Annotated in this window: 49 protein-coding genes (2 of these 49 only partly in view); 27 read left to right on the top strand and 22 right to left on the bottom strand. The window is 66.9% G+C overall.

All coding sequences use genetic code 11. The features are described 5' to 3' along the window. The 3 genes from mnmA to J2X92_RS10835 form a co-directional block, all read right to left on the bottom strand. A protein-coding gene (gene mnmA / locus J2X92_RS10845) for a tRNA 2-thiouridine(34) synthase MnmA (RefSeq protein WP_307575593.1) crosses the window boundary here: on the bottom strand, positions 1-933 show its 5' portion. The gene continues 189 nt to the left of window position 1, outside the view; 933 of the gene's 1,122 nt are visible here — the first part of the coding sequence; its start codon is at positions 931-933; the stop codon falls past the left edge of the window. A 49-nt stretch (positions 934-982) separates the two neighbouring features. Beyond that, positions 983-1,969, bottom strand: coding sequence for an LLM class flavin-dependent oxidoreductase (locus J2X92_RS10840; protein ID WP_307575591.1), 987 nt, complete (start codon positions 1,967-1,969; stop codon positions 983-985). A 69-nt stretch (positions 1,970-2,038) separates the two neighbouring features. Beyond that, positions 2,039-2,221 carry a DUF6891 domain-containing protein gene (locus J2X92_RS10835; RefSeq protein WP_373424827.1) on the bottom strand — a complete coding sequence of 61 codons (183 nt, stop codon included), beginning with the start codon at positions 2,219-2,221 and terminating at the stop codon, positions 2,039-2,041. A gap of 213 nt (positions 2,222-2,434) precedes the next feature. Between J2X92_RS10835 and J2X92_RS10830 the strand changes: the two genes are divergently transcribed. Beyond that, the gene (locus tag J2X92_RS10830; protein ID WP_307575586.1) at positions 2,435-3,442 is read left to right on the top strand and encodes a hypothetical protein; all 1,008 of its coding nucleotides are present in this window, start codon (positions 2,435-2,437) and stop codon (positions 3,440-3,442) included. Between the two features lie 75 nt (positions 3,443-3,517). On the opposite strand, the gene J2X92_RS10825 is transcribed toward J2X92_RS10830, so the two are convergent. Together J2X92_RS10825 and J2X92_RS10820 are read right to left on the bottom strand one after the other, a co-directional pair. After that, a complete protein-coding gene (locus J2X92_RS10825) occupies positions 3,518-3,898 on the bottom strand; it encodes a helicase SNF2 (protein WP_307575585.1) in 381 nt (126 codons plus the stop codon). A gap of 278 nt (positions 3,899-4,176) precedes the next feature. Then, positions 4,177-5,043, bottom strand: a complete 867-nt coding sequence (locus J2X92_RS10820) for an isocitrate lyase/PEP mutase family protein (RefSeq protein ID WP_307575583.1) — start codon at positions 5,041-5,043, stop codon at positions 4,177-4,179. 194 nt (positions 5,044-5,237) lie between these two features. On the opposite strand from J2X92_RS10820, the gene J2X92_RS10815 reads away from it, so the two are divergent. The 3 genes from J2X92_RS10815 (at position 5,238) to J2X92_RS10805 (ending at position 6,713) form a co-directional block, all read left to right on the top strand. After that, the gene (locus J2X92_RS10815) at positions 5,238-5,951 is read left to right on the top strand and encodes a YebC/PmpR family DNA-binding transcriptional regulator (protein WP_307575581.1); all 714 of its coding nucleotides are present in this window, start codon (positions 5,238-5,240) and stop codon (positions 5,949-5,951) included. A 45-nt stretch (positions 5,952-5,996) separates the two neighbouring features. Beyond that, positions 5,997-6,176 carry a hypothetical protein gene (locus J2X92_RS10810; protein ID WP_307575580.1) on the top strand — a complete coding sequence of 60 codons (180 nt, stop codon included), beginning with the start codon at positions 5,997-5,999 and terminating at the stop codon, positions 6,174-6,176. 156 nt (positions 6,177-6,332) lie between these two features. Next, positions 6,333-6,713, top strand: a complete 381-nt coding sequence (locus J2X92_RS10805) for a GFA family protein (protein WP_307575770.1) — start codon at positions 6,333-6,335, stop codon at positions 6,711-6,713. A 10-nt stretch (positions 6,714-6,723) separates the two neighbouring features. Here J2X92_RS10805 and J2X92_RS10800 read toward each other — a convergent pair whose 3' ends face one another. Beyond that, on the bottom strand, positions 6,724-8,631 hold the full coding sequence (locus tag J2X92_RS10800) for a sensor histidine kinase (protein ID WP_307575579.1): 1,908 nt from the start codon (positions 8,629-8,631) through the stop codon (positions 6,724-6,726). 200 nt (positions 8,632-8,831) lie between these two features. Next, complete coding sequence (ssb, locus tag J2X92_RS10795; protein WP_307575578.1) at positions 8,832-9,395, bottom strand: single-stranded DNA-binding protein; 564 nt, start codon at positions 9,393-9,395, stop codon at positions 8,832-8,834. Between the two features lie 108 nt (positions 9,396-9,503). Here ssb and J2X92_RS10790 point away from each other — a divergent pair, with 108 nt between their 5' ends. The 3 genes from J2X92_RS10790 to J2X92_RS10780 are packed head-to-tail and all read left to right on the top strand — an operon-like array spanning position 9,504 to position 14,928. Beyond that, a complete protein-coding gene (locus tag J2X92_RS10790; RefSeq protein ID WP_307575576.1) occupies positions 9,504-10,886 on the top strand; it encodes a chloride channel protein in 1,383 nt (460 codons plus the stop codon). 18 nt (positions 10,887-10,904) lie between these two features. After that, complete coding sequence (gene uvrA, locus J2X92_RS10785; RefSeq protein ID WP_307575574.1) at positions 10,905-13,985, top strand: excinuclease ABC subunit UvrA; 3,081 nt, start codon at positions 10,905-10,907, stop codon at positions 13,983-13,985. A 49-nt stretch (positions 13,986-14,034) separates the two neighbouring features. Beyond that, positions 14,035-14,928 carry a DMT family transporter gene (locus J2X92_RS10780; RefSeq protein WP_307575573.1) on the top strand — a complete coding sequence of 298 codons (894 nt, stop codon included), beginning with the start codon at positions 14,035-14,037 and terminating at the stop codon, positions 14,926-14,928. Positions 14,929-14,938: 10 nt separating this feature from the next. Here the strand turns inward: J2X92_RS10780 and J2X92_RS10775 are convergent, their stop codons facing one another. Genes J2X92_RS10775 through J2X92_RS10765 form a run of 3 tightly spaced genes read right to left on the bottom strand, consistent with a single transcriptional unit; the run spans position 14,939 to position 18,945 of the window. Beyond that, positions 14,939-15,676: a GntR family transcriptional regulator gene (locus J2X92_RS10775; RefSeq protein ID WP_373424826.1), complete on the bottom strand. Its 738-nt coding sequence runs from the start codon at positions 15,674-15,676 to the stop codon at positions 14,939-14,941. A gap of 21 nt (positions 15,677-15,697) precedes the next feature. Beyond that, entirely contained in the window at positions 15,698-17,461 is a 1,764-nt protein-coding gene (locus J2X92_RS10770) for a glycerol-3-phosphate dehydrogenase/oxidase (RefSeq protein WP_307575571.1), read from the bottom strand. Next, positions 17,458-18,945: an FGGY family carbohydrate kinase gene (locus tag J2X92_RS10765; RefSeq protein WP_307575570.1), complete on the bottom strand. Its 1,488-nt coding sequence runs from the start codon at positions 18,943-18,945 to the stop codon at positions 17,458-17,460. The genes J2X92_RS10770 and J2X92_RS10765 overlap by 4 nt, the downstream gene beginning before the upstream one ends. 180 nt (positions 18,946-19,125) lie before the next feature. On the opposite strand from J2X92_RS10765, the gene J2X92_RS10760 reads away from it, so the two are divergent. The 7 genes from J2X92_RS10760 (at position 19,126) to atpE (ending at position 29,999) form a co-directional block, all read left to right on the top strand. Next, complete coding sequence (locus J2X92_RS10760; protein WP_307575569.1) at positions 19,126-20,172, top strand: substrate-binding domain-containing protein; 1,047 nt, start codon at positions 19,126-19,128, stop codon at positions 20,170-20,172. Then, the gene (locus J2X92_RS10755; protein ID WP_307575567.1) at positions 20,169-21,692 is read left to right on the top strand and encodes a sugar ABC transporter ATP-binding protein; all 1,524 of its coding nucleotides are present in this window, start codon (positions 20,169-20,171) and stop codon (positions 21,690-21,692) included. Before J2X92_RS10760 ends, J2X92_RS10755 begins: the two co-directional genes overlap by 4 nt. Continuing rightward, on the top strand, positions 21,689-22,705 hold the full coding sequence (locus J2X92_RS10750; RefSeq protein WP_307575565.1) for an ABC transporter permease: 1,017 nt from the start codon (positions 21,689-21,691) through the stop codon (positions 22,703-22,705). The genes J2X92_RS10755 and J2X92_RS10750 overlap by 4 nt, the downstream gene beginning before the upstream one ends. Continuing rightward, a complete protein-coding gene (locus J2X92_RS10745) occupies positions 22,705-23,691 on the top strand; it encodes an aldo/keto reductase (protein ID WP_307575768.1) in 987 nt (328 codons plus the stop codon). Before J2X92_RS10750 ends, J2X92_RS10745 begins: the two co-directional genes overlap by 1 nt. Positions 23,692-23,732: 41 nt before the next feature. After that, a complete protein-coding gene (locus J2X92_RS10740) occupies positions 23,733-24,584 on the top strand; it encodes a class I fructose-bisphosphate aldolase (RefSeq protein ID WP_307575564.1) in 852 nt (283 codons plus the stop codon). A 150-nt stretch (positions 24,585-24,734) separates the two neighbouring features. Continuing rightward, complete coding sequence (locus J2X92_RS10735; protein ID WP_307575562.1) at positions 24,735-29,444, top strand: Ig-like domain-containing protein; 4,710 nt, start codon at positions 24,735-24,737, stop codon at positions 29,442-29,444. Between the two features lie 315 nt (positions 29,445-29,759). Further along, entirely contained in the window at positions 29,760-29,999 is a 240-nt protein-coding gene (gene atpE, locus J2X92_RS10730; protein WP_012745530.1) for a F0F1 ATP synthase subunit C, read from the top strand. A gap of 114 nt (positions 30,000-30,113) precedes the next feature. Here atpE and J2X92_RS10725 read toward each other — a convergent pair whose 3' ends face one another. The 8 genes from J2X92_RS10725 to gtdA all read right to left on the bottom strand — a co-directional run bounded on the left by J2X92_RS10725 (position 30,114) and on the right by gtdA (position 39,491). Further along, on the bottom strand, positions 30,114-31,571 hold the full coding sequence (locus J2X92_RS10725; protein ID WP_307575560.1) for a SulP family inorganic anion transporter: 1,458 nt from the start codon (positions 31,569-31,571) through the stop codon (positions 30,114-30,116). Positions 31,572-31,947: 376 nt separating this feature from the next. Beyond that, a complete protein-coding gene (locus J2X92_RS10720) occupies positions 31,948-32,826 on the bottom strand; it encodes an acyl-CoA thioesterase (protein ID WP_307575559.1) in 879 nt (292 codons plus the stop codon). Between the two features lie 102 nt (positions 32,827-32,928). Further along, entirely contained in the window at positions 32,929-34,293 is a 1,365-nt protein-coding gene (locus J2X92_RS10715; RefSeq protein WP_307575558.1) for an FAD-dependent oxidoreductase, read from the bottom strand. Then, entirely contained in the window at positions 34,293-35,270 is a 978-nt protein-coding gene (locus J2X92_RS10710) for a Bug family tripartite tricarboxylate transporter substrate binding protein (protein ID WP_307575557.1), read from the bottom strand. Before J2X92_RS10710 ends, J2X92_RS10715 begins: the two co-directional genes overlap by 1 nt. A 55-nt stretch (positions 35,271-35,325) precedes the next feature. Beyond that, complete coding sequence (locus tag J2X92_RS10705) at positions 35,326-36,309, bottom strand: Bug family tripartite tricarboxylate transporter substrate binding protein (RefSeq protein WP_307575556.1); 984 nt, start codon at positions 36,307-36,309, stop codon at positions 35,326-35,328. A 60-nt stretch (positions 36,310-36,369) separates the two neighbouring features. Beyond that, positions 36,370-37,623, bottom strand: coding sequence for a 3-hydroxybenzoate 6-monooxygenase (locus J2X92_RS10700; RefSeq protein ID WP_307575555.1), 1,254 nt, complete (start codon positions 37,621-37,623; stop codon positions 36,370-36,372). Between the two features lie 25 nt (positions 37,624-37,648). Then, entirely contained in the window at positions 37,649-38,353 is a 705-nt protein-coding gene (locus J2X92_RS10695; protein WP_307575554.1) for a fumarylacetoacetate hydrolase family protein, read from the bottom strand. Between the two features lie 55 nt (positions 38,354-38,408). Next, positions 38,409-39,491, bottom strand: coding sequence for a gentisate 1,2-dioxygenase (gene gtdA, locus J2X92_RS10690; RefSeq protein WP_307575553.1), 1,083 nt, complete (start codon positions 39,489-39,491; stop codon positions 38,409-38,411). 134 nt (positions 39,492-39,625) lie between these two features. Here gtdA and J2X92_RS10685 point away from each other — a divergent pair, with 134 nt between their 5' ends. From J2X92_RS10685 to J2X92_RS10660, 6 genes are all read left to right on the top strand, one after another. Continuing rightward, positions 39,626-40,525 (top strand): LysR family transcriptional regulator, encoded by a 900-nt coding sequence (locus J2X92_RS10685; RefSeq protein ID WP_307575552.1) that lies wholly within the window; start codon positions 39,626-39,628, stop codon positions 40,523-40,525. A gap of 96 nt (positions 40,526-40,621) precedes the next feature. Beyond that, positions 40,622-41,068 carry an acyl-CoA thioesterase gene (locus tag J2X92_RS10680; protein WP_055800644.1) on the top strand — a complete coding sequence of 149 codons (447 nt, stop codon included), beginning with the start codon at positions 40,622-40,624 and terminating at the stop codon, positions 41,066-41,068. A 101-nt stretch (positions 41,069-41,169) separates the two neighbouring features. Then, the gene (locus J2X92_RS10675) at positions 41,170-41,676 is read left to right on the top strand and encodes a phasin family protein (protein ID WP_307575551.1); all 507 of its coding nucleotides are present in this window, start codon (positions 41,170-41,172) and stop codon (positions 41,674-41,676) included. Between the two features lie 125 nt (positions 41,677-41,801). Beyond that, on the top strand, positions 41,802-42,515 hold the full coding sequence (locus J2X92_RS10670) for a TetR/AcrR family transcriptional regulator (protein ID WP_055800639.1): 714 nt from the start codon (positions 41,802-41,804) through the stop codon (positions 42,513-42,515). 3 nt (positions 42,516-42,518) lie between these two features. Next, positions 42,519-43,355, top strand: a complete 837-nt coding sequence (locus J2X92_RS10665; RefSeq protein ID WP_307575550.1) for a hypothetical protein — start codon at positions 42,519-42,521, stop codon at positions 43,353-43,355. A gap of 89 nt (positions 43,356-43,444) precedes the next feature. Next, positions 43,445-43,702: an acyl-CoA-binding protein gene (locus tag J2X92_RS10660; RefSeq protein WP_307575549.1), complete on the top strand. Its 258-nt coding sequence runs from the start codon at positions 43,445-43,447 to the stop codon at positions 43,700-43,702. Positions 43,703-43,720: 18 nt separating this feature from the next. Here J2X92_RS10660 and J2X92_RS10655 read toward each other — a convergent pair whose 3' ends face one another. After that, the gene (locus J2X92_RS10655) at positions 43,721-44,968 is read right to left on the bottom strand and encodes a CaiB/BaiF CoA transferase family protein (RefSeq protein ID WP_307575548.1); all 1,248 of its coding nucleotides are present in this window, start codon (positions 44,966-44,968) and stop codon (positions 43,721-43,723) included. 302 nt (positions 44,969-45,270) lie between these two features. Here J2X92_RS10655 and J2X92_RS10650 point away from each other — a divergent pair, with 302 nt between their 5' ends. The 7 genes from J2X92_RS10650 (at position 45,271) to J2X92_RS10620 (ending at position 53,271) form a co-directional block, all read left to right on the top strand. Further along, positions 45,271-46,170: an AraC family transcriptional regulator gene (locus J2X92_RS10650; protein WP_307575546.1), complete on the top strand. Its 900-nt coding sequence runs from the start codon at positions 45,271-45,273 to the stop codon at positions 46,168-46,170. 110 nt (positions 46,171-46,280) lie between these two features. Beyond that, positions 46,281-47,201, top strand: coding sequence for an ABC transporter substrate-binding protein (locus tag J2X92_RS10645; protein ID WP_307575544.1), 921 nt, complete (start codon positions 46,281-46,283; stop codon positions 47,199-47,201). 39 nt (positions 47,202-47,240) lie between these two features. Then, positions 47,241-48,734: a sugar ABC transporter ATP-binding protein gene (locus J2X92_RS10640; protein ID WP_307575542.1), complete on the top strand. Its 1,494-nt coding sequence runs from the start codon at positions 47,241-47,243 to the stop codon at positions 48,732-48,734. Continuing rightward, positions 48,731-49,711 carry an ABC transporter permease gene (locus tag J2X92_RS10635; RefSeq protein WP_307575539.1) on the top strand — a complete coding sequence of 327 codons (981 nt, stop codon included), beginning with the start codon at positions 48,731-48,733 and terminating at the stop codon, positions 49,709-49,711. The genes J2X92_RS10640 and J2X92_RS10635 overlap by 4 nt, the downstream gene beginning before the upstream one ends. 157 nt (positions 49,712-49,868) lie before the next feature. Continuing rightward, on the top strand, positions 49,869-50,999 hold the full coding sequence (locus J2X92_RS10630; RefSeq protein WP_307575538.1) for an alcohol dehydrogenase catalytic domain-containing protein: 1,131 nt from the start codon (positions 49,869-49,871) through the stop codon (positions 50,997-50,999). Positions 51,000-51,010: 11 nt separating this feature from the next. Then, positions 51,011-52,537 (top strand): FGGY-family carbohydrate kinase, encoded by a 1,527-nt coding sequence (locus J2X92_RS10625; protein WP_307575537.1) that lies wholly within the window; start codon positions 51,011-51,013, stop codon positions 52,535-52,537. Continuing rightward, the gene (locus tag J2X92_RS10620) at positions 52,534-53,271 is read left to right on the top strand and encodes an SDR family oxidoreductase (protein ID WP_307575536.1); all 738 of its coding nucleotides are present in this window, start codon (positions 52,534-52,536) and stop codon (positions 53,269-53,271) included. The genes J2X92_RS10625 and J2X92_RS10620 overlap by 4 nt, the downstream gene beginning before the upstream one ends. A 9-nt stretch (positions 53,272-53,280) precedes the next feature. Here the strand turns inward: J2X92_RS10620 and J2X92_RS10615 are convergent, their stop codons facing one another. The 3 genes in view from J2X92_RS10615 to J2X92_RS10605 are tightly spaced (each overlapping or abutting the next) and all read right to left on the bottom strand, a layout consistent with a single transcriptional unit that may run on beyond the window. Next, the gene (locus J2X92_RS10615; protein ID WP_307575534.1) at positions 53,281-53,595 is read right to left on the bottom strand and encodes a polyhydroxyalkanoic acid system family protein; all 315 of its coding nucleotides are present in this window, start codon (positions 53,593-53,595) and stop codon (positions 53,281-53,283) included. Next, a complete protein-coding gene (locus J2X92_RS10610) occupies positions 53,588-54,715 on the bottom strand; it encodes an aminopeptidase (RefSeq protein WP_307575533.1) in 1,128 nt (375 codons plus the stop codon). Before J2X92_RS10610 ends, J2X92_RS10615 begins: the two co-directional genes overlap by 8 nt. Next, positions 54,712-56,754, bottom strand: partial view of a molybdopterin-containing oxidoreductase family protein gene (locus J2X92_RS10605; protein ID WP_307575531.1) — the 3' portion only. The gene runs 45 nt beyond the window's last position; only the last 2,043 of its 2,088 coding nucleotides appear in the window; its start codon lies beyond the right edge, outside the window; it ends in the stop codon at positions 54,712-54,714. The genes J2X92_RS10610 and J2X92_RS10605 overlap by 4 nt, the downstream gene beginning before the upstream one ends.

Raw genomic sequence — 56,754 nt, 5'->3', positions numbered from 1 at the left:
GCCCGGCGCGGGCGCCTCGCCCGAGACCCAGCTCGCGTCCCCTGCGGTCAGCGCGGACGACAGCAGCCAAGGGTGGTCATGCCCTTGCACCACCCACAGCGTGTTCTTCTCGACGTCCTTGCGCGCCACGAACCATGGCGAATGGTCGCCCGAGCCGCGCTGCGCGCCCTTCTCCTTGACGCCGCCAATGCCCAGCCCCTGCCGCTGGCCCAGCGTGTAGAAGCTCAGGCCCTGGTGCTCGCCAAGCTTGCGGCCGCGGTCGTCCCTGATCGGCCCCGGTTCCTTCGAGATGTAGCGGTTGAGGAACTCGCGGAACGGCCGCTCGCCGATGAAGCAGATGCCGGTCGAGTCCTTCTTCTTCGCATTGGGCAGGCCGATTTCTTCCGCGATGCGGCGCACCTCGGTCTTGTGCAGCTCGCCGACGGGAAACAGCGTCTTCGAAAGCTGCGCCTGATTCAGCCGGTGCAGGAAGTAGCTCTGGTCCTTGGACGGATCGAGCCCCTTGAGCAGTTCGTGCTTGCCCGTGGCTTCGTTCAGCCGCACGCGGGCGTAGTGGCCGGTCGCGATCTTCTCGGCACCCAGGCGCATCGCATGGTCGAGAAAGGCCTTGAACTTGATCTCGGCATTGCACAGCACATCCGGGTTGGGCGTGCGGCCGGCCTTGTACTCGCGCAGGAACTCGGCGAACACGCGGTCCTTGTAGTCGGACGCGAAGTTGACGTGCTCGATCTCGATGCCCAGCACGTCGGCTACGGCGGCCGCGTCCACGAAGTCGATGTTCGACGAGCAGTATTCGCTGTCGTCGTCATCTTCCCAGTTCTTCATGAAGATGCCGACCACCTCGTGCCCCTGCTGCTTGAGCAGGTGCGCCGTCACGGCGGAATCGACCCCGCCGCTCAGTCCCACCACGATCCGTTGCTTTGCTGCTGCCATAAGCCCGCCATTGTCCCAGCCCCGCGCCAGGCCCGGCGGCGTGGGGGAATCAGCCTTGGCCGCGCAACCCGGCCAGCAGTTCGTAGGAGCGCAGCCGCGCCACGTGGTCGAACACCTGCGAAGTGATCATCAGCTCGTCGGCGCCCGTGCGTTCAATGAAGGCCTGCACGCCTTCGCGCACCCTGGCTGGCGAACCCACAGCCGAACAGGAGAGCACCGAATCGAGCAGCGCGTTCTCCGCCGGGCCCACTTTCTGCCGATACCCTTCCACGGGCGGCGGCAAGCGCCCGGGCCGGCCGCTGCGCAGGTTCACGAAGGCCTGCTGCCATGATGTGGCGCGAAATTCCGCCTCTTCGTCGGTGTCGGCCACGAACACGTTGAAGCCCAGCATCACGTGCGGTTTCTGCAGTTGCGCCGATGGCTTGAAGGTCTCGCGGTAGATCTGGATCGCCTGCATGAGCTGCTGCGGCGCAAAGTGCGAGGCAAAGGCGTAGGGCAAGCCCAGGTGCGCGGCCAACTGCGCGCCGAAGGTGCTCGAGCCCAGAATCCACACCGGCACCTCGAGCCCCGCGCCAGGCACCGCGCGCACGGGTTGCTGCGGCGTCCTGGACATGAAGTCCATCAGCTCGACCACGTCCTGCGGAAACTGGTCGGCATCGGATTCGAGATTGCGGCGCAAGGCGCGCGCGGTGCGCTGGTCGGAGCCGGGCGCGCGGCCCAGGCCGAGGTCGATGCGCCCCGGGTACAGCGACTCCAGCGTGCCGAACTGTTCCGCGATCACCAGCGGCGAATGATTGGGCAGCATCACGCCGCCGGCGCCAATCCGGATCGTCGACGTGCCGGCGCCAACGTAGGCAAGCAGCACCGCGGTGGCTGCGCTGGCGATACCCGGCATCCCGTGGTGCTCGGCCAGCCAGTAGCGCCGGTAGCCCAGCTTCTCTCCGTGCTGCGCGAGCGAGAGCGAGTTGCGGAACGACTGCGCGGCGTCGCTGCCTTCGGTGATCGGGGAGAGGTCGAGGATCGAGAACGGAATCATGGGCCGGATGATCGCGCGATCCGGCGGTCCTTGCTGGTGCAGGCTATTGCGTGCTCTGCTAGGCGGCGCTCACGCCGACGGGCTTCGCTTGCGCCACCGGCTCAGGTGGGCCTCGATGCGCTCGTCGGTGTTGCCGCTCCATTGCGCACCGAAGCCGGCCGCGCGCATCAGCTCGACGATGCGCTGTCCGACCAAGACGGTGTTCGCCTCGCGCTGCTCGATTTCAGGGATCATGCCGCCGCTGAACGCCAGGTGCAGGCGGCCCGGGCGCCCATCAAAGCCACGGTCGATTCAGGCCCTGCAGCAGCAGATACATCGCAACGGGCTGTAGTGAAACCCGGCGCCCGCCGAAGGGAACCGTCGCTGGTTTGCAATGCGAAAGCATTTGCCCCCGTGGCAATTCAGCCACGGGGGGTCTACCGGGTGGATAGGTATGCTCGGCGCCTCTCTCCTCCTTCACTCCACATGGCCCGGCTTCATCCGTCCGTCGCGTTGATTGCCCATCTGTCCGGACACTCGCCAAGCTATGGCCTTGTCTCGTCCGACGGCCGCTATCAGGCCGTGGAAGTCGGCGGCAGCACCTTGATCGTCGACCTACACAAACGGCGGCACCACCGGGCGTCCGGCGTGTACCCGCGCGGTTTCGAAGGCACCGCGCTGGAAGTGGAAGGCGAAGAAACAGCCACTGCCTACCTGCCCGCCTGGACCGATCTCCAACACATCTCTCTCGACAACACGCCAGCGGATTTCTGGTCGCCGTGGCCCGACCCGCGCATGGCCGGCGCGGCTCCGCTGGCAGAGGTGCGTCCGGCCGAATGGACCTCGGGCGCACCGCCCGTCACGGAACGCGTGCGCCGGTCGGCCGGCGACTGGATCGCGTGGCTGGTCGCGCTGGCCGTGCTGGTTTTCTTTGTGCTCTTCGGGTTCAACGCCATCACCTGGGCACTGGCCGGCGGGTGGCAGTGGCTCTGGCTGGCGGTCGGCCTGCCGGTGTTTGGCATCTTCTCGGTATTGACGGTGGTCTTCGTCGTGACGACGCTGCGCGAGCGCCGCGGGGTGCGCATCGCGCTGCAAGACCTATCGCTGGAGCGCGGCGAAGGCTTTCGGGTCGGCGAACCGCTCGAACTGCGGCTGCTGGGCACCGTGCCCGCACCGCAGGCCGGCGAGCGCACGGCAGTGCCGGAACGCATCGGCGCGCGGCTGATGCGGCAATCGGTTCGCAGCGACCCCGACGGCGGCTGGACATGGGTGGACGAATGCTGCGACGAAACCATGATGCCCTGGGATCAGACCGCGCGCGCAGGCCGGGTGTGCTTTGCCGGCGAGCTTTGTGCGCACGCCGCGCCGGGCGATGCGAGCCAGGACGCGTCGGCGCAGTGGTCGGTCGAGCTGCACGACCCGGCAGAGGGAGACGGCGTGCCCTTCTTCGTCGCGCGCCTCCGATTGCTGCCTGCGCGGGCAATGGACAAATAAAAAAAGGCCGCCCCCACTTTCGCAGGGCCGGCCTTTTCGAGGGCTGGCACTCTCAGAGCGCCAGGACCGATCGGATTACAGCGGCAGTGCGTCACCGCGAGCAGCGGCGCGGGCTGCGGCGCGCACCGTGGCACGGTCCACCGTGCCGGCAACGATGGGTGCGACGTGAGCTGAAGCACCTTCGGCGTACGGGTCGGCAGAGCGGGCAGCGGCCACGGCGTCGGCGCGGACCGCATCACGGCTGGTCGACGAAACGAACACTTGGGCCGGGCCTGCATTGGCGCCGGTGGCATAGGGGTTGGCGCTGTGCGCGGCAACCACGGCTTGGCTGGCCACTTCAGCGCGGCTCGCGGCAGCCGTCAGTGAGTGCACACCTTCATAGGTTTCGGCGTGGGCGGCGCCGGCAACGGCCATGAGGGCAACAGCAACGGCGGAGAGGATCTTCGAGGCGGTCATTTTGATTTCCTTCAATTCAGTTCAGTTTTGACTTTGGATGATTTCGAACCGGTCTTGGGTGGGTCACCGTCCCTCTTGGGGGGCGGCCACCTCGCTCGGGGCCCTGTTCACCCAGATCGGCTTGGGGGCCGGTCTGTGAGATGAATTGTGCGCCGTCATCTAAGTAAAAACCCTCATCAAAAAGAACCGCGGCGTTCACGGAACGGAAACAATCGCTCGTTCCTGGACCGCGCAAACGCTGCCTTGCTGCGGTCGCCGCGAAAGAAGGCAGCCGCGCCTCAGCGACGCACGCCCGCAAAAAGCCCGTTGATCTCGCCGGCCGGGATCATCTCGGCGGCCATGGCGCGAAAGCCGCCGTTGTTGTTGGTGCTGCCGCTGTCGAACGCTTCGGCGGCAATGCGGCCGAGCACGCCAAGTGCAGCCTGCAGGGGCCCGCAGCCCAGGCTGATGCGCCGCGCGCCGGCACCCGCGAGAACGTCGACCGATGGCGCCTTGGCGTGGCCGGCATACACGTTCAGGGGCAGCGGCACCGCGTCCGCAAGGCCGGCGATCTCCTCCAGGCTTGCCATGCCCGGCACGAAGATGCCGTCGGCGCCCGCCGACGCGTAGAGCCGCGCGCGCCGCAGCGTGTCCTGGTAGCGCGCCGCGGGATCGTCGTTGGCGACGAAGTAGGTGTCGGTGCGCGCATTGATGAACAGCCGCGCATCGATCTTGCGCAGCGCCTGGATGCGCTCGCAGAGTATTTCGGGCGGCGCAAGTTGGCGCGTGCCCGGCAGCGTGCCGTCTTCGATGTTGATGCCCGCCACGCCCATGTCGACGAGCGAGCGCACGACATCGCACACGGCCTGCGTGCTGTCGCCAAAACCGCGTTCGATGTCGACGGTGACCGGAACGCTCGCCACGCGGCAAATGCGCGCGCAGGCCGCGAGCAGTTCGTCCACCGGCATGCGCTCGCCGTCGGCATAGCCCATGGACCAGGCCATGCCGGCGCTGGTGGTACCGATGGCTTGCGCGCCCGCGCGCTCGACCATGCGGGCGCTGACTGCGTCCCACGCGTTCACCAGCACCAAGGGGCGCGGGCCGGCGTGCAGCCGATGAAAGAGTTCTGCGGCGTCTTGCTGTTGTCGTGAGTCGATGGAGGACATGGCTGCGTGTCTGAAGAACAGGTTGTGGACGATGAGACGTGCCAAGCCTAGGTACGCCTGGCCTCCGGGACTTGGAAAAAACTGCTGTCCGCATGCGCTCCGGCTACAGTAGCTGCCCCAAACCGGTCATCAGCCCTTCGGCCCGGCGCCAAGCGAGGCTGGACACCGCATACCCAACACAAGGAACATCCGCCATGGGCGCACAGTGGAAAGCAAAACACAAGGATCTGGCCGCCAACGCCAAGGGCCGCCTGTTCGGAAAACTGGCCAAGGAAATCATGGTCGCCGCGCGCAGCGGTGCCGATCCGGCCTCGAATGCACGCCTGCGACTGGTCGTGGAGCAGGCCCGCAAGGTCTCGATGCCCAAGGACACCCTGGACCGCGCCATCAAAAAAGGCGCCGGGCTCACCGGCGAGGCAGTGCACTTCGAACACGTGATCTACGAAGGTTTTGCGCCGCACCAGGTGCCTGTGATGGTCGAATGCCTGACGGACAACGTGAACCGCACCGCGCCTGAAATGCGCGTTCTGTTCCGCAAGGGCCAGCTGGGCACCTCGGGCTCGGTGTCATGGGATTTCGACCACGTCGGCATGATCGAAGCCGAGCCCTCGAACCCGGGCGCTGATGCCGAAGTGGCTGCCATCGAGGCGGGCGCGCAAGACTTCGAGCCGGCCGGCGAAAGCGGCGCCACCATGTTCCTGACCGACCCCACCGACCTGGACCTCGTGAGCCGCGCGCTGCCGGCCCAGGGCTTCACGGTGCTGTCGGCCAAGCTGGGCTACAAGCCGAAGAACCCGGTCGATCCGGCCAGCCTGAGCGCCGAGCACCTGGAAGAAGTCGAAGTGTTCCTGGCCGCCATCGACGCCAACGACGACGTGCAGAACGTGTTCGTGGGCCTTGCGGGCTGAGGGCCTCCCGTGCAGTGCCCCGTTTGCAACCATCTGAACTCGGCCATGGACGTGCGCTGCATCCAGTGCAGCACGACTCTCATCCATGAAGCAGTGGGGCATTCGGCCGGATATCGAAAGACGACCGAGGCAATGGATGCCCGCGTCTACAGCGGTGTCGGAGCCATTTTTGGCTTCTTCCTCGTCGCCGGGCACGATGAATTTGAGAAAAATCGTGTCTCTTGACGATCGAGCGATTTACGCCATCTCCGTCGGAGGCGCCTGGATCGGAGGCATTTTGGGGCGTCAGTTCCTGCGTGCAAAAACGAAGTGAGTTCAGGCGCACAAATCGATTCCGACGTGTTCGAGAAGGCAAGCACCCGCGCACTCCCTGGCCAATGCATGTGCGGCGCCGTACGCTACACCGTGGCCGACGAATTCGCCTACGCGCTGAACTGCCACTGCTCGAACTGCAGGCGCACCACCGGCTCGGCCTTCAAGCCCTTCGCCGGCATAGAGCGGCACAAGCTGACCCTCGAAGAGGGCCAGGACCAGCTGCTCGTTTTCGGCAATGAAAATGCGGGCGACATCCATTGCCGCCGCTGCGGCTCGCTGCTGTACTCCGTGGTGCGCGACGGCCGCTTCGTGCACGTGACCCTGGGCACGCTGGTCGACGACCCGTCCATCCGCCCGAGCGCGCACATTTTCGTCGGCTCGAAGGCGCCCTGGTTCACGATCACGGACGGCCTGCCCCAATATGAGGAGCACGCGGACGTCGGCTGAACCGCGAGTCCTATGCCCGCGCCGCCCGCCGCTCGCGCTTCAGCGGCAGCCACAGCGTGAACAGCGTGCCCGCCGGCCCCGAGCGCCACGAGACCGCGCCACCGATGGCCTGCGCCCGCCGCAGCTGGTTCTGCATGCCTCGCCCGCCGGCGGTGGCCATGGCCTTGTCCACATCGAAGCCCTGGCCGTTGTCCTCGATGGTCACGCGCACACCCGACGCCTGCGCCACGGTGCCCACCCGGATCTCGGTGGCGCGGGTATGGCGCAGCACGTTGGCGATGCTCTCCTGGACGATGCGCAGGATCTGCAGCGCGCTCGTGGGGTCGAGCCAGTCCAGTGCCGGAAGCTCCTGCACGTTCCACCGCAAGGCGACACCCGAACTCTCGAGACGCGGCCCGAGCCGATAGCGTAGCGTCGCGAGCAGCAGCAACAGGTCGTCTTCGAGCGGCTCCATCGAATCGATGGTCAGCTTCAGGTCGTCCAAGCAGCCCTTGAGCAACTCCGAAACACTGTCGCCGCTCATGCCGCCGCGCTCCACCGAGCGGATGGCGCTGATCAGCGAGGAGCCGAGTCCGTCGTGCATGTCCTGCATCAGGCGCTGGCGCTCGTCGCTGATGGTCTGCAGCCTTTCGACCTCGCGCAGCCGCTGGTGGCTGAGTTCGAGTTCGGCCTCGCGGGCCTGCAGGCGCTGCGCCAGGCTGGCGTTGACACGCTCGACCTCTGCAATGGCGCTCACGTAGCGCCGGTACATCAGCACCCCAAAGACGCTGAAGGTGACCGCATTGGTATAGGCGCCAAGGTACCAGCCTTCGGGGCTGATGAAGTTGTTCTGCAGCAACCAGTCGGACACGCCCAGCAGCACGCACACGCCGATGCCGACCGCCACCAGCCGCCCTTCGCCGGAGCGGCGCCAGGCACTGACGCCGCCGACCAGCGCCACGGCCACGCCCATCGATGCCGCGCCGATGTAGATCAACGGTGTGACCTGCGGCGTGTTTCTCAATATGGCCAGCCCCGGCAGTGTCAGCACGCCGATCAGCGCCGTCCAACCCACCACCGCGAAGCTCAGCCCCCTGAGCGGACGGCCATGCAGCTGGCGCAGCGCGAAGTGCACCACCGCCACCAGCCAGAACAGGGAGTTGACCGTCAGCCAGGCGAACCAGTCGTTGGCAACCGGAACGCCGACATAGAAATGCAGGCTCCGCAGGAAGGACGTGGTCGCCAGGTTGAAGAACAGCAGGTAGCCCGTCTCGTGGCTGCGCCTGAACCACACGAAGAGCGAGAACAAGCCCACGGCCATGAAGGCGGTACTGAGCATGCCCGGCAGGTCCTGCTGGAGCCACTGGCGCATTCGATAGCGCCCTTCGAGCGCGTTGGCGGGCCCCAGCCAGAGCGATGAAACCGCCACCTGCGCGCCTCGCGTGTGCTCCATCCGCAGGAGGATCTCGCGCAGCGGCTCGCCGTCGGGCGTCTTGTTCAGCAATATCCACAACGGCGTGCGGGTGCTGTTCCACAACGGACCCTGCACCTGCGCGCGATGAACCAACCGCCCGTTGGCATAGACGGCAATGGTGCCGTCCGTCTTGATCCGCGCGCCATACAAGGCGAGCGGCGCCGAAGTGCCGGGCAAGTCGCGCGGCGAAAGCCGCAGCCAGGTGATGCGGGTCGGGCCCGCCGATGCGCTGCCGCCAGCCTGGCGCAGCAGGGCGATGGGCGGGGCCAGGGGCAGCTCGACGGTTTGCCAGGTGGCCGGCAAGGCTTCGCTTTGCACGGCGAGCGGCAGTTCGCGGAAGCCCGGTGCTTCTTCCACCTGCCAGTCGGCATGCGTCATGTGGATGGCCGAGGGCTCTTCTCCGACGCCGGGCGCGGCAAAGAAGACCACCATGGCCACCAGCAGCGCCACGGAAACAAGAAGCATCCCGCTCGCCCAGAAAGAGGTCAGGCGAGAGCTGGAGACGTGCTCTAGCAGCCGCGCGTGCAGCCGACGCGCGAATGTGGAACTCATCGGCGCGCGGCCTGCATCCGGTTCAGGAAAACGCGAGCGGGAGCGGGAATGTCCTCGGCGAGCCGCACGGCTGAAGCAGCGATGGAACAGCTTCAGCCATGGGTCGATTCAATTCAGAACGGAATATCGTCGTCCATGTCGTCGAAGCCCGACGACGACTTGGCCGGCGCCTGGCGCGGTGCGGCTGCCGGAGCACGGGGTGCCGCGGCCGGTGCACGGGGGGCGTAGCCGCCACCACCACCGCCGCCACCCGCGCCTTGCGAGTAACCACCGCCGCCGCCGCCGCCACCTTGCGAGTAGCCGCCGTCGTCCTCCGGACCGCCCGAGGGGCCGCCCTGGCCCTGGCGGCTGCCCAGCATCTGCATCTGGTCGGCGCGGATTTCGGTGGTGTACTTTTCGATGCCGTCCTTGTCGGTCCACTTGCGCGTGCGCAGGCTGCCTTCGACATACACCTGCGAGCCCTTGCGCAGGTACTGGCCGGCAATTTCGGCCAGGCGGCCGTTGAAGACGATGCGGTGCCATTCGGTGGCTTCGCGCATTTCGCCGCTTTGCTTGTCCTTCCAGCGATCGGTGGTGGCCACGGTGACGTTTGCGACCTGATCGCCGCTCGGGAAGGTACGCATTTCGGGATCGCGACCCAAGTTGCCCACGACGATGACTTTATTGACCGATGCCATATGCACTGCCCCTGATAAGTAGATGAAGGAGGAGGTTGAAAGTAACCCTCGATTGTGCCCCAAGGCGACCGCTCGCATCCCCACCGGGTGCCAGAATGGGCCTTCCGCATGAACAGAGAACCTGACTTTTTCGAGCATCTGCGCGCCGAATTGCGCGGCGGCCGCGTCTGGCTCGACCGGGCCATCGTGCTCGGCTATGCCATCGCGGCCGGGCTCTTCGTGGTGGGCTTCACGTTTGCCAGCGACTGGGTGTTCGGCCAGTTTCACCGCTTCTACCGGGCCTGGCCGTGGGCGGTGCTGCTGACGACGCCGCTCATCACCGCGGCCATTGTGTGGTTCACGCTGCGCTTCTTTCCCGGTGCGGGCGGCTCGGGCATACCGCAGATAAAGGCGGCTCTGCATCCGGCGCTCCCGGAGGAGCGGCGCTTCGTCTTCGCGTCACTCCGGCTGACGGTGGCCAAGATCGGGCTGGGCGTCGCGGGCTTCGCGGCCGGCTTGTCGATCGGGCGCGAGGGCCCTTCCGTGCAGGTGGCAGCCGGCGTGATGCAGCATGCGCGGCGCTGGCTCTCGCCCAACACCACCATCGATTCCCGTGCGCTGCTGGTGGCGGGCGGCGCGGCTGGCATCGCGGCGGCCTTCAATGCACCGCTGGCCGGAGTGGTGTTTGCCATCGAAGAACTGTCGGGCCGGCTCGAAGCGCGCTCCAGCGGGCTGATCATCACGGCGATCGTGTTGGCGGGCCTGGTGGCGGTCTCGGCCTTTGGCAACCTGAGCTACTTCGGCGTGATCCGCGTCCCCCGGCTGGGCTGGGATGCCCTGGGGCCGGGCCTGCTGGTCACGCTGCTGAGCGGCGCGGCCGGCGGACTGTTCGCGCGGCTCCTGATCGCCTCGCTCACCGGCGGGGCCGGGCGCTTCAACCGCTGGCGCGCGCGCTTTCCGGTACGGTTCGCAGCCTGCGGCGGACTGGCGGTGGCGGTCATCGGCCTGGTGACGGGCGGCGTCACCTTCGGTGCCGGCTCCGAGGCGGTCAAGCAGATGCTGCAGGGCCATGACGAGCTGACGCCGCTCTACACCGCGCTGAAGTTCATCGCCACCTGGCTCACCGCCTGGTGCGGCGTGCCGGGCGGCATCTTCGCGCCTTCGCTGTCCATTGGCGCGGGCATCGGAGACGCGGTGGCCGGGCTGACGGGCAGCGAGCTCGGGCCCGCGCTCATCGCCATGGGCATGGCCGGCTTCCTGGCTGCCGTCACCCAGGCACCGCTCACCGCCTTCATCATCGTGATGGAAATGGTCGACGGCCACTCGATGGTGCTGAGCCTCATGGCAGCGGCCATGCTTGCCAGCCTGGTCTCCCGCATGATCAGCCGCCCGCTTTACGACACGCTGGCCGAGCACATGGTCGCGAGGGCCATCGGAAGCACCGAGGCGGTGCACTCGGCCGATCCGGAAGCCCCCGCGAAGAGACCGGCACAACCCGCCCCCTCGCCATGAAATGGCAGGCGCACTATCATGCTCGGTTGCCCTCGGACGATCGACCCCTTGAAATCCCCCGCCACTGAAGACCCGGAACGCGACGCCTACCTAGGTGCCGTACTCGCGCAGCAGCGCATCAGCATCCGCGGTGCGCGCACGCACAACCTGAAGAACGTCGACCTCGACATCCCGCGCAACAAGCTGGTGGTGATCACCGGCCTGTCGGGCTCGGGCAAGTCGAGCCTGGCCTTCGACACGCTGTATGCCGAAGGGCAGCGGCGCTATGTCGAGAGCCTTTCGGCCTATGCGCGGCAGTTCCTGCAGCTCATGGACAAGCCCGACGTGGATGTGATCGAGGGCCTGTCGCCCGCCATCAGCATCGAGCAGAAGGCCACCAGCCACAACCCGCGCTCCACCGTGGGCACGGTGACCGAGATCCACGACTACCTGCGCCTGCTGTATGCGCGCGCAGGCACGCCCTACTGCCCCGACCACCACTTGCCGCTGCAGGCGCAGACGGTGTCGCAGATGGTCGATGCCACGCTGGCCATTCCAGACGAGCCGCGCCTGATGATCCTGGCGCCCGTGGCACGCGAAAAGAAGGGCGAGTTCCTCGAGTTGTTCGCCGAGATGCAGGCGGCCGGCTACGTGCGCTTCCGCGTCGACGGGCAAACGTACGAATACAACGACCTGCCCAAGCTCAAGAAGACCGAGAAGCACGACATCGACGTGGTGATCGACCGCCTGCGCGCGCGGCCCGACATGCAGCAGCGCCTGGCCGAGAGCTTCGAAGCCGCATTGCGCCTCGCCGAAGGCCGGGCCATCGCGCTCGAGCTGGGCGCCGAGGGTGCGGCCGACAAGGAACACCTGTTCAACGCCAAGTTCGCCTGCCCGATCTGCCACTACTCGCTGTCGGAGCTGGAGCCGCGCCTCTTCTCGTTCAACTCGCCCGTGGGCGCCTGCCCGAGCTGCGACGGCCTCGGGCATCGCGAGGTGTTCGACCCGGCGCGCGTGGTGGCCTTTCCCACCCTCTCGCTCGCAAGCGGTGCCATCAAGGGATGGGACCGCCGCAACAGCTACTACTTCAGCATGATCGAGAGCGTTGCGAAGCACTACAAGTTCGACGTCGACGCGCCCTTCGAATCATTGCCCGCCTCGGTGCAGCAGGTGCTGCTGCAAGGCTCGGCGGCCGAAGAGATCAAGTTCAACTACACCATGGAGTCGGGCAACTTCGCGGGCAAAAAGCTTACGAAGAAGCACCCTTTCGAAGGGATCATTCCGAACATGGCGCGGCGCTACCGCGAGACCGATTCGGTGATGGTGCGCGAAGACCTCGCGCGCTTTCGCAACCTGCAGCCGTGCCCCGACTGCGGCGGATCGCGCCTCCGGCCCGAGGCGCGCAACGTGTTCCTGGTGGACGAGTCGGCCCGCCCGGCGGATGGTGGAGAACCACCCCGCATGGCGATCTTCGAACTGAGCCACCTCACGCTGCGCGATTCGCTCGCCTGGTTCCAGACATTGAAGCTGCGCGGCGCCAAGGCCGACATCGCCGACAAGGTGGTGCGCGAAATCGGCCTGCGCCTGAAGTTCCTGAACGACGTGGGCCTGAACTACCTGAGCCTGGACCGCAGCGCCGAAACTCTTTCGGGTGGCGAGGCGCAGCGCATCCGGCTGGCGTCGCAGATCGGCTCGGGCCTCACGGGCGTGATGTATGTGCTCGACGAGCCCAGCATCGGCCTGCACCAGCGCGACAACGACCGTCTCATCAGCACGCTGAAGCACTTGCGCGACATCGGCAACAGCGTGATCGTGGTCGAGCACGACGAGGACATGATCCACGCCGCCGACCACGTGATCGACATGGGCCCCGGCGCAGGCATCCACGGCGGCCGTGTGATGGCGCAAGGCAGCTATGCCCAGGTGGCGGCCAATCCCGATTCGCTGACCGGCCAGTACCTTTCGGGCGCCAAGAAGATCGAAGTGCCCAAGCACCGCACCGCCTGGCTGCCGGTCGTGAAGAAGCCGGCCTTCAACGAAGGCAAGAAGGCCTCGCGCTTTCCGCCGAGCCCCGCGGCCGAACGGCGCGCCGCGCGCGAGGCGGCTCACCTTGCATCGCAGACCGACCTGCAAGAAATTCGCGTGGTCGGCGCCACCGGCAACAACCTGAAGAACGTGAGCGTGGCCTTCCCGGTCGGCTTGCTCACCTGCGTCACGGGCGTCTCGGGCTCGGGCAAGTCGACGCTGGTGAACGACACGCTCTACACCGCCGTGGCGCGCACGCTCTACCGCGCGCACGAGGAACCGGCCGCGCACGAGTCGGTCGAGGGCATCGAGTATTTCGACAAGGTCATCAACGTCGACCAGAGCCCCATCGGCCGCACGCCGCGCAGCAACCCGGCCACCTACACGGGCCTCTTTACGCCGATCCGCGAGCTGATGGCCGAGACCAACACCGCGCGCGAACGCGGTTACGGCCCGGGCCGCTTCAGCTTCAACGTGGCCGGCGGGCGCTGCGAGGCCTGCCAGGGCGATGGCGTGGTGAAGGTCGAGATGCACTTTTTGCCCGACGTTTACGTGCCCTGCGAGGTGTGCCACGGCCAGCGCTACAACCGCGAGACGCTCGAGGTTCAATACAAGGGCAGGAACATCGCGCAGATCCTCGAGATGACGGTCGAGACCGCGCATGAGTTCCTGAAGGCTGTGCCCACCATCGAGCGCAAGCTGCGCACGCTGCTCGACGTGGGCCTGTCCTACATCAAGCTCGGCCAGTCGGCCACCACGCTGTCGGGCGGCGAGGCGCAGCGGGTGAAGCTTGCGCTGGAGCTCAGCAAGCGCGACACCGGCCGCACGCTGTACATCCTCGACGAGCCGACGACCGGCCTGCATTTCGCAGACATCGAGCTGCTGCTGAAGGTGCTGCACCAGCTGCGCGACGCGGGCAACACCATCGTCGTGATCGAGCACAACCTGGACGTCATCAAGACTGCTGACTGGCTCATTGACATGGGCCCCGAAGGCGGCGCCGGCGGCGGCACGGTGGTGGGCGAAGGCACGCCCGAAGACATCGCGGCCAACGAGGCGAGCCACACGGGGCGCTACCTGAAGCGGCTGCTGTAGCCGGCCCGCTTTCTGCACGAATGCGCGGGCCGCGCCACAATCGCGGCCCATGCCTTCCTTTACGCCGCGCCAGTTCGTCCTGCTCGTTTTCCTGACCCTTGCATGGGGTCTGAACTGGCCCGTCATGAAGCTCGGCGTGGCGGACTATCCGCCGCTGGCCTTCCGTGCACTCTCGATCTGGCTCGGCGTGCCGGTGCTGGGCCTCGCGCTGGTGGTCATGAAGGTGCCGTTCCGCGTGCCGCGAAGCGCCTGGCCCGAGCTGGTGTGGCTGAGCGCCACCAACATGTTCATCTGGCACGCCTGCATCATCCTTGCGGTGAAGGCGCTCTCGGGCGGGCGCACGGCCATCCTTGGCTACACGATGCCGGTGTTCTCCGCCATCATCGGTGCGGTGCTGTTCTCGGCCGTGCTCACGCGGCGCTCGTGGATCGGCGTGGGCGCTTGCGCCATCGGCGTCGGGTTGCTGCTGTGGCACGAACTCACCGACCTCGCGGGCCGGCCCGGCTACGTGGCGCTCGCATTGGTGGCGGCCGCGACATGGGCACTCGGCACACAGCTGCTGCGGCACACGCGCATCGGCCTCGCGACGCTCACGCTCTCGTTCTGGATGACGGCGATGACTGCCGTGGTGATGACGGTGCTCTCGCTCCTCTTCGAGCGTGGTCAATGGCGCTGGCCGGGTTCGGTGACCTGGGGTTCGATCCTCTACAACGCGGTGCTGATCTTCGGCTTTGCGCACGCGGCGTGGTTCTACCTGGCGCGCGGACTGCCACCGGTGGCCTCGACCTTGAGCGTGATGTTCATTCCTGTGCTGGGCGTGTTCAGCGGCGCGGTGTGGCTCGGCGAAGTTGTGCACTGGCAGGACTGGGTGGCGGTCGCATTGATGATGGTGGCCATCGCCTCGGTGCTGTGGCCTTCGCGTAGCAGCACCGCCAAGACCTGACGAAAAAAGTTCAGGTCGTGGTCTGCACGTGCAGGCGGCTGGTCTTGCAGCGGTGCAGCGCGCGGTAGTGCTCCAGCGGCCGGCCGTTGGCGCCGTAGGCGATCGACTCGATGCGCAGCAGCGGCTCGGGCTGCGGCAGGTCGAGCAGTTTGCAGGTTTCAGCATCGGGCAGCACGGCGTCGATCCAGCGTTCGGCGCGCACCAGGCGCAGGCCGTATTGCCGGCGCAGCACGTCGTAGAGCGAGCGGTCTTCCAGCCGCGCGCGGTGCAGGCCCGGCGCCAGGTCGGCCGGCACCGCGGTCTCGACCAGCAGGCGCAGCTCGCCGTCGACACTGCGCAGGCGCTTGAGGGCCACCACCTGCGCGTCGTCGGCAAGACCGAGCGATGCGGCCTCGTGCTCGGTGGGCGCGCGCAGCTCTTGCGTGAGGATCTGCGTGCGCACCGAGCGGCCCTTGCGTTCCATCTCGTCGGAGAAGCCCAGCACGGTGGAGACGAAATCCTCGTCGCGTTCGCGTGCCGAGACGAAGGCGCCACGGCCCTTGATCTTGTAGATGAGGTTGTTGCGCACCAGGTCGGCCAGGGCTTCCCGCACCACGATGCGCGAGATGCCGAACTGTTCGCCGAGCTCCGCCTCGGAGGGCAGCTTGGCGCCGATGGGCAGCGCGCCCTGCAGTATCTGCAGGCGGATGGCATCGCGGAACTGGGCCCACAGCGGTGATTCGGAATTACGGTCGAGCACGGTCGACATCTCGTTGGAACTGTTCACTTTTTAAGCCTGGCCAAGGACTGAGCTGGCCATCAATGATGCATTGAAAGAGGGCTCTTCGCCGGCCGCCGCCGGTTGGAGCCGGACGCCGTGCCGGTCCCGCAGCGCGGTGGCGCAGGCGCAGAGTTCGTTGTGCGCGCGCACCGCGTCCCAACCCAGCGCCTCGGCCGCCACGCCTGCGATCTCGGACAGCGCCGCATCGGTCACCAGGCCGCGAATGGCGAGCAGCGTGCGGCGGACCACGAGGTCGTCGAGATGCACCACGCCCGTTTCGAGGCACAGGTACGAGAGCTCGGCGGCCGAATAGTCCGGCGCGTGTTGCAGGGGCACGTCGCCCGAGGCCGCGAGGCGCTGCGCGAGCGGCAATGCCTTGGAGCCATAGCGGCCCAGCAGGGCCAGCGCGCGTGCGCGGCCCATGCCGGAGGCGGCGACCATCTTGTCGGCGAAGCGCTCGGACGCTGTCGCATCAGCCGGCAGCTCGGCGCCACCGCCGATGGGCAGCAGTTCGGTCGATGCGGTGCGCGAGCGGCCCAGCAGCTGCAGCACTTCGTTGGTGGCCTCTTCGGCCAGCGAGCGGAAGGTGGTCCACTTGCCGCCGACGAGCCCGACGATGGCGATGTCGCGCGTGGCGTTCGGCGGATCGACCACCACCGAATGGTCGCGCGAAATCTGGCCTGGCTTGTCGGCATCCGAACGCGCGAGCGGCCGCACGCCGACATAGGTGTAGACCACGTCGCCGCGCCCGAAGGCCATGTTCGGAAAGACCTCGCGCAGCACGTCGATCAGGTAGTCGACCTCCGCCGGCTCGGTGACGATCTGGTCGGGGTCTTCGACCGGGATGTCGGTGGAGCCCACCAGCACGCGGTCGAGAAACGGATAGACGATGCACACGCGGCCGTCGACCGCCTCGAAGTAGGCCATGCGGCCATCGAGCGCATCGCGCAGCGCGGGATGGTCGAGCACGAGGTGCGATCCCTTGGTGCCCATTACGCGCGGGCCCACGCCGCCGAGCACCGCCGCGCTGCGGTCGAGCCAGGCGCCGGTGGCGTTCACCACGGTGTCTGCAGTCACGCGAACGAGCATGCCGGTGATTTCGTCGCGCAGCGTGAGGATGTTGCCGGCGCAGCCCATCACGCGGCAGTAGTTCGCGGCCGCCGAGCGCGGCTGGTCGCGGCAGGCATCGCCTATCAGTTCGAGGATGAGCCACTCGGGATGGCTGATCCATGCATCGAAGAAGGTGGCGGTCCAGCGGATGGCGGCGCGGAACAGGCCGCGGTCGGCCGACGGCACACGGCTGATGCGGTGCGCCGGCATCACGCGCTGGCGTCGACCCAGCAAGTCATAGAGCCGCAAGCCCAGCGCCACGGCCAGCAGGCCGCGCGTGCGCTGCGGCGGCGTGCGGCCGAAGAACTTGAGCGCGCTGCTCATCAGGCCGCCGAAGAAATTTGCAAGCGGCACCACCGTCTTGAGCGGACGCACCAGGTGCGGCGCGTTGCGCAGCAGCAGGTTGCGCTCGCGCGTGGCCTCTGCCACGAGCGCGAAGCTGCCGTTCTCCAGGTAGCGCAAGCCGCCGTGGATCATGCGCGAGGGCGCGCTGCTGGCGCCGGCGCCGAAGTCGCCCTTGTCGACGATGAGGCAATCGACGCGCTGCAGCGAAAGGTCGCGGAACACGCCGACACCGTTGATGCCCGCGCCCACGATCACGGTGGAGAAATGGCGGCCAGCCAGCGAGGCAGGACGCACGAAGGGAAGTTGCCAGGCGCTCATTCCGCGCCTCCCGCAAGGTGGGTGAATACAGGTGACATGCTGTCGATCAGTTCATTGAAACCGGCGTTGAAATCCGCATGGGCGCTTGCGTCCCGTGCGTCGGGTTCGATCACCTCGCAGGGTGCGAGCAGGGCACTGCCCGGCGCTGCGTCATCGAAGCCCTGCGACATGGCGGCGTAGAGCGCGGCCCCGCGTGCGCCGGACTCGTCGTCGGCGCAGCGCTCGACCGGGCGCCCGAGAAAGGCTGCCAGCAGGCGCACGAGCCGCGCATCGCTCGCGCCGCCGCCGAGCACCGTCGTCTCGCTGACGGCGAGGCCTCCCGCGGCAAGGCGCGCCATGTGCCGCGCATGCAGTGCCGCCACGGCATCGACCACGGCGCGCGCCATGTCGGCGCGCGTGTGGTGGCTCTTGAGGCCCACGAAGCCCGCGGTCACGCCGCCACCGCCGTTGACGAAGGGCAGGAAGCGCAGGCCGTTGGCGCCCAGCGGCACCGTCATGGCCAGGTCGACCACCGCGCGCGCATCGGGCAGCGCGAGCACGCCGGCCAGCCACGCGATGTTGGCCATCGAGGACGGGCTGTTCTCCATGTAGAGCCGCTGGTTGCCGCGGCCGAAGTTCGCGATGGCGGCGACGGCCGGCTTGGGTTCCATCACAGGCCCGACGACCGCGTTCACGCACCAGGTGCCGAACACCGACACCGCACGGCCGCGCCCTTCCGCGCAGATGGCTGTCATTGAGGCGAGCAGGTCGATCGCGCCCATCGCCACCGGAATGCCGGCGGGCAATCCGCACAGTACGGCCTCGGAAGGCAGCAGCGATCCGATCACGCTGCCGCTGGGCACGATGGGTCCGAAGGCGCGCGGCCCCAGGTCCGCAAGGCCCGACGCGTCGAAGGCCGCCTGCGACCAGGTACCGGTGGCGAGAGACACCAGGCCGGCGGTGCTCGCATCGCTGGCCTCGGTGGCGATCTCGCCGGTCAGAAGAAAGCCGAGGTAGTCCTTGGCGAACAGCAGGCGGCACAGTTCGCCGCGCTGCACGGCGTCCGCGCCCAGCAGCTCGGCCGCAATGACCGTGGGCTGCCCGGGCCAGGGACTGCAGCCCACCTCTTCGAACAGCCTGGCGCCGTGGCTCGCCGCCAGGGCGCGCGCACGCGCATCGGCGCGCTGGTCGGTCGAGGCGACGGCACGGCCGCCCACGAGCTGGTCGTTGGCATCGAGCGCGTAGAGGCCGGCGCCGTGGCCGGTGCAGGCCATGGCGCGGACCTCGGCCGTGCGCGGGCCGAGTTGTTGGGCAACATCGCGCAGCACGTGGGTCAGCGCGGCGCGGATCGCCGCAGCGACCACTTCGCAGCCGCCCCCGGGCAGCCGCGTGTGCGGCAATGGCATGCGGGACAGGGCGACGGCTCGGCCGCTGCCGGCTTCGAGGGCCAGCGCCTTCAGGCTGCTCGACCCCATGTCGATGCCGATCAATATGTTTGGCTTCATGTCATAACAGCTTCGGCGGAATAAAAGCGCCTCGCCAGTAGCGTTTCCCCTAGTTATCGAGACAAACGGGCCGGGATTACATTCTAGCCTGTCATAACAACTGATGTGACACTGAGGTCCCCAAAGACTTGCTCCAAAGGCAGGTCGAAAGCTCTGCCAGTCAACGTGAGGAGACAAAGAATGAGGCGTAATTTCCTGAAGTCCGCAGCCGCGGCCGGTATCGGCCTGGCGGGTGCGAGCGCGTTCGCGCAACAGCAAGCCGCGGCACCCGCGGCAGGGGCCGGCCTGCGCGGCAATGCCAGCGACGTCTACGTGATGAACGTCATGGTGTCGGGCGTCGAGTACTGGTTCCCGGTCTACGAAATGATGAAACAGCTCGGCCGCACGCTGGGCGTGCGCACGCGCTACACCGGCACGCCGGAATACGACGTGAACAAGCAACTGGCCTCGTTCGAGCAGGAGTTGGCGCGCAAGCCCGCGGGCATCCTGCTGCACCCGATGAACCCCGATCCATTCATCGAGCCGATCAACCGGGCAGTGGCCATGGGCATTCCGGTCGTGACCTTCGCGGCCGATTCGCCCAACTCGAAGCGCGCCTCCTTCGTCACCTCGGACAACGACCGCGAAGGCACGCAGGCAGCGGACGCGATTGCCGCGGCGCTGGGCGGCAAGGGCGAATACGCCGTGCTCGAGAACCCGGGCCAGGACAACCACGACCGGCGCATCGCGGCCTTCGTCAACCGCATGAAGACAAAGCACGCGGGCATGAAACTGGTCGGCCGGGCCGCCAGCAACCAGGACCCGAGCAAGGCCTACCAGGCGGTGCTGAGCCTGGCGCAGGCCAATCCGAACCTGGGCGCGCTGTTCATGCCCGAAGCCAACTCGGCCCTGGGTGCCGCGCAGGCCAAGATCGAATCGAAGAAGAACATCCGCGTGATGTGCTGCGACGTGAACGCCAAGATCCTGGACATGATCAAGGCCGGCGACGTGTTCGGCGCCATCAACCCCAACCAGGGCATGCAGGGCTACATGGGCATGATGATGCTGTTCCTGGCCAAGAACCCCTCGCTCATCGACCCGATGAACGACGCCAAGCGCAACGGCACCAATCCCATGTCGGTGCCGTTCCTGGACAACGGCCTGTCGGTGGTCAGCAAGGCCAACGCCGACGACTTCTACTGGGACAAGTACCTCGCTCGCCGGGGTACCAAGGGAATCGGCGAATGAGCACTGTGGGTTCCTCTTTGCTCGAGCTTCGCGGCATCAGCAAGCGCTTCGGCGCTTCGCGCGCGCTCTCGGGGGTGGACTTCTCGCTGCAAGCCGGCGAGATCCACGCCCTGTGCGGCGAAAACGGCGCGGGAAAGTCGACGTTGATGAACATCATCGACGGCATTCATCGCCCCGACGAGGGCGACATCGTGCTCAACGGCGAGACGGTGGTCATCGATGGCCCGGCGCACGCCATGCGCCTGGGCATCGGCCTGGTGCACCAGGAGATCGCGCTGTGCGCCGACGCCACCGTGGCCGAGAACATCTTCATGCCGGAGATCAACGCCGGCAAAGAGGCCTGGATGAACTACGCCAGCCTGAACGCGCGCGCCGCCAAGGTGCTGGCGCGGCTGGGGCAGGACATCGACCCGAGCGCGCCCGTGCGCGAGCTGAGCATCTCGAGCCAGCAACTGGTGGAGATCGCCAAGGCGCTCACGCTCGACTGCAAGGTGCTGATCCTCGACGAGCCCACGGCCGCGCTGACCGACAACGAGTCGGCCGCCCTCTTCCGCGTGCTGCACGACCTGAAGGCGCAGGGCATCGGCATCATCTACATCAGCCACCGCATGGCGGAGATCTTCACGCACTGCGACCGAGTCACCGTGCTGCGCGACGGCCGCAACGTGCACTGCGGACCGCTGGCCGGCATGACCGCCGACGAGCTGGTCCGCCGCATGGTGGGGCGCGAGCTCGGCAACTACTACCCGCCCAAGCAGGCCGGCGCCGAGTCGTACGATCCGGTGCTGGAAGTGAGCGACATCGCCGATGGCGAGCGCGTGCACGGCATCTCGTTTGCGCTGAAGCGCAGCGAGATCCTCGGCATTGCCGGGCTCATGGGCGCCGGCCGCAGCGAACTGGCCGAGACCATGTGCGGACTGCGCGCCGCCACGCGCGGCACGGTGCGCCTGCACGGCAAGGCGCTTTCGATTCGCAAGTACAGCGACGCGCTGCGCGAGGGCATCGCCTATCTCAGCGAAGACCGCAAGGCTGCGGGCGTGTATCTCGATCTGCCGATCGCGCAGAACATCTCTTCGATGGCGCTGCGGCGCGTGAGCTCCGGCTGGGGCCTGCTGCAGCGCTCGGCGGAACACCGCCTGGCGCGCGAACTGGGCGCCAAGCTCAACCTCAAGTCGGACGGCGTGGCCATCGAGGTGTCGAGCCTGTCGGGCGGCAACCAGCAGAAGGTGGCCATCGCCAAGCTGCTGGCCACCAACCCCAAGGTGCTGCTGATGGACGAGCCCACGCGCGGTGTCGACGTGGGCGCCAAGTCCGAGATCCATCACATCCTGCGCGAGCTCGCGAATCAGGGGGTGGGCGTGATCGTGATCTCTTCGGAGCTGCCCGAGATCATCGGCCTGTGCGACCGCGCGCTGGTGATCCGCGACGGCCGGCTGGCCGGCGAATTGAATTCCAACGAAATGACGGAGGAAGCCCTGCTGCGGCTGGCCTCCGGACTCTGCGAACAGGAAACAGCATGAACTACCCGGCACAACTCGATGCGGGCCATCCACCACGGCAGTCAGGCGGCGGCCCCTTGAAGCCCGCCAACAAGCTCACGAGCATGCGGGAAGCCGGGCTCCTGCTGATCATCGCGGTGCTGTGCGTGGCGATGAGCTTCGCGTCGCCCTACTTCCTTACGTGGGACAACATCCGCGCGATGCTGCTGTCCTTCTCCATTGAAGGCATCGTGGTGGTGGGCATGACCATTCTGCTGATCGTCGGCGGCATCGACCTCTCGGTCGGCTCGGTGGTCTGCTTCGCGATGGTGGTGACAGGCAAGCTCTTTTTGATGGGGGTCGACCCGTGGGTTGCGAGCCTGGTGGCCATCGGCGCGAGCGGGCTCGTCGGCGCGATGATCGGCGGCTGCGTCACGCGCATCGGCCTGAACCACTTCATTGCCTCTCTGGCCTTCATGGTGATCGTGCGCGGGCTGTGCCTTGCGCTCACGCAGGGCACGCCACAGTCGCTGTTCTCGCTGCCGGCCGAATTCAAGTTCATCGGACAGGGGACGCTCTTCGGCATTCCGGCGGTGATCCTGATCTTCGTGGCGATCGTCATCGTGAGCGACTTCGTACTGCGCCGCTCGACCTTGTTGCGGCGCGTTTTCTACACCGGCAGCAATGAGAAGGCCGCGCTGTATTCGGGCATTCGCGTGGGCCGCGTCAAGTTCTGGGTCACGGTGCTGTGCTCGGCTTCGGCGGGCTTGGCCGGCGTGATCTACACGGCCCGCTTCGGCGCGGCCACGCCCACCTTCGGCATGGGCATGGAACTCAACGTGATTGCCGCCGCGGTGATCGGCGGCGCGAGCCTCAAGGGCGGCTCCGGCACGGTGCTGGGCGCGGTGCTGGGCCTGGCCCTGCTGTCGGTGGTGACCAGCTCGCTGATCCTGCTGGACGTGTCGCCTTACTGGCAGGACGTCATCAAGGGCCTGATCCTGCTCGCGGCCGTGACCATCGACCACATTCTGAACACGAGAAAGACAACGCGATGATGAAGATGAAGAAGACAACGCTGGGCCCGTCGGGCATCGAATGCTCGGCCATTGGCCTGGGCACCTGGGCTATGGGTGGATGGATGTGGGGCGGTGGGGACAACGCAGCCGCCGTCGAAGCCATCCATGCCTCGCTGGACGCGGGCGTGAACCTGATAGACACCGCGCCGGCCTATGGCCTCGGCCGCTCCGAAAGCATCGTGGGGACCGCGCTCAAGGGACGCCGCCAGGAAGCCGTGATCGCCACCAAGTGCGGCCTGGTCTGGCACACCCGGCAAGGCACGCACTTCTTCGAGGAAGACGGCCACCCGGTGCACCGCTTCCTCGGCCGTGAATCGATCTTCCATGAATGCGAAGAGAGCCTCAAGCGCCTGCAGACCGACTACATCGACCTCTACATCACGCACTGGCAGGACAGCACCACGCCCGTGGCTGAAACCATGGACGCGCTGCTCGACCTCAAGAAGCAGGGAAAGATCCGCGCCATCGGCGTGAGCAACGTGAGCCCGGAAACGCTGGCCGAGTACCTGCGCTACGGGCCCGTCGATGCGGCGCAGGAGCGCTACAGCCTGATCGACCGCGAGATCGAAGAGACGCTGGCTCCCCTGTGCAGCGAATACAAGGTGGCGGTGCTGGGCTATTCGTCACTGGCGCTGGGCCTGCTCGCCGGCCCCATCGACCCCGAGCGCGAGTTCAAGGGCGACGACCAGCGCGCGACCAACCCGCGCTTCAGCTCGGCCAACCGCGCAACGCTCAAGGCTTTCTTCGAAGAGTTGGAGCCCGTGCGCGCAAAGCTGGCCTGTTCGTTCGGCCAGATGATGATCGCCTGGACCGTCGCGCGCGGCACCGTGGCCGTCGCGCTGTGCGGTGCGCGCGTGCGCCAGCAGGCCATCGAGAACGCCGGCGCCGGTGCCGTCGCGCTGGGCGACGAAGCCCTGCGGCTGATCGACGCCGCGGCAAAGCGCCACCTCTCGGCGCTCGCCTGATACCCCTCTTCATTTCCGCCCCCAACAAGGAGTTCTTTCCCATGTCGAAAGACAAGACCGCGCGGCTCAACCGCTTGCTGACCAACGGCCGCTGCCTGGACATCGCCCTGGACCACGGCGTATGCAACGAGCCCTCCTTCCTCGACGGCCTGGAAGACATGCCCCAGGTCATGGACAAGCTCCTGGCCGCCGGGCCCGATGCGATCCAGCTTAACTACGGCCAGTCCGACCTGCTGCAGGACCGCCCCGGCCGTGACAAGCCCGCGCTCGTGATGCGCATCGACATGGGCAACCCCTACAACGCCACGCTGCACCGGGTGATGTGGGCCCAACTGCAGAACGAGCACGACCCGGTGTTGCCCGCCGTGCAGCGCGACGCGGCCTGCGTCGTCGTGAATCTGTTCATGCTGCCGAACGAGCCCGATCTGTTCCGCCAGTGCGTGCAGAACATTGCGCGCGTGCGCGCCGACTGCGACCGCTACGGCATGCCGCTGATGATCGAGCCGCTGGTGATGCAGTCGCCCACCCCCGGCAGCCGCTACCAGGTCGACGGCGACGCCGAGAAGATCGTGACGCTGGTGCGCCTCGCGCGCGAGATGGGCGCAGACATCGTCAAGGCCGACCCGACCAGCGACCCGAAGGATTTCCACCGCGTGGTGCAGGCCGCGCGCTGCCCCGTGCTCGTGCGCGGCGGCGGGCGCGAAGACCTGCAGCAGGTGTTCGCGCGCTCGCGCGTGCTGCTGGACCAGGGCGCGGTCGGCATGGTGTACGGGCGCAACGTCTACCAGCACGCGAATCCTTCGGCGGTGGTGAGGGCACTGATGGCCATGATCCACCGCGGTGCGAGCGCCGAGGCGGCCTGGGCCCTCTACGAATCGGGCGGCGCCAACTAAGACAAAGAAAAGCGCCGGCGCAAGAACACAACTAGAAGTCAGTACGGTAGGCGATGGACCCGTCGCCTGCCGGGGTGCGTCCTGCGCGCGCATCGGAGAACGGTCGAGGAATGGGTTGCCCTGCGAACTTCTAACAACCTGGAGGCGACGATGAAGATCCGGTATTTCCTGATGGCGTTCCTGGCCCCGCTCGTCACATTGCTGACGCATGCGGCGATCACCGGGGTCAGTCCGATGACGACCCTGAGCAACATGGCGACGGCGGTTTCCGAAGCCGTCGCGGACCCGCTCCCGCTGCAGGGGCCGGGCCTGGGCAATCTCACCTACACCTCGGCGGAACTGTTCAAGCCGGTGTCGATGATCACGAGCGCTGCGCACCCGCTCGATCCGGCGCACAGCAGCGCCTACGAGTCGCGCGAGGTACCCGCCACTTACCCGGGCCGCAAGGACTACGGCATGAACGCGGGCATCATGGTCAACGGCTACTTCCTCACTTCCTTCGCGCCGGACAGCGGCCTCGGCCCGGGCGGCTTCCTGCTGTACGACGTGTCGAACCCGCGCCAGATCCAGCTCGTCAAGAAGATCTACGAGCCCGAAGCCCGCACCAAGGAGTTCCGCGAAACGCACTCCTTCGGCACCGCGAAGATCGGCGGCAAGACGTACGTGGTGCTGCCGAGCATCAACGGCGTCGAGTTCTGGGACTTCACCGACATCAACGACATCAAGCAAGTGAAGAAGCTGGCGCTGCCCGGCGTCAACGCCGGCGACTACGAGAACGTGGCCTGGCAGCTCTGGTGGCAAGCACCCTACCTGTACGTGGCATCGGCGGGCCGGGGCATGTTCATCGTCGATGCGAGGGACCCTGCGAACGCCGTGGTCGCCAACCGCGGCGCCGGCAAGCCCAATCCGGTACCCACCGGCGAGCTCGGCGGCTTTCGCGTCGGCCCGATCTTCACGATGGGCAACCACATGGTGCTGACCGCCATGGAAAGCAATGGCGGTTTCGCGAGCCTGGACATCTCCGACCCGCTCAACCCCAAGGTGCTCGATTCCATCGTGGGCACAACGCCGTTCTACTACGCGACCTGCTTCGACGGCAGGAACCTGCATGCCTCCGCGCGCAACAGCGGCGCCAGGATGTACAGCTACGACCTGAGCGACCGTTCGCGATTCGTGGCCGAGGACAACCGGCTGGTCATCGACGAACAGCTGTACTGCGCCACGCAGGACAACTACGTGATCCAGGGCGCCCAGACCCGCATCCACAAGGTCGACGTGAGCAATCCGCTGAACCACGTGGAGGTGGGCCGCGGCAGCATCCTGCGTGAGGACGACCCGAACTTCTCGCATTCGGACAACGGCCAGGTCGCGATGTTCGGCAATCTCGTCTTCGTGGGCAACGATCACGGCTCGGGCAGCGGCTTCATCGTGCATTCGGTCGACCCCGACACCACCAAGCCGGAAGTGAAGCAGGTCTCGCCCGCCAATGGCGCGAAGCAGCAGGCGCTGACGTCCCGCATCGGCCTGGGCATGACGGACAACATCCGGCCCGAGAGCGTGAACTCCAACACCTTCATCGTGCGCCCGGTGGGCGGCAACACGCTGGCGGGCACCTACAGCGTGCAGTTGGGCATCATCAACTTCCACCCCGAGCAGCCGCTCTCGCCCGGCACCAGCTATGAGGTGTTCCTGCCGGCCAACGGCGTGAAGGACTATGCGGGCAACGCCATCGGTGCGGACTACAAGTCGACCTTCAATACCGGCAACGCGACCGACATCAATTTGATGCACTACTGGACGCTGGCGGGCAATCTGTCCGACCAGATCGGCAACAACAACGGCACGCCGGTGTCGGGCGACGCGTTCGAGAGCATCGGCATGAACTTCGCGAACCGCACCGCCGGCGTACCGCTGAAGAACGATTCCGTCGCCACCGTGCTCGGCGGCACCGCATCGTTGAGCTTCTACATGAAGACCACGCAAGCGGGCGGTGCGAACTCATGGACCGCGCCCGGCATTTTCGGGCGCGATCAATCCGCCGGCGCGGACGATGTGTTCTGGGGCTGGCTGGACAACAGCGGGCGCATCAAGCTGTCGGTGGGCAACGATGCGGGCACCGCCTCCACGGGGGCGGTGAACGACGGCAACTGGCACCACGTGGTGCTGACGCGCGACGCGGCCTCCGGCGCGCAAGCGGTGTATGTCGACGGCGCGAAGACCACCTCCGCCGGCCTCACGGGCAACAAGGGCCTCACGAACAAGTTCAGCGTGCTGGGCCAGATCCAGGGCAACGCGGCGCTCTTCAAGGGCACGCTGGCGGAAGTGCGCGTCTACGGCCGCGTGCTCTCCGACACCGAGGTGAGCACGCTGCGCGCACAGACCATCATCGGCGACCCCGGCATCGGCGGCGGACCGAAGATCGTCAACGGCCAGCTGGTGTTCAGCCCCGCGACGCTGGGCAGCAGCGGCGCGCAGTTCCGCTGGAACTTCGGCGATGGCACGCAGACGGCCTACGCGAGCCAGCCGAACTACACCTACACCTACACGCGCCCCGGCCACTACACGGTGACGCTGACGGTGAAGGACGCGAACGGCCGCGAGACCTTCTACACCTACATCGTCACGGTGATCGCCCCGGTCACGGCGCGGGCGCCGACGCACACCACCAACATCGCCGGGGATGCGAACTCGGTGTATGCGGTCAACCCCGACAGCGGCACGGTCGCCGCCATCGATGCCCAGACCCTGGCCAAGCGCTGGGAGACGCGCGTGGGCGACGAGGCGAAGACGCTGGCTGTCGGACCCGATGGCCGCATCTGGGTCGCGGTGCAGGGCGAGGACAAGCTGGTGGCGCTCAACGCGGCCGACGGCTCGCTCTCGGCCACCGTGCCGCTCGCCTATGGAAGCGGCCCCTACGGCGTGGCCTTCACGCCCGACGGCGCCAAGGGCCTGCTGACGCTGGAGAGCAAGTCGGTGCTGATGAGCTTCGACCCGAGCAACGGCGCCACCACCGGCGCGGTCGCCCTCGAAGGCAACCTGCGCGGCATCGCGGTGAGCGCCGATGCGCAAGTGGCGTACGTCACGCGCTTCAAGTCGAAGATGACCGGCGGCCAGCTGCACAAGGTGAACCTGCAGAGCATGAGCGCCATGACCACCATCGCGCTTCCGGTCGACACCACCACGGTGGACACCGAGAGCCGCGCACGCGGCGTGGCCAACTACCTGAGCCAGGTGGTGATCTCGCCGGACGGTACGCGGGCGGTGCTGCCTTCGAAGAAGGACAACATCGTGCGCGGCAAGTTCAGGGACGGCAACAACCTGGTGCACGACCAGACAGTCCGCTCGATCCTCTCGCAGGTCAACCTGCAGGCGGCCGCGGAAGTGTTCGCCGAGCAGATCGACTTCGACGACCGCGCACCGGCACGCGCCGCGCTGTTCTCGCCGTCGGGCGACTACCTCTTCGTCGCGCAGATGGAAGGCAACCGCGTGGCCATCGTCGATCCGTACAGCCGCGCGGTGCGGGGCGAGATCAACGCCAGCAGCGCGCCGCACGGCCTGTACCTGGACGCGGTGCGCAAGCGCCTGTTCGTCAACAACTTCCTCGCGCGCTCGGTGTCGGTGCACGACGTGGCCTCGGTGCTGTCGTCGGAATCGGCGGCGCCGATCTTCCTGCAGAACGTGGTGACGGTCGCGCAGGAGCCGATGGCGGCCGCGGCGCTGCGCGGCAAGCAGGTGTTCTACAACGCATCGGACCGTCGCATGAGCAAGGACAACTACCTCTCCTGCGCGAGCTGCCACGCCGACGGCGGCGACGACGGCATGGTATGGGACTTCACCCAGCGCGGCGAGGGGCTGCGGCGCACCATCAGCCTCATGGGCCGCCGCGGCCTGGGCCACGGCAAGCTGCACTGGACCGCCAACTTCGACGAAGTGCAGGACTTCGAGAACGACATCCGCAACGAGTTCGGCGGCACCGGTTTTCTCACGAATGCCGACTTCGCAGCCACAGCCGACCCGCTGGGCGCGCCCAAGGCGGGCAAGAACGCGCAGCTCGACGACATGGCGGCGTACCTGAGTTCGCTCAACAAGTACATGCGCAGCCCGGCGCGTGCGGCGGACGGCAGCCTGAGCGTCGATGCGGCGCGGGGCCAGACGGTGTTCAACACAGCGCAGTGCGCCACGTGCCACACCGGCGGCACCTTGCGCGACGGCATCCGGCACGACGTGGGCACGATCCAGGCCTCGTCGGGCAAGGGCATCAACCAGCCGCTGGCGGGCGTGGGCTTCGACACGCCGACGCTGTCGGGCACATGGAACACCACGGCCTTCTTCCACAATGGGCAGGCGGCCACGCTGCAGGACGTGCTCACCAGCGGCCACGGCAACGCCAACAGCCTGCCCGCGGCCGACCAGGTGGCGATCCGCGAGTACGTGCGGTCGCAGGACACGGCCCCGGCCATCGTCACGCGCGTCCGCTCGGACCTGAATCCGACGATGTGCGTGAACATCAAGGGCGTGTCCACCACCAGCGGCTCGACGGCGGTGCAATGGCCGTGCGGCAACGCAAGCAACGAGAAGTTCACGGTGAACAGCCTCACCGGCGGCTATGTGCAGTTCGTGGCCGAGCACAGCGGCCTGTGCCTGGCGCAGAACGGCACGGCGACGACGAATGCACCGGTGGTGCAGCTGGCCTGCACGGCGGGCAACACGACCCAGTGGAGCCTGGTGGGCGGGACCATCCGCAACCGCGCCTCGGGTTCCTGCCTCGACGTGCCCAACGGTTCCACCACACAGGACACCGCATTGATCACGTGGACCTGCAACGGCGGCAACAACCAGAACTGGACGCAGCTTCCGTAGCGCCGCGGCGTCACTCTTGCTCCTTCCCCTTCTGGGGGAAGGTTGGGATGGGGGTGGCTCCCGCATTCAGCAGTGCGCGAAGGTCTACGCCGTCGTGCCCCCACCCCCGCCCTCCCCCGTCAGGGGAGGGAGAAATGCGGGGCAGTCCGTCCCCGATGCGAATGCGTGGCGCCCACGGCGCTCCACGAAAAGCCGGCCGTTTTCACGGCCGGCTTTCTTTCGTGCCGCCCATGACCTCCCACGTCATGGACCGCACGCACCCGCTCTGGGAAAGTACCTCCATCGATCAAACATCAACCACCAGGAGAAAACACCATGACCGGCTTCAACATCCTTCCCCTCGCAGTCGCCCTGCTCATCGGCGTGGCCGCACTCGGCTCCTGCCTGGGCATCGGACTGGTCGGCCAGAAGTTTCTCGAGAGCACGGCACGCCAGCCCGAACTGGTCGACACGCTGCAGACCAAGTTCTTCCTGGTGGCCGGCGTGACCGACGGCGCATTCATCATCGCGACGGGCATCGGCCTCTGGTTTGCGACTGCAAATCCGTTCGGCTGAGTCCGGGTGAGGTCGGTGGACAGCGGCTGCTGCCACTGCCGGCCGCGGTCGAGGCCGACTCGCCGCCGTGGATGCGCTACCTCGGCTTGCAGGAACCGGCGAGCATCGACCCGCTCAGTCCAGCGTCGTGTCGAGCCGCAGGATCAGGTCCTGGCTGGCCTGGTTGAGGCCAGTGACCTCGACCACGCTGCCGTGCTTGCGCAGCCGCTCGACGATCTTGTTCAGCGCGGCCACCGCGGTCACGTCCCAGAAGTGGGCGCGCGATACGTCGATGTGCACCGGCGCGCCGTCGATCACTCGCACGTCGAAAGCATCCACAAGCATGTCAGCCGAGGCAAAGAACACCTGGCCCGTGACGCGATAGACGCGCACGCCGCCTTCGCCGATCTCTGCATACACGTGCAGCAGCCGCGCGACCTTGAAGGTGAAGAAAACGCCGCTCAGCATCACGCCGGTAGCCACGCCCGCCGCCAGGTTGTCGGTGGCGACGGTAACGGCCACCGTCGCGAGCATCACCGCGCTCGACATGCGCGGATGGCGCACCAGCGTGCGCAGCGAGCCCCAATCGAAAGTGGACGCCGACACCATGACCATGATGGCGACCAGTGCCGCCACCGGCACCTGCGACACCCAGGGTTTGAGCAGCACCATGAGGACCAGCAGGAAGACGCCGGCGAACATGGTCGACAACCGCCCGCGCCCGCCGTAGCGCACGTTGCTCACGGTCTGGCCGATCATTCCGCAGCCCGCGATGCCGCCAAAGAAACTCGCTACGACGTTGGCAATGCCAAGGCCGCTGCATTCGCGGTTCTTCGAGCTCGGCGTGTCGGTGAGGTCGTCCACCACGCTGGCGGTCATCATCGATTCGAGCAGGCCGACCATCGCGATGGCGAACGCCGGCAGCGCGATGATGCGCAGCGTTTCAAGCGACATTGGCACCGACAGCCAGGCAAAGGCCGGCAGCGCATCGGGCAGGTGGCCCAGGTCGGCAACGGTCTTGAGCGGCAGGCCAAGCCAATGGCCAGCGAGCGTGACCACCACGATGCACACCAGCGGCGACGGCACGGCCGTGGTGATGCGCGGCAACAGGTAGATGATGGCAAGTCCCAAGGCAACCATCGCCCAGGTGGCGGTGTTGGCGCCGATGAAGTGCGGCATCTGCGCCGCGAAGATCAAGACGGCGAGAGCATTGACGAAGCCCGTTCGCACCGAGGTGGAGACGAAGCGCATCAGCACCCCGAGCCGCAGCAGGCCGAACAGGATCTGCATCGCGCCGGCCAGCACACCCGCCGCCAGCAGGTACGGCAGCCCGTGCGCGTGGACCAGCGGTGCGGCCACCAGCGCCACCGACCCCGCGGCGGCCGACACCATGGCCGGCCGTCCGCCGGTGAAGGCAATGACGATGCTGATGACGAACGATGCGAACAGCCCGACGGCCGGATCGACGCCGGCGACGAAAGAGAACGCGATGACTTCGGGAATCAAGGCGAAGGTGGCGACGGCGCCGGCCATCAGTTCGCGCGGAATGCTCGGGCACCACTCGGTGCGCAGGCGGCTGTGTGGAGAAGACATGAAGGAGGAGAGCAGCCCGCACGCGGCAGCAGGGCCGCGCCACGCCTCACGGGCAGATGCTCTCGATTGTAGGTAGCGGGCTTGGGGCCTCAGGGCGCGTGCACAGGACACCGGGTACTCCCCTCCGCGAATGTCCCCCGGCCTGCGGCCTCCTCCTTTATTTCGCTGCGGGGAGTACCCGATGCCCTATGCACTGGGGCACGCTGCTGTGCGACGCTGATCAACACCGCTCTGAGCAACGCTCACGTCGATGGGGTGCCTTGCGCAGCGAAATAAAGGAGGAGGCCGCAGGCCGGGGGACATTCGCGGAGAAAGGTACCCCGTCGGCGGGAGCGCCGCCCTGAACAGCAGCACCCAACACCCAACGAACACTTTCTCAGCGCTTGACCCGCAGCATTCCCTCTTGCGCCGTAGAAGCCACCAGCCGCCCGTCACGCGTGAACAGGCTGCCGCGGCACAGGCCGCGCGCACCGCTGGCGCTTGGCGAGTCGAGCACGTAGAGCAGCCAGTCATCCATGCGGAAATCGCGGTGGAACCACATCGCGTGGTCGAGGCTCGCGGGGCGCACCTGGCCGCTCATGAAGCTCAGGCCGTGCGGCAGCATCGCAGCGCGCAGCAGGCCGTGGTCGGATGCGTAGGCCAGCAGCGCACGGTGCACGACCGGATCGTCGGGCAGCGGCGCAATCGCGCGCATCCAGATGGCGCTTTCGGACGGGCGCACCTCCGGCGTCAAGAGGTCGTCGGCTTCGACGCGGCGGTATTCGATGCCGTGCGGCTCCAGGCCCTTGATGCGCCAGCGCTCGGGCAGGCGATCGCCGAGTGCGATGCGCTGGTCGATCTCACTGATCAATCCCTCGGGGCCTGCCACCGCGGGCATGGCGAACTGGTGCTCGACGCCATCGTCCACCGTCTGGAAGGAGGCCGACATCTCGAAGATGATGCGCTCCTGCTGGCGCGCCACCACATGCCGCGTTGTGAAGCTGCGGCCGTCGCGCACGCGGTCGACGCTGTATTCGATGGGCGCGTGCTCGCCCGGCAGCAGGAAGTAGGCGTGCATCGAATGCACCGGCCGGTCGGCGCCGACCGTGAGGCTCGCGGCCGCGAGCGACTGGCCAAGCACCTGGCCGCCGAACACGGCTGGCGTGCCGATGTCTTCGCTCTGGGCCAGGAACTTGTCGCCCCCGAGCGGCTCGAGCTGCATGAGCGCGACGAGTTCGTCGACAAGGCGGGCGGCGGTGGCGGGATCGGTGGTCATCGGAAATGGCGGTCGGGTGTCAGCAAAAAGAATCAACCCTCAACCATAGCAAAGCCCAGGCCCGCGCGCTGTCGCGGGACGGTCAGCTGCCCCCTCAGGATATCAACTGTCGATATCTGCGCCGTCGGCAATCAGCTTCTTCTGAAGCGCAGGCACATCAACGTCCGCAAACCTGGAGCTGCCGCCCAGCGAAGCCGCCGCCGTACCCGCCGCCTGCCCCATCACGAAGCAGCCGCCGCTCGCGCGCGCGGCCGACTGGCCTTCGTGCGTCATGGCGGCGCAGCGGCCGGCCACCAGCAGGTTGTCGACCTGGCGCGGCACCAGCATGCGCCAGGGCAGCTGGTTGTAGGTGCGGTTGTCGTCACGCGGAAAGGCCCATTCGATGCGGCCGTCGGCATGCATTTCCATCGGCCAGGCGTTGATGCCGATGCTGTCGTCGAAGCTGCCCGACGACAGGATGTCTTCGCCCGTGAGTGCGTACAGGCCCTCGATGCGGCGCGTTTCGCGAATGCCGACCTGCGGCGCAATCTCCACGATGGCCGACTGCGCAAAGCCCGGCACCTCGGCCTTCATGAACTTGAAGTATTCGGCAATCTGGCGCCGGCCTTCGAGCTCGCCTTCGGTGAGCTCGCGCGCATCGATGCCGTTCATCGCACGGCCCGCGGCATTGCGGATCTGCGTGACGTTGGCGCGCCATTCGCGCGGGTCGATGTTGGGCCGAAGGATCGCGCCTTCGCGCGGGAACTTGTAGGCGCCGGGTTTTTGCGCCTGCACCCGCTCCATCAGATCGTTGATCGCCTTGAATTCGCCCACGGCCGCGAGCGCCGCGGGCGCATCGACCTGGCCGACGCGAAACATCGTGGTCGGGAACAGGCCGCTGCCATGCCCGTCACCCACTTCGAAGGGCACGCCCGCAAAGGCCGCCACGTCGGCATCGCCGCTGGCATCGACAAAGGCGTTGGCGCGAATTGCCTGCCGGCCCGACTTGGTCTCGACCACCAGCGCCGCGATGCGGTCGCCATCGCGAATCACGTTGGCAGCCCAGGCGTGGAACAGCAGGTGCACGCCGGCATCGAGCAGCAACTGGTCGGCCGCGATCTTGTAGGCCGAGGTGTCGTAGGAGCGCACGCGAATGCGCCCCTGCATGCCGTCTTGCGGCTTGTTGAGGCCGCCCAGCGCCTCGATGCGCGCCAGCAGGTCGTCGGTCACGCCGCGCACCAGCAGCGTCATCTCGCCGTTGCGCTTGCCGTAAAGGCCCGCGAAGTTGGTCACGCCGCCCGCCGTGCCCATGCCGCCGAGAAAGCCGTAGCGCTCGACCAGCAGCGTGCTGGCGCCGTGGCGCGCGGCGCTCACGGCGGCGGCAATGCCCGCAGGCCCGCCGCCGACCACCACCACGTCGTATTCGCCGAAGACCGGCAGCTTGCGCGCCGGCTCGGTGAGGGTCTTGCTGTGCTGGACGGTGGCCATCACTGGATCTTGATGCCGCGTGTCGAGATGATCTTGGTCATGATCGCCGCCTCTTCCTTGACGCGAAGGCGCATGCCGTCGGGCGAGGTGCCCACCGCCTGCCAGCCCTGCTCAAAGAGCTTCTGGCGTACTTCGGGCTGCTTCATGATCACTTCGAGTTCACGGCTGATGCGCGCCTGCGCCGTCTTCGAGAGGTTGGCGGGGCCGAGCAGCGCCACCCACACTTCGAGCGAGAAGTCACGCACGCCGGCGTCGGCCAGCGGTGGCAGCTCGGGCACCAGCGCGCTGCGGCCGCCGGTGAGGCCGATGGCCTTGAGCTTGCCGGCACGCACCTGCGGCATGGCCACGCCCGGCGGGATGAGCGCCATCTGCACCTGGTCGCCCAGCATCGCGGTCACGACCTGCGGGTTGCCCTGGTAGGGCACGTGCTCCGGGGTGAAACCGTTCACGCGGCTCTTGAGCAGCTCCATGCCCAGGTGGCCGACAGAGCCGACGCCCACCGAGCCGTAGTTCCACTTGTCGCCGCCCTTGCGCGCCGCGTCGAAGAAGGCGGTGCCGGAAGGCAGGTTGTTCTGCGCCACCAGCACGAGCGGTGCCGTGGCAATCAGAGAAAGGTACGTGAAGTCCTTGGCCGGGTCGTAAGGCAGCCGCGGGTACAGCATCTTCGACGAGGTGAGATTGCCGTTGATGACGAGGCCCAACGTGTGGTCGTCGGTGGCCTTGGCCACCATGTCGGCCGCGATGTTGCCCGAGGCACCGGGCTTGTTGTCCACCACCACCGGCTGGCCGAGCGCCTTGGCCAGCGGCTCGGCGATGGTGCGAGCGGCGATGTCGGGCGTGGAGCCGCCCGGAAAACCCACGAGCAGGCGGATCGGCTTGGTCGGCCAGGCGTTGTTCTGCGCCTGGGCCGCCAGCGGCAGCGCGGCGGCGGCTGCCAGGCCGCAGGCGATCAATAGGGCTCTCTTGGATGCGTGCATGGAAGAAGGTGAAAAAGAAGACTGTTAAAAAACGTAATGGTACTGATCGCAGCCGCTATTCGAGGCTGATGTTGCCCCGGCGCACCAGTTCCCCATAGACCTTGGACTTGGCCTCGGCGTTGCGCTCGATCTCCTCAGGCGACCAGGCCAGCGGCTCGAACGCAAAGGTGTCGAAGCGGGCGCGGATTTCGGGGTCGGCAATGACCTTGGCGACGTCGGCGTTGATCTTGGCCTTGACCGCCGCCGGCACGCCCTTGGGCGCAAGCAGCGAGACGAAGGAGTTCACCTCGAGCGAGGCCGGCCCGCCGGCTTCGGCCATGGTCGGCACGTCGGGCAGCTGCGGAATGCGCTTGGGCGCCGCGATGGCCAGGTAGCGCAGCTTGCCGGCCTTGTAGATGCCCTGGCTCGAAGGAATGCTGGCAAAGCTCCATGGCACGTCGCCGGTGCCCACATTGGAGAACAGCTGCGACACCTCGCGGTACGGCGCATGCCGCATGCGAATGCCCGTGAGCGCCTCCAGCTGCTGCGCGCCCAGGTGGCCCGGGCTGCCCACGCCCCATGAGCCGTAGACGATAGCTTCGGGGTTGGCCTTGGCGTCGGCGATGAGGTCGCTCATGTTCTTGTACTTCGACTCGCTGGACACCGCCACGAAAAACGGCGTGCGAAACAGCGAGGCCACCGGGTCGAAGTGCTGCAGCGTCACGAAGTTGCGCGACTTGTACAGGTGCGGCAGCGCGGCGATGTGCTCGCTGTCGAGCTGCAGCAGCGTGTAGCCGTCGGGCGCTGCGCGGCGCGCCTGGTCGATGGCGATGAAGCCGCCGCCGCCGGGTTTGTTGTCGATGACCACGCGCTGGTTCCACAGGCGCGAGAGCTTGTCGGACACCATCCGCAGCACCGCGTCTGGCCCGCTGCCGGCTGCGAAAGGCGTGACCAGCGTCACGGGCTTGCTCGGGAAGTCGCTGGCCTGAGCCAGGGCGCCCGTGCTGGCCGACAAGGCGGTGAGCCCCGTCCACAGTGCGCGTGAAAATTTGTTGTTCATGGTCCTTTGTCTCCTGGGCCTGTGGCCTCGAATGGTGATGGTGAAAGAAATCCGTGCGATTCAGTGCGCCGAAATCACCGCGGCCGAGCAGCCCGGTCGCGCATCGTCCAGGCAATGCTCGGGCCGCCAGGCATAGAGCCATTCGACAGCATCGTAGAACCGTTCGGGCGTGCGGCCCAGCCAGAGGCTGTTGCGCACCAGCCGCTCCACGCCCTTGGCGTGATAGAGCCGGCCCATCTCGCGCACCGACAGCACCACGCGGGCGGTGCGTGGAATGCGCGCGGCCTCGTAGAGCTTGAAGGCGGCCGGCATGTCGAAATCGCAGGCCTGCGCCGCGGCGCCCAGCGTCACCGCGTCTTCGAGCGCCATGCAGGCGCCTTGCGCGAGGTACTGCATCATCGGATGCGCCGCATCGCCGAGCAGCGTGGCGGGGCCGTCGCTCCAGCGCTCCACCGGATCGCGGTCGGCCGTGCTCCAGCGGCGCCACGACGTCGGCCGGTCGAGCAACTGGCGCGGGCGCGCATGCACGCCCTCGAAGTAGGAGAGCACTTCTTCCTTGCTGCCTTCGGACACGCCCCACTCTTCCTTTTCGCGGCTGTGGAAAGTGACGACCAGGTTGTATTGCTCGCCATGGCGCAGCGGATAGTGCACCAGGTGGCAGTTGGGGCCGGCCCAGACCACGGGTGCGTTCCAGCGCAGGTCGGCGGGCATGTCGGCCACCGGCACCACGGCGCGATACACCACGTGGCCCGAGACGCGTGCCTCGTCGCCGATGAGCCTGGCGCGCACGATCGATTTCACGCCATCGCAACCCACGATGGCGTCGGACTCGAAGCGGCGGCCGTCGCGCGTGGTGGCGACCACGCCTTGCGCCTTGTCCGTGCCGATATCGATGGACTCGACCTGTGCCGAGGTGTGGAAGCGGATCAGCGGATGCTGCTTCACCGCCTCGTGGATGGCGCCGTGCAGGTCGGCGCGGTGGCTCACCGCGTACGGGTTCTTGAAGCGCGCGCGAAATGCCTCGCCCACGGGCACCGAAGCCACTTCGCCGCAATCGACCGCATCCATCATCACGAGCCGGTCGGTGAAGACCGAACTCTGGCGCACCGCCTCGCCCACGCCCAGCGCGTCGAGCGCGGCGAAGGCATTGGGACCAAGCTGCAGGCCGGCCCCGATCTCGCCGATTGTGGCGCTCTGCTCCAGCAGGTCGATGGAAACGCCGAGGCGCGCGAGCGCCAGCGCGGCCGCCATGCCGCCGATGCCGCCGCCGACGAGCAGAACGGTGGGGGGATTCTTCGGGGGAGATGTGCTCATGGTGGGCCTCTGCGCAGGGGCTGGGTCAGTCGATTCGCACGGTAAGCGAGGGGAGCTTGTCAATGCTCACCTTGACGGTCTGGCCGGGCTTCACCGCGCCCACGCCTTCGGGCGTGCCCGTGAAGATCAGGTCGCCAGGCTGCAGCGTGAAGAGCGTCGAAAGATTGGCGATCACCTCGTTGACGGACCAGATCAGGTGCGTGATGTCGCTGTTCTGGCGCACCTGGCCGTCGACCTCGAGCGCGATGGCACCAGCATTGATCTCGCCCACGTCGGCCAGCGTGCGCAGCGGCGCAATGGGCGCGGAGTAATCGAATGCCTTGCCGATCTCCCATGGACGGCCCTGCTCGCGCATCTTGATCTGCAGGTCGCGGCGCGTCATGTCCAGACCCACGGCATACCCGTGGATGTGGCTGGCCGCCTGCTCCACCGCAATGTTCTTGCCGCCCTTGCCGATGGCCACGACGAGCTCGGCCTCGTAGTGGTAGTTGCTCGTGAGCGGCGGGTACGGAATGGCGCCGGTTTCACCTTCGGCCACGGGCACCACGGAGGCGTCGTCGTTGGGCTTGCAGAAGAAGAACGGCGGCTCGCGGTCGGGATCGAAACCCATTTCGCGCGCATGCGCCGCGTAGTTGCGGCCCACGCAGTAGACGCGGCGCACCGGGAACAGGTCGCTCGAACCGGCAATGGGCAGGCCGACGATGGAAGGAGGCGTGAAGACGAAGGACATGAGGGCTCCTGCCGCGCGCGGCGGCACATGGGTCAAGACAAAAAAGAGGCCGGCTTCAGGCGAGAAAGGCTTCGCGCAGGATGCCCATCGCCTGTTGCACCGGACGGTCGGAGAAGCTGAAGAGCACCACGTCTTCGCCGGGCGCCAACAGGCGCAGCGGCGCCCACGAAGGCACGACGAAGGTGTCGCGCGGCCCGAACTCGAATCGCTGGCCCGCGATGTCGGCGATGCCCCGGCCTTCGACCACGCTGTAGACGGTGCCGTCGGTGGCGCGGTGCGTCTTGCCCGCAAAGCCCTTGGGCAGCAGTTGCAGCTGGGTGCCGATGGTGGGCATCGGCGCGCCGCCGGTCAGCGGGTTGATGTAGCGCAGCTTGTGGCCCAGCCAGGCATCGGGCGCTTCCTGCTTCTGCAGCAGTGCTAGCGCCTCGCGGCTGCGGGCATAGGGATAGTTGAAGATCGGCGAGGTGGGCGACACGTGGTCGTGGCGCACCGGCACCATGTTGTGGCCGAAGCGCGCCAGGCTGTTGCCCTCAGGACGCGCCACGTGCTGCACCTTGGCGTCGTCGTTCTCGGCAAAGCCGGCATCGAAGAAGCGCAGCATCGGAATGTCGAGCCCGTCGAGCCAGACCACCGGCTCCGCCGTGCCGCCGACGCCCTCGTTGCCGTGGTCGTGCCAGGCCCACGACGGCGTGATGATGAAGTCGCCCGGGTACATGGTGGTGCGCTCGCCGCCCACCGTGGTGTAGGCCCCCTTGCCGTCGACGATGAAGCGCAAAGCCGACTGCACGTGGCGGTGCGAGGGCGCCACCTCGCCCGGCATGATGAGCTGCAGGCCGGCGTAGAGCGACTGCGTGATCGACGAGTTGCCGGGCAGTGCAGGGTTCTCGAGCACGAGCACGCGGCGCACCGCTTCCTCGGCGGTGATGAGGTCGGCCGATTCCATCAGCAGCGGGCGGATTTCGTCATAGCGCCAGAGCGCCGGAACGCAGGGCGTGGTGGGCTCGCGCGGCACCAGCGCATGCAGCGACTCCCACAGCGGCGTGAGGTGGAGCGGGCGAATGCGCTCGTAGTAGCCGCGGCGTTCCGCGGCGTTGGCGGGCGCTGGCGTTGAGCTGCTTGTCTGGGCAATGGGCTTCATGGCGGTTCCGGCCGTCGTGCGGCGGTTGTCTCCGGGAAACGGCGATCTTCCGCCGGCACTACTATTGGCGCAATGCGACCATGGCAATAGTCGCGATCTCGTTTCTTGATAATGCAAGCGACAAGGAGTTGTTCATGGCCCAGCTCGATCTCGAATGGCTGCTGGTTTTCGATGAGGTCTACAAGACCGCCAACGTGTCGAGCGCGGCCGAGCGGCTCGGCATTGCGCAGTCGGCGGCTAGCACCGCGCTGGCGCGGCTGCGCACGCATTTCGGCGACAAGCTGTTCGTACGCACCTCGCGCGGCATGGAGCCCACGCCCTATGCGCGGCAGATCCAGCCGCTGGTGCAGGAAATCCTCGACCGGCTGAACCGGGCCAAGGGCGGGCGCGCCAGCTTCGACCCCGCCACCGCAGCGCGCAGCTTTCGCATCTGCATGACCGACATCAGCGAGGTGGTGCTGCTGCCCGGACTTCTCGGCCACCTGCGGCAGGCGGCGCCGGGGGTGCGCATCGAGACCGAGATCATTTCCACCGAGAGCGCACGCCGGCTGGAGGAAGGCGCGGTCGACCTGGCGGTGGGCTTCATGCCGCAGCTGGACGCTGGCTTCTACCAGCAGACGCTTTTCATGCAGGACTTCGTCTGCCTGGCGGCGCGCAATCATCCGCGCATCGGCGAGCGGCTCACGCGCAAGCGTTTCGAGGCCGAAGCGCACGCGGTGGTTGCGTCTTCGGGCACGGGCCACGCCATCGTCGACAAGACAATCGCCCGGCTGGGCGTGAAGCGCAACGTGGTGGCCAGCTTGTCGAGCTTTCTGAGCGTGGCGCGCATCGTGGCGCATACCGAACTCATCGTGATCGTGCCCAGCATCCTTGGCAAAGTGCTGGCCACGCAGGAACCGGTGAAGCTGCTGGAGCCTCCTTTCGAACTGCCGGCCTACGCCGTCAAGCAGCATTGGCACGAGCGCTTCCATGCCGACGCCGGCAACGCCTGGCTCCGGCTCACGCTGGCCGAACTGTTCGTCGGCGGCGGCTGAACGTGCGTGCCGTGGCGACCGGCGGCGCGTCGCCCCAGGGCCGGTCGCTCGCATAATTGGGGTTCCCACCCATCAGCCCACGAAAAAAGGCGGCGCATGTCTTCCATCACCCTTCGTTTTCTGGCCGAGCCCAGCACCGTCAACTTCGGCGGCAAGGTCCATGGCGGCACGGTCATGAAATGGATCGACGAAGCCGGCTACGCCTGTGCCACCAGCTGGGCCAAGCGCTATTGCGTGACGGCCTTCATCGGCAGCATCCGCTTTCACCACCCGATCATGATCGGCGACCTGGTCGAGGTCGAGGCCCGGCTGGCCTACACCGGCACCACCAGCATGAACATCTCGGTCGAGGTGCGCAGCGGCGACATGAAGGGCGGCACCATGGACAAGACTACTGAATGCCTGATCGTCTTCGTCTCGGTCGATTCTCACGGCCGACCGCTGCCGGTGCAGCCCTTCGTGCCCGGCACGCCAGGTGAAATGGCGCTGGCCGAGCGGGCCAAGACCCACCTGGAAGCGAGCCGCGCTGCCGGCAAGGTCTAGCGGCCTGCCGCCCCCACGGGGGCCATTCGTAGACATGAAGCTCTAACGGGAAGGGCGCCGAGCCGCTAAAGTAGCCCGATAGTTTTCACAGGAACATTCGCATGGCTACCCAGGACGACGAACAGGGCAACAAGGGCTCCGACCGCATCAAGGATTCGGCCCAGCAGATCTGGCTGGCGGGTCTGGGCGCCTTTGCCAAGATGCAGCAGGAAGGCAGCAAGGCTTTCGAGGCCTTGGTGAAAGACGGCGCCGGCATGCAGAAGAAGACCCAGGCCGCCGCCGAGGAAACCCTGGCTCAGGCGCAAACGCGCATGGCGGGCTTTGCCAGCGAATTCGGCACCAAGGCCGCGGGCCAGTGGGGCAAGCTCGAGAACATCTTTGAAGAGCGCGTGGCACGCGCCCTGGAGAAGCTCGGCATGCCTTCGGCCGCGGACCATGCCGCGCTGCAGGCGCGCGTGGCGGCGCTCGAGGCCGAACTGCAGCGCATGCAGGGCAAGGCCAGCGCCGCTCCGGCCCGCACCGCGAGCCGCAAAACGGCCGGCCGCAGCGCGGCACCCGCGGCAACGGCCGCCAAGAAGACCGTTCGGCGCAACACCAAGGCCGGCTAACCGCCGCCGCGAGCATCCCCTTTGCGGTGGCGCACCAAGGTGCCGCCGCAAAAACATGGCCCTGCATGGCTTGTGGTGCAGTGCACATACGCTAGAGTGTCCTCAAAAGACAAATGGGGACTGACATGGCCAAGAAGGCGCCACGCCGCACAGCGCAACGCATTCTCGAAGCCGCACTGGAGCTGTTCAACCGCTTCGGCGAGCCAAACGTTTCCACCACGCTGGTGGCGGGCGAGCTCAACATCAGTCCCGGCAATCTCTACTACCACTACCCCGCCAAGGAAGAGCTGATCAACAAGCTCTACGAAGGCTACGAGGCCGAGCTCAACGAGCTCCTGCATGCCAGCGAAGGCGTGCACGATGTGGAAGACGCCTGGTTCTTCATGCACAGCCTGTTCGAGCTGATCTGGCGCTATCGCTTTCTGTACCGCGACCTGAACGACCTGCTGAGCAAGAACCGGCATCTCGAAACCCAGTTCCAACTCGTGCTCAAGAACAAGGCCCGTGCCATCCGCGTGCTCATTGCGGGTCTGAGCCGGGCCGGACACCTGGAAATCGACGCGCACGAGGTCGACACGCTTGCCCAGAGCATGGTGGTGGTGTTGACCTACTGGCTCAGCTATGAATACGTGCGCAACCCGCGCGAGGCGCTGGAGCCAGCCCATGCCCAAGGGGCCCTGATGCGCGGCGGCCAGCACACGCTGCACCTGCTCGCGCCCTATCTCGGCCACGAACAGCGGCGGCATTTGCTGACACTGAGCCATGCCTACAGTGGCGATGATTCGAACAGTGCGCCGCCGCCGCCGGCCGCTCCAGTCGACTTGGCAGCCCAGTCCTAGACCATGCCCCATTCAGACTTCAAGCCGCTCTCGCTGTTGTCCGCCAGCCCGGTTGCCACGACAGCCGAGCCTTGGACGCGACTGCCCTACTGGGACGTGCCGCGCTACGACGCAAAGAGTCTGCTTGTGCATTGGCCGCGGCTGCACGCCGGCCACGCCTTGCCGCCGCCAGCCGAGGGGCACCCGCTGGCCGATGGCTGGGCGCTGTACCACAGCGGCGAGTTCGAGCGCGCCGCCGCGCTCGGACTGAATCACGGCGCACAGGGCCTGGTACTGGCCAACCAGGCCACGGCCATTTATGCCAACTACCTCGAGCCGCGCGAATCGGTCCGGCTTTCGATGTTCCGCCAGGTCATCGAACGGGCCGCCGCGCAAGTCGCCGCCGAGCCCGACAACTGCCATGCGCTCTACTGGCAAGCTTACGCGCTCGGCCGCTACAGCCAGGGCATCAGCGTGGCGCGGGCGCTCGCACAGGGCCTGGGCAGCAAGCTAAAGGGCGCACTCGAGCAGGTGATCGAACTGCAGCCGGACCATGCCGACGCACACATCGCCCTGGCCGCCTTCCATGCCGAGGTGATCGACAAGGTGGGCACGCTGGTGGGCCGAATGACGTACGGCGTGCGCGCCGAGATGGCGGTCGAGCTGTTCGAGCGCGGTCTCGAGTTGCACCCCGAGTCGCCAGGCGCCCTGATGGAATATGGCCGCGCGCTCCTTATGCTGCACGGCGACGCGTACCTGCGCGAGGCCACCCAGCTTTACGAAAAGGCCGCGGCAATTCAGCCTGCGGATGCCAAGGAACGGCTCGACGTGGAGCTGGCGCGGGCGGGGTTGTCGGACTGAGGACGGCCCGCACGGGCGCGATCGGTACGGTCGGGTACCGCGCACTTTAAGATGCGTACCGTTCGCTTTCCATTTCTTTCTTGACCGCCATGTCCGACCTCAACGCCCAATTCGAAGCCGCCCAAGCCAACTCCAAGCTGCTGGCAGAGCGCCCCGACAATCCCACGCTGCTCAAGATCTACGGCCTCTTCAAGCAGGCGACCGAAGGCGACAACACCGCCAAGAAGCCCAGCTTCAGCGACATCGTCGCGCGCGCCAAGTGGGACGCCTGGACCGCGCAAAAGGGCCTCGGTGCCGACGAGGCCAAGCAGAAGTACATCGACCTGATCGAGTCACTGCGCGGCTGAATCCGTCCCGCAAGTCACTCAGCCGACGATGCCGCGCGCATGCAGCGCGGCGATCTGCTCGGCGCTGAGGCCGATCTCTTTCAAGACGGCGTTGGTGTCCGCACCCAGCGCAGGCGCATTGTGCCGGTGGCTGGCCGGCGTGAGCGACAGCTTGGGCACGAAGCCGGGCACCGCCAGCGCGCTGCCGTTGGACATGCGCACCTGCTGCAGCATTCCGCGCGCGGCGTAGTGCGGGTCCGCCGCAATGTCGGCGATGGTGTAGATGCGGCCGGCTGGCACCTGCGCTGCGTCGAGTGCGGCCAGCACCTCGTCGACGGTGCGCTCTGCGGCCCAGTCGCCAATGGCGGCATCGAGCATTGCCACCTTCGCCACCCTGCCCGCATTGCCGGCCAGCGCCGGATCGGCCGCGAGGTCAGGCCTGCCGATGCAGGCCATCAGCCGGCGAAAGATGCTGTCGCCATTGCCCGCCACGATGGCATAGCCGCCGTCAGCGCAGCGGTAGGCATTGGTGGGTGCAATACCGGGCAGCGCGCTGCCGGCCGCCTCGCGCACCACGCCGAACGCGCTGTACTCCGGCAGCAGGCTCTCCATGCAGTTGAAGACGGCCTCATAAAGCGCGACATCCACAACTTGCCCCCTGCCCTTGGGGTATTCGGCGCTCACCGTGGCATGGCGGTGCTGCATCGCCATCAGCACGCCGATCACGCCATGCAGCGATGCCAGCGTGTCGCCGATGGACACGCCCACGCGCACCGGCACGCGGCCGGGCTCGCCCGTGAGGTGGCGCAGCCCGCCCATGGCCTCGGCCACCACGCCAAAGCCCGGACGGTCCCGGTAGGGGCCAGTCTGGCCGTAGCCGCTGATGCGCAGCATCACGAGCGCGGGGTTGGCGGCCAGCAGTTCATCAGGACCGAGGCCCCAGCCCTCCATTGCGCCGGGTCGAAAGTTCTCGATCAACACGTCGGCCTCGGCCGCCAGCTGCCGCACGATGGCCTGCGCTTCCGGCTGGCGCAGGTCGAGCGCGAGCGAACGCTTGTTGCGCGACTGCACCTGCCACCAGACCGACGTGCCGTCCTTCAGCAACCGCCATGTGCGCAGCGGATCGCCCGCGCCGGGTGGCTCGATCTTGATCACCTCGGCGCCGAAATCAGCCAGCGTGCGCGCCGCAAAGGGGCCGGCGATCAGTTGTCCGAGTTCGATCACCTTGAGGCCGGCCAGCGGGCCCGCCGGGGTCGGCGCGACGGGGAAAGAACAGGTGTTCGTCATGACGCCAGAGTGTGCCGTGCCGCCGCCGGCCACTCTTGGTGCGGGAAAACACCTATGAATTCTTGACTCCGGCTATTCGCCGTTTCCGCGATGCAGCAATCCTCGCCGTGCAAGACAATTTCCCCGAGGAGAAAGGGAATTGCTGCGATGCAATGCCTTTGCCCGCGGGCTTGCACGCATGTCAAAAAAGTATCAACTTCGGGCGTCATCTCTGGTTGTGGCCATCCTGGGCGATTCGTACAGTCCGCCCACGCCGTCAAACGCCATCGCCAGAACACAGAGACAAGGAAAAAGGAACGTCCATGCAGCCCGATCTGGAAATCGTCGAAGTCCGCGGTGACGAATCGTTCACCGCCTGGGCGCACGGCTATCCGTATCGCACGGTGCGCTGGCATTTCCACCCGGAGTACGAGATCCAGCTGATCGTCGAGACCCAGGGCGTGTATTTCGTGGGCGACCACGTCGGCCATTTCGAGCCCGGCAACCTCGTTCTCATGGGGCCCGACCTGCCGCACAACTGGATCAGCGACGTGCCCGCGGGCCAGAGCGTCGAGCGGCGCGGCATCGTGATCCAGTTTCCGGCCGAACTGGTGAAGAACATGGCGGCGACCTTTCCCGAATTCGAGCGCATTTCACCGCTCCTGGCCGAGTCGGGCGCGGGCCTGCTCTTCTCGGCCGAGACCGCCATCGCAGCCAGGCCCATGATGGAGTCGCTGCTCGAAGCGCGCGGGCTGCGCCGCGTGATCCTGCTGCTGTCCCTGCTCGAGCTGCTGCAGGGCAGCAGCGACCGCCAGCGGCTGGCGAGCCCGGCGTACAAGCCCGACCCCAAGGCCTTCATGTCGCACGCCATCAACAACGTGCTGGCGCACATCGCGGCCAACCTGGGCGACGACCTGCGCGAGCCGATGCTGGCCGAACTGGTGGGCCAGAGCCCGAGCGCTTTCTCGCGCTCGTTCCGCAAGCACACGGGCCAGTCGTTCGTGCGCTATGTGAACCGCTTGCGCATCAGCCGCGCCTGCGAGCTTCTCGCCAACAGCGAGAAGCCGGTGCTCGATGTCTGCATGGATGTGGGCTTCAACAACGTGTCGAACTTCAACCGGCAGTTCCTGCTGCACAAGCGCATGCCGCCGACGAAGTTCCGCAGTTTCCACCGCATGCAGGCCGCGCAAGCCGCGAACCTGCGTGCCGCCAGCCCGCCGTAGCGCTTCCCGAGTTCCCCGTGTCGTCACCAGCGCGGCGCTTCGGGCGCCGTGCGGGGCGAGCCTTTGCCCGCGTTTTTTTAGACCGTCACAACCCGCAGGAGACAGCCACCATGAAGAACCTTCTCAAAGCCACCGCCCTCACCGCCGCCCTGGCCTGCGGCGCATCCGCCGCACAGGCGCAAGCGCCCAAGCAGCCGCTGCGCATTGGCATGACTTTTCAGGAACTGAACAACCCGTACTTCGTCACGATGAAGCAGGCGCTCGAAGAGGCCGCGGCCAGCATCGGTGCGACGGTAGTCACCACCGATGCGCGGCACGACGTGGCCAAGCAGATCGGCGACGTGGAAGATATGATCCAGAAGAAGATCGACATCCTGCTGCTGAACCCGACCGACTCCACCGGCGTGCAGTCGGCGGTGCGCTCGGCCAAGAAGGCGGGCCTGATCGTGGTGGCGGTGGATGCCAATGCGCAGGGGCCGGTCGACTCCTTCGTGGGGTCGAAGAACACCGACGCGGGCCGCCTGGCCTGCGAATACCTCGCCAAGAGCATCGGCGAGAAGGGCGACGTGGCGATCCTCGACGGCATTCCGGTCGTGCCGATCCTGGAGCGCGTGAAGGGCTGCCGCGAAGCGCTCGCCAAGTACCCGAGCATCAAGGTGGTGAGCACGCAGAACGGCAAGCAGGAACGCGCCACCGCGCTCACCGTGACCGAGAACATCCTGCAGGCCAACAAGGACCTGAAGGGTATCTTCAGCGTGAACGACGGCGGCTCGATGGGCGCGCTGGCCGCCATCGAGGCCAGCGGCAAGGACGTGAAGCTCGCCAGCGTGGACGGCGCGCCCGAAGCCATCAAGGCGATGCAGAAGCCAGGCTCGAAGTTCATCGCCACCACCGCGCAGTACCCGCGCGACCAGATCCGCCTGGCGATCGGCATCGCACTTGCCAAGAAGTGGGGTGCGAATGTGCCGGCCGCGGTGCCGGTCGACGTGAAGCTGATCGACGCCGAGGGCGCGAAGACCTTCACCTGGTAATCGGTGTCGGCCATGATCTCCTCCGCAGAAGAAGTAGAGATGCTCCGCCTGGAAGGCGTGTCGAAGCGCTTTCCGGGCGTAAAGGCGCTCTCGGGCATCGACCTTTCGATCCGCAAGGGCGAGGTGCACGCGCTGCTCGGCGAGAACGGCGCGGGCAAGTCCACGCTGATGAAGATCCTCGGCGGCATCTATCAGGCCGACGAGGGCCGCATCTTCATCGAGGGCCGCGAGTGCGAGTTCGCGGGCTACAGCGACGCGATCGCGGCGGGCGTCGGCATCATCTTCCAGGAGTTCAGCCTCATTCCGTACCTGAACGCGGTGGAGAACATTTTTCTCGGCCGCTATCTGAAGAACCGGTTCGGGCTGCTCGACAAGTCCGCGATGAAGCGTTCGGCACAAGCGATCTTCGACGAGCTGGATGTGCAGATCGACCTCGGCGTGCCGATCTGCCGGCTCTCGGTGGCGCAGCAGCAGTTCGTCGAGATCGGCAAGGCGCTGTCGCTCCACGCGAAGCTGCTGGTGCTCGACGAACCCACCGCCACGCTCACGCCCAACGAGGCGGGGCACCTGTTCAAGATCATGCGCGAGTTGCGCGCCAGGGGCGTGGCGATGATCTTCATCTCGCACCACCTGGACGAGATCTTCGAGGTGTGCGACCGCATCAGCGTGCTGCGCGACGGCGCCAATGCAGGGCACACCGAAGTGGGCACTACCGATGTGAATGCGCTGGTCGAGATGATGGTCGGCCGCAGGATCGAGCACAGCTTTCCGCCCAAGCCGCAGCCGTCGCCGCGCGCGCGCAAGGTGCTCGAGGTGCCGGAGATCCAGCTCGCCAAGAGCGGGCCGGTGAACAGCTTCGAGCTGCATGAGGGCGAGATTCTCGGCTTTGCGGGACTGGTCGGCTCGGGCCGCACCGAACTCGCGCTCGGCATGATGGGCGCTGACCGCGTGTACCGCAAGACGGTGCTGCGCAACGGCAAGCCGGTGCGCCTGAACGACCCCACCGAGGCGCTGGAGAACGGCATCGGCTTGCTGCCGGAGAGCCGCAAGGTCGAAGGGTTGATCACCGACTTCACGATCCGCTTCAACATCTCGATGAACAACCTGGGCAAGCACAAGCGCACGGGGCTCGTGAGCCAGAAATCGGAGAAGCAATCGGCCGGCGAACTCTCGAAGCGCGTCGGCGTGAAAGCGCCGGACATCGAGACGCGCGTGGCGACGCTGTCGGGCGGCAACCAGCAGAAGGTGGTGATTGCGCGCTGGCTCGGCCACGCCTGCGAGGTGCTGATCTTCGACGAGCCCACGCGCGGCATCGACGTGGGTGCCAAGGCGGAGATCTACAGCCTGATGCGCGAACTCACGCAGCAGGGCAAGGCCATCATCATGATCTCGAGCGAGCTGCCCGAGATTGTCGGAATGTGCGACCGCGTGGCGGTGTTCTCCGGCGGGTCCATCGTGGCCACGCTTGAAGGGGACGCCATCAATTCAGGCGACGTCATGCGCCACGCTACTTCGTCTGGGAGTCTTCAATGAATGCAGCCGCCACCCACCCCACGCCGCCAGCGCCCGCAGGCGGGTTCTTTACCGAACTGCGACGCTCCACGGCCTTCCTGCCGCTGATCGGCCTGGTCGCGATCTCGATCTTCATGATTGTCGCGACCGACAACTTTCTTTCCTGGGGCAACCTGCAGAACATCGCGCTGCAGTCGTCGATCAACGCCATCATCGCGGTGGGCATGACGGCCGCCATCCTCACCGGCGGCATTGATCTTTCGGTGGGCGCGGTGGTGGCTCTGTCGGGCACGCTGGCCTCGGGAATGATGGTGCAGTTCGGGCTGCCGCCCATGCTTGCGGTGCCGCTCGGCCTGGCCGTGGGCGTGGTGATCGGCCTCTTCAACGGCTACTGCGTGGCCTACCTGCGCATGCCGCCGATCATCGTGACGCTGGCCACCATGGGCATTGCGCGCGGCATCGCACTGATCTACACGGGCGGCTATCCGATCGACGGACTGCCCGACTCGTTCGCCTTTCTCGGCAGCGGCGTGCTCGCGGGCATCAAGGTGCCGATTCTCATCATGCTGGCGACTTACCTCGTGGCGTATGTGCTGCTCAACATGGCGCCCTTCGGCCGCTACGTGTATGCCATTGGCGGCAACGAGGAAGCCACGCGTCTCTCGGGCGTGCGCGTGTCGCGCTACAAGCTGCTGGTGTATGCGCTGAGCGGCTTCACGGCTGCCGTGGCCGGCATCGTGCAGGCGGCGCGCGTCACGAGCGGACAGCCCGGCGTGGGCGTGGGCTTCGAGCTCGATGCCATCGCGGCGGTGGTGATGGGCGGCACGTCCATCGCGGGCGGCCGAGGTGCCATCGTCGGCACGCTGGTCGGTGCGCTGCTGCTGGGCGTGCTGAACAACGGGCTCAACATGATCGGCGTGTCGCCGTATCTGCAATTGATCATCAAGGGCGGGATCGTGCTGCTTGCCATCTTCATCAGCCGGGAAGCAAAACGCTGACCCTCTTCTGCCTTGCTCCTTCCCCTTCCGGGGGAAAACTGGGATGGGGGCAGGCAGGGCGTGCTCATTGGTGACGCTGCTTGCCCCCACCCTGCCCTCCCCCAGAGGGGGAGGGAGAAAACCCAAACCCAACACCCTCTCTGACCACAAGGAATCCATGTCCTATCAAAAGCTCCAGCCCGGCGCATCGGGCGCCATCGGCGAACTCGCCGCGATGCAGGCCGTCGTCTGCCACGGCCCCGAGGACTATCGCCTCGAATCCGTGCCCATGCCGGCCATCGGCCGGAACGAACTGCTGATCTCCATCGCGGCCTGCGGCATCTGCGCCTCCGATTGCAAGTGCCACTCGGGCGCGAAGATGTTCTGGGGCGGCGACAGCCAGCCATCGTGGGTCAAGGCGCCCGTGATCCCGGGCCACGAATTCTTCGGCTATGTCGAAGCGCTTGGCGAAGGCGCAGCTGAGCACTTCGGCGTGGAAAAAGGCGACCGCGTGATCGCCGAGCAGATCGTGCCGTGCGACAAGTGCCGCTTCTGCACCTCGGGCAAATACTGGATGTGCGAAGTGCACAACATCTTCGGCTTCCAGCGCATCGTGGCCGACGGCGGCATGGCCGACTACATGCGACTGCCGCCCACCTCGCGCGTGCACAAGATCCCCGACGGCATCTCGCTGGAAGACGCAGCCATCATCGAGCCGCTCTCGTGCGCGATCCACACGGTGAACCGCGGCGACATCCAGCTCGACGACGTGGTGGTGATCGCCGGCGCCGGCCCGCTCGGCCTGATGATGGTGCAGGTCGCGGCACTCAAGACGCCGAAGAAGCTGATCGTGATCGACCTGGTGCCCGAGCGCCTCGCACTCGCGAAGCAGTTCGGCGCCGACGTCACGATCAACCCGAAGACCGAGAACGCCGACGCCATCGTGAAGGGCCTGACCGAAGGCTACGGCTGCGACGTGTACATCGAGACCACGGGCGCGCCCATCGGCGTGACGCAGGGGCTGGACATGATCCGCAAGCTCGGCCGCTTCGTCGAGTTCAGCGTGTTCGGCTCGGAGACGAGCGCCGACTGGTCGATCATTGGCGACCGCAAGGAGCTCGACGTGCGCGGCGCGCACCTGGGACCCTACTGCTACCCGATTGCCATCGACCTCTTGGCGCGCGGACTCGTCACCTCGAAGGGCATCGTGACGCACGACTTTCCGTTGACCGAGTGGGAACGCGCCTTCACACTGGCCGACTCGCTCGATTCCATCAAGGTGCTGCTCAAGCCGCAGCCCCGGTTCTGAAAGACGTCCTCATGAAACACGTGATCGGCGTCGACATCGGCACGCAGAGCACCAAGTGCCTGCTGGTCGGTATCGACGGCAAGGTGCGTTCGCAAAACAGCGTGGCCTACCAGCCGGAAACGCCAAAGCCGCTGTGGGCGCAGCAGGACTGCGCGGTGTGGCTCGACGCGGTGTGCGAGAGCGTGCGCGCCTGCGTGGCGAAAAGCGGAATTGCGCCCTCCGACATCGCGGCAATGTGCGTGAGCAGCCTGTACGGCGGCGCGGGCATCCCGGTCGATGAAGAAATGCGGCCGCTGCATCCCTGCCTCATCTGGATGGACCGCCGCGCCACCGCCGAGGTCGATGCAGTCAACGCGAATGTCGATGTGGCACGGCTGCAGGCGATCACCGGCAATGGCGTCGACAGCTACTACGGCTTTACCAAGATGCTGTGGATTCGCGAGCACCTGCCCGATGTGTGGGCAAGGACGCGCTACTTTCTGCCGCCCAACAGCTATATCAATTGGCGGCTCAGCGGCGAGCTCGCGGTCGATCACAGTTCGGCCGGCAACATCGGCGGTGTGTACGACACGGCGCGACGTGGCTGGTCGGACGAAGCCATGGACATGCTCGGCATCCCGGCGCGCATGATGCCGCCGCGCCTGGTCGAGTCGAGCGACGTGGTCGGCGGCCTCAGCGCCGAGTGGGCCGCGAAGCTTGGGCTCGCCGAAGGCATGCCGCTGATGGCGGGCGGCGTCGATGCGGCGGTGGCCACCTTCTGCGCCGGCGTCACCGGCAGCGGTGACCACGTCGCGATGATCGGCACCAGCATGTGCTGGGGCTTCGTGAGTCCCACGGTGGATGCGCGCCACAAGCTCATCACGATGCCTCATGTGTACCGCGGCGCGGACCGCAGCTATGTGTTCGGCGGCGCCATCACCGCGGGCGCTGCCGTCACATGGTTTCGAGAGACTTTCTGCCAGGCCGAGGTGGCCGAGGCCGTGCGCACCGGCGAGGACGCGCATGCGCTGATCGAGCGCAAGGCCGTCGACGTGCCGCCCGGTGCGGAAGGCCTGGTCTTCCTGCCTTACATGATGGGCGAGCGCAGCCCCGTATGGGACGCGCAGGCCAAGGGCGCCTTCCTCGGCCTCTCGCTCGCGCACAGCCGCGCGCACCTGTATCGCGCGGTGCTCGAAGGCGTGAGCTTTGCGCTGCAGCACAACATCGAGGCGGGCCGACAAAGCGGACAGCCGCTGGACGAACGATTGATCGTGGTCGGCGGCGCGGCGCATTCGGATCTCTGGATGCAGATCGTGGCGGACGTCACGGGTTACCCGGTGTTCACCATCGAGGAAGAGGTAGAGGCAGCGCTCGGTGCGGCGATGCTCGCGGCACTCGGGGCGGGGCTGGTCGATGCGGCAGCTGCGGAGCGCGGATGGGTCACGCTGGTGGAGCGGGCGCGGCCGGAGCCTGCGGCGCAAGCTGTGTATCGCGAGCGCTTCGAAATCTACAAATCGCTTTATCCCGCATTGCGCGACGCGATGCATCGACTGAAATGACGATCTCCTTCGACTTCTCCGGCCAACGCGCACTCGTGACCGGCGCCAGCAGCGGCATCGGCCGTGCCGTGGCGGTGCGGCTCGCGCAAGCAGGTGCAACAGTGACAGCCATTGGCCGCAACGCCGCCGCACTCGACGCGCTGCACACCGAGGCCGGCTGCACGCCACTCGTGGTCGATCTGGCCAATGCAGTTGCGCTGGAGCGCGCATTGGCTTCGTTGCAAGCCTTCGACCTGGTCGTGAACTGCGCCGGCATCGCACTGCTCGAATCGGCCGTCGGCCTGCAGGCAGAAAGTTTCGACGCCGTGATGGCCGTCAACGCACGCGCCGCAGCACTGGTCGCTTCACGCTGCGGCAAGGCGATGATCGCGGCCGGCGTGCGCGGCAGCATCGTCAACGTCTCGAGCCAGGCCTCGCTGGTCGCGCTCGATGCGCATCTTTGCTATTGCGCATCGAAGGCGGCGATGGACGCGGTCACGCGCTCGCTGTGCCTCGAGTTCGGGCCGCACGGCGTCCGCGTGAACAGCGTGAACCCGACCGTCACACTCACGCCGATGGCCGAGCAGGCGTGGGCCGATCCGGCCAAGAGCGCCGCGGCACTCAAGAACATCCCGATGGGACGCTTTGCACAGGTCGAAGAGGTGGTGGCACCGATTCTCTTTCTGCTTTCCGGCGGCGCTTCGATGATCAGCGGTGCGGCGCTGCCGGTGGACGGCGGCTACACCATTGTCTGAAGAGCCCGCTCACGCGAAGCGGGTGCCGCCCTTGGGCGCTTCGAGCAGCGCATCGAGGTTGCGCGAGATCTTCTGCTCGATCTGCTGGCTGAAGCTGGTGAAAAGGAAACCCAGCGTGGCCTCCAGCTTGAAGGTGTGGGCCGTGACCTCGACCGTGCCGTCGATGCCCGCGCGGCTGAACTGCGCCAGGTCGCGGTCCTTGCCCTCGGTATAGGTGCATTCCAGGCCGTAGTCCTGCTCCACCTGCTGGATCCACTGGCGTGCGACCTCGCGGGCACTGGCAATGCCCAGCGTGTGCTTTCGTTCGATCAGGATGTCAGGCACCGTGTTCTTCTCCGTTGTTGTTGTGGCTGGAATTCGTCTGCTGGATTCCAGTGGCCGTTTGCAATGCGTTCCGCCGCTCTTCGGTCGTCGGCAATGCGGCGATGCGGCGGACCTCCTTGTAGAAGCGTGTCCAGTTGCGGCTCTCTCGTTCGAACAGCGCCTCGAAGGCCGGCACCAGGTCGTCGTAGGCAGCCTGGGCTCCAAAGGCGGCATTGTTCGCGCGGGCCACCCAGCCATCGTAGGCGCCCTGGCGCGGGCCCTGCCATTCTGCGCGAAGCCTGGCATAGCGCTCGCGGAAATCGTCCATGGCCGCTTTCTTCATGGCGTCGACCGCCGGCCAATCGCCCGCCTTGGCCTCCGTCGATTCGTAGGCGCGGTTCAGCGCACGGCGCGTGTCGAGGGCCAGGGCGCGAAACTGCCGGCGCTGTCCGTCGAAGCGCGCGTACTCGCTGCGCGCCGCGTCGCTGGCTTCGCGCTGCAGCCACAACGCACCGCCGATGCGCTCCACCGCGGTGGCATACGACTCGTTGAAGACCGTGTCGCCGGGCACGTAGAGCACTTGGTGCGCGAGCTCGTGAAACACGATGCGAGCCAGCTCGCCTTCGGGATAGCCGATGAAAGTGGACAGCAGCGGATCGCCGCCGGCCCAGTTCATCCAGCCCAGGGTGGAATATGCGGGCACCGGGTACACCGCCGATTCCATTCCCTTGCTGCGCTGCGCCTCGGCTTCGGCCCTGGCCGCCGCCTCGTCGTAGTAGCCGCGGTAGCCCACGCAGCCCGCCACCGGAAAGCACCAGTTCTTGAGCGTGAGCGAGTACGGCGGCGCGGCCACCACGTTCCATACGGCCGCAGGTCGGCGCAGGTCGGCGTACGACTTGTAGCTGGGGTTGTCGGGGAGGGCCAGTTCGGTCACGGCAAAGCGCCGGATGCGCTGCGTGAGTTCGAGCTTGGCCTTGAGCGGTTCGGAAACAGCCGGATCCGAGAGCCAGTCGGGCACCGGCTTGGCGGCCCGCATGATCCCGATGTGGCCGCTGGCCGATTGCCAGTAGTAGCCCAGGTCGGCGCAGCCGCCGAGCAGCAACAGGGCGGCCGCTGCAGTGAATGCCGGCGCTGCCCTCACCCCTGCCCGCCCCCCTCGGGCGAAGGAGCGAGACGCTCCACCTGCACCAGGCAGTCGTAGAAGGTCGGGCCGCGGCCGATGTCGGTCAGGCGCTGGCTGGTGAGCTCGTTGATGTTGGTGCCGTCCATGCCCAGCTTGCGCCACCAGATCCCCATGCCGTGCACCACGCCCGGCCGCGCGCGACGCGAGACCTCGGCGCGGCAGCGGTGCTCGCCCCGGCGGTTGAAGACGCGCACGGTGGCGCCGTTCTCGATGCCGCGCGCGGCCGCGTCGGCCTCGTGGATCTCGAGCAGCGGTTCGCCCTCGATGGCGCGCAGGCTCGTCACGTTGACGAACGTCGAATTGAGGAAATTACGCGCGGGCGGCGAGATCATGGCCAGCGGAAACTCGGTGGAACTGCCCGCCGCTTCGTAGTTGGGCACATGGTCGGGCAGCCCGTCCATGCCTTGCGCCTGAAGCCGCTCGCTGAAGAATTCGCAGCGGCCCGAGGGTGTCGGAAACTTGCCGTCGGCAAAGGGCGCTTCAGGCAGCTTCAGGCTGGTGAAGCCTTGCGCCAGCAATTGTTCGTAGTCGATGGCGCCCGGCGCAAACGCGCTGCGGCACAGCGCCTCGTCGTCGTCCGAGAAGCAGGGCTCATCGAAACCCATGCGGCGCGCGAGTTCGCGAAACACCCAGGCGTTGCTGCGCGCCTCGCCACGCGGCGCCACCGCAGGGCGATTCAACAGCACGTCCGTGTGGCCGTAGCTGCAGTGGATGTCCCAGTGCTCCAGCTGGGTGGTGGCGGGCAGCAGGTAGTCGGCGTAGTCGGCGGTGTCGGTGCGGAACTGCTCCAGCACCACGGTGAAGAGGTCTTCGCGCGCGAAGCCCGCCACCACCTTGCCCGACTCGGGCGCCACCGCGACCGGGTTGCTGTTGTAGACCACGATGGCCTTCACCGGCTTGGCCTCGTCCAGCAGCGCATCGCCGATGGTGCTCATGTTCACGGTGCGCGGCTTTCGGCCGGCGAGCAGGTCGGGCCGCTGCAGCGCGGCGCGGTCGGCCGGGAAGTGGCCCGAGCTGCTCAAGAGGATCCCGCCCGCGCGGTTGCGCCAGGCGCCCACCAGCGCCGGCAGGCAGGCGATGGCGCGCGCCGCGTTGCCGCCGCCTCGCACGCGCTGCATGCCGTAGTTCAGGCGAATCGCCGCCGGTTTGGTGGTGCCGTAGGCCTCTGCCAACGCCACGATCTGCGCCTCGGGCACGCCGCACACGGCGGCGGCGCGCGCGGGCGGCCATTGCAAGGCGCGTTCGCGCAGCAGCTCCCAGCCGAGCGTGTGCTTGGCAATGTAGTCATGGTCCAGCCAGTCGTGAACGATGAGCTCATGCATCAGCGCGAGGGCCAGCGCGGCGTCAGTGCCGGGCAGCAGGGCGATGTGCTCGTCGCACTTGTCGGCAGTTTCGGTCTTGCGCGGGTCTATGCATACCAGCCGCGCCCCCGCCCGCTTGGCGGCTTGCGCATGGCGCCAGAAATGCAGGTTGCTGGCAATGGAGTTGCTGCCCCAGATCAGGATCAGCTTCGCCTCGGCGAAAAACTCGATCCGCATGCCGACTTTGGCGCCCAGTGTGTGGACCATCGCCTCGCCGCCCGCCATGGAGCAGATCGTGCGATCCAGCAGCGAGGCGCCCAACTTGTGGAAAAAACGACGATCCATGGACTCGCCCTGGACCAAACCCATCGTGCCAGCGTAACTATAAGGCACAATTGTGTCTGGATTTGTCTGCAATGCGCGGAGATGCGCGGCGATGTCGTCAAGCGCGACCTCCCAGCTCACGGGTTCGAACCGTCCACTGCCCTTGGGGCCGGACCGTTTGAGGGGCTGGACGAGTCGTTCGGTATGGTCGTTGCGTTCGATGTAGCGCGAGACCTTGGTGCAAAGAACGCCAGCCGTGTGCGAATGGGCCGGATTGCCCTGCAGCTTCACGGCCACCCCGTCCTGGACGGTGGTGACAAAGGCGCAGGTATCCGGGCAGTCGTGCGGACAGGCGCCCAGGACCGTGGAGGT

It is taken from the genome of Variovorax paradoxus, from assembly GCF_030811855.1.
GTDB classification, from domain to species: Bacteria; Pseudomonadota; Gammaproteobacteria; order Burkholderiales; family Burkholderiaceae_C; genus Variovorax; species Variovorax paradoxus_L.
The sequence above is the reverse complement of the archived record's forward strand: the minus strand, read 5'-3'. Positions and strand labels throughout refer to the sequence as shown.

Bases quoted from the DNA above. Each gene is read 5' to 3' on its own strand.
- J2X92_RS10840 (WP_307575591.1), bottom strand. From the start codon at position 1,969: ATGATTCCGTTCTCGATCCTCGACCTCTCCCCGATCACCGAAGGCAGC.
- J2X92_RS10830 (WP_307575586.1), top strand. From the start codon at position 2,435: ATGGCCCGGCTTCATCCGTCCGTCGCGTTGATTGCCCATCTGTCCGGA.
- J2X92_RS10825 (WP_307575585.1), bottom strand. From the start codon at position 3,898: ATGACCGCCTCGAAGATCCTCTCCGCCGTTGCTGTTGCCCTCATGGCC.
- J2X92_RS10820 (WP_307575583.1), bottom strand. From the start codon at position 5,043: ATGTCCTCCATCGACTCACGACAACAGCAAGACGCCGCAGAACTCTTT.
- J2X92_RS10815 (WP_307575581.1), top strand. From the start codon at position 5,238: ATGGGCGCACAGTGGAAAGCAAAACACAAGGATCTGGCCGCCAACGCC.
- J2X92_RS10810 (WP_307575580.1), top strand. From the start codon at position 5,997: ATGGACGTGCGCTGCATCCAGTGCAGCACGACTCTCATCCATGAAGCA.
- J2X92_RS10805 (WP_307575770.1), top strand. From the start codon at position 6,333: ATGTGCGGCGCCGTACGCTACACCGTGGCCGACGAATTCGCCTACGCG.
- J2X92_RS10800 (WP_307575579.1), bottom strand. From the start codon at position 8,631: ATGCTTCTTGTTTCCGTGGCGCTGCTGGTGGCCATGGTGGTCTTCTTT.
- ssb (WP_307575578.1), bottom strand. From the start codon at position 9,395: ATGGCATCGGTCAATAAAGTCATCGTCGTGGGCAACTTGGGTCGCGAT.
- J2X92_RS10790 (WP_307575576.1), top strand. From the start codon at position 9,504: ATGAACAGAGAACCTGACTTTTTCGAGCATCTGCGCGCCGAATTGCGC.
- uvrA (WP_307575574.1), top strand. From the start codon at position 10,905: ATGCTCGGTTGCCCTCGGACGATCGACCCCTTGAAATCCCCCGCCACT.
- J2X92_RS10780 (WP_307575573.1), top strand. From the start codon at position 14,035: ATGCCTTCCTTTACGCCGCGCCAGTTCGTCCTGCTCGTTTTCCTGACC.
- J2X92_RS10775 (WP_373424826.1), bottom strand. From the start codon at position 15,676: ATGTCGACCGTGCTCGACCGTAATTCCGAATCACCGCTGTGGGCCCAG.
- J2X92_RS10770 (WP_307575571.1), bottom strand. From the start codon at position 17,461: ATGAGCGCCTGGCAACTTCCCTTCGTGCGTCCTGCCTCGCTGGCTGGC.
- J2X92_RS10765 (WP_307575570.1), bottom strand. From the start codon at position 18,945: ATGAAGCCAAACATATTGATCGGCATCGACATGGGGTCGAGCAGCCTG.
- J2X92_RS10760 (WP_307575569.1), top strand. From the start codon at position 19,126: ATGAGGCGTAATTTCCTGAAGTCCGCAGCCGCGGCCGGTATCGGCCTG.
- J2X92_RS10755 (WP_307575567.1), top strand. From the start codon at position 20,169: ATGAGCACTGTGGGTTCCTCTTTGCTCGAGCTTCGCGGCATCAGCAAG.
- J2X92_RS10750 (WP_307575565.1), top strand. From the start codon at position 21,689: ATGAACTACCCGGCACAACTCGATGCGGGCCATCCACCACGGCAGTCA.
- J2X92_RS10745 (WP_307575768.1), top strand. From the start codon at position 22,705: ATGAAGATGAAGAAGACAACGCTGGGCCCGTCGGGCATCGAATGCTCG.
- J2X92_RS10740 (WP_307575564.1), top strand. From the start codon at position 23,733: ATGTCGAAAGACAAGACCGCGCGGCTCAACCGCTTGCTGACCAACGGC.
- J2X92_RS10735 (WP_307575562.1), top strand. From the start codon at position 24,735: ATGAAGATCCGGTATTTCCTGATGGCGTTCCTGGCCCCGCTCGTCACA.
- atpE (WP_012745530.1), top strand. From the start codon at position 29,760: ATGACCGGCTTCAACATCCTTCCCCTCGCAGTCGCCCTGCTCATCGGC.
- J2X92_RS10725 (WP_307575560.1), bottom strand. From the start codon at position 31,571: ATGTCTTCTCCACACAGCCGCCTGCGCACCGAGTGGTGCCCGAGCATT.
- J2X92_RS10720 (WP_307575559.1), bottom strand. From the start codon at position 32,826: ATGACCACCGATCCCGCCACCGCCGCCCGCCTTGTCGACGAACTCGTC.
- J2X92_RS10715 (WP_307575558.1), bottom strand. From the start codon at position 34,293: ATGGCCACCGTCCAGCACAGCAAGACCCTCACCGAGCCGGCGCGCAAG.
- J2X92_RS10710 (WP_307575557.1), bottom strand. From the start codon at position 35,270: ATGCACGCATCCAAGAGAGCCCTATTGATCGCCTGCGGCCTGGCAGCC.
- J2X92_RS10705 (WP_307575556.1), bottom strand. From the start codon at position 36,309: ATGAACAACAAATTTTCACGCGCACTGTGGACGGGGCTCACCGCCTTG.
- J2X92_RS10700 (WP_307575555.1), bottom strand. From the start codon at position 37,623: ATGAGCACATCTCCCCCGAAGAATCCCCCCACCGTTCTGCTCGTCGGC.
- J2X92_RS10695 (WP_307575554.1), bottom strand. From the start codon at position 38,353: ATGTCCTTCGTCTTCACGCCTCCTTCCATCGTCGGCCTGCCCATTGCC.
- gtdA (WP_307575553.1), bottom strand. From the start codon at position 39,491: ATGAAGCCCATTGCCCAGACAAGCAGCTCAACGCCAGCGCCCGCCAAC.
- J2X92_RS10685 (WP_307575552.1), top strand. From the start codon at position 39,626: ATGGCCCAGCTCGATCTCGAATGGCTGCTGGTTTTCGATGAGGTCTAC.
- J2X92_RS10680 (WP_055800644.1), top strand. From the start codon at position 40,622: ATGTCTTCCATCACCCTTCGTTTTCTGGCCGAGCCCAGCACCGTCAAC.
- J2X92_RS10675 (WP_307575551.1), top strand. From the start codon at position 41,170: ATGGCTACCCAGGACGACGAACAGGGCAACAAGGGCTCCGACCGCATC.
- J2X92_RS10670 (WP_055800639.1), top strand. From the start codon at position 41,802: ATGGCCAAGAAGGCGCCACGCCGCACAGCGCAACGCATTCTCGAAGCC.
- J2X92_RS10665 (WP_307575550.1), top strand. From the start codon at position 42,519: ATGCCCCATTCAGACTTCAAGCCGCTCTCGCTGTTGTCCGCCAGCCCG.
- J2X92_RS10660 (WP_307575549.1), top strand. From the start codon at position 43,445: ATGTCCGACCTCAACGCCCAATTCGAAGCCGCCCAAGCCAACTCCAAG.
- J2X92_RS10655 (WP_307575548.1), bottom strand. From the start codon at position 44,968: ATGACGAACACCTGTTCTTTCCCCGTCGCGCCGACCCCGGCGGGCCCG.
- J2X92_RS10650 (WP_307575546.1), top strand. From the start codon at position 45,271: ATGCAGCCCGATCTGGAAATCGTCGAAGTCCGCGGTGACGAATCGTTC.
- J2X92_RS10645 (WP_307575544.1), top strand. From the start codon at position 46,281: ATGAAGAACCTTCTCAAAGCCACCGCCCTCACCGCCGCCCTGGCCTGC.
- J2X92_RS10640 (WP_307575542.1), top strand. From the start codon at position 47,241: ATGCTCCGCCTGGAAGGCGTGTCGAAGCGCTTTCCGGGCGTAAAGGCG.
- J2X92_RS10635 (WP_307575539.1), top strand. From the start codon at position 48,731: ATGAATGCAGCCGCCACCCACCCCACGCCGCCAGCGCCCGCAGGCGGG.
- J2X92_RS10630 (WP_307575538.1), top strand. From the start codon at position 49,869: ATGTCCTATCAAAAGCTCCAGCCCGGCGCATCGGGCGCCATCGGCGAA.
- J2X92_RS10625 (WP_307575537.1), top strand. From the start codon at position 51,011: ATGAAACACGTGATCGGCGTCGACATCGGCACGCAGAGCACCAAGTGC.
- J2X92_RS10620 (WP_307575536.1), top strand. From the start codon at position 52,534: ATGACGATCTCCTTCGACTTCTCCGGCCAACGCGCACTCGTGACCGGC.